The 56514-nt window shown below is 65.9% G+C and carries 58 protein-coding genes and 1 pseudogene (2 of these 59 only partly in view); 33 read left to right on the top strand and 26 right to left on the bottom strand.

Annotation, left to right across the window (positions count from 1 at the left end):
* From OHA42_RS12270 to OHA42_RS12255, 4 genes are all read left to right on the top strand, one after another.
* Positions 1–313 carry the 3' end of a hypothetical protein gene (locus OHA42_RS12270; RefSeq protein WP_406236873.1) on the top strand. It extends 1886 nt beyond the left edge of the window, so the window shows 313 of its 2199 coding nt (coding positions 1887–2199); the start codon falls outside the window, past its left edge; the stop codon is at positions 311–313.
* Between the two features lie 299 nt (positions 314–612).
* Positions 613–1971 carry a DUF5933 domain-containing protein gene (locus OHA42_RS12265; protein ID WP_406236872.1) on the top strand — a complete coding sequence of 453 codons (1359 nt, stop codon included), beginning with the start codon at positions 613–615 and terminating at the stop codon, positions 1969–1971.
* A gap of 439 nt (positions 1972–2410) precedes the next feature.
* Positions 2411–3331 carry a class A beta-lactamase gene (bla, locus tag OHA42_RS12260; protein WP_406236871.1) on the top strand — a complete coding sequence of 307 codons (921 nt, stop codon included), beginning with the start codon at positions 2411–2413 and terminating at the stop codon, positions 3329–3331.
* A gap of 404 nt (positions 3332–3735) precedes the next feature.
* Complete coding sequence (locus OHA42_RS12255) at positions 3736–5211, top strand: DUF1254 domain-containing protein (protein ID WP_406236870.1); 1476 nt, start codon at positions 3736–3738, stop codon at positions 5209–5211.
* 187 nt (positions 5212–5398) lie between these two features.
* Here OHA42_RS12255 and OHA42_RS12250 read toward each other — a convergent pair whose 3' ends face one another.
* The 3 genes from OHA42_RS12250 to OHA42_RS12240 all read right to left on the bottom strand — a co-directional run bounded on the left by OHA42_RS12250 (position 5399) and on the right by OHA42_RS12240 (position 7379).
* Positions 5399–5764 (bottom strand): MerR family transcriptional regulator, encoded by a 366-nt coding sequence (locus tag OHA42_RS12250; RefSeq protein WP_406236869.1) that lies wholly within the window; start codon positions 5762–5764, stop codon positions 5399–5401.
* Between the two features lie 151 nt (positions 5765–5915).
* A complete protein-coding gene (locus OHA42_RS12245) occupies positions 5916–6737 on the bottom strand; it encodes an alpha/beta fold hydrolase (RefSeq protein ID WP_406236868.1) in 822 nt (273 codons plus the stop codon).
* Between the two features lie 39 nt (positions 6738–6776).
* Positions 6777–7379, bottom strand: coding sequence for a TetR family transcriptional regulator (locus OHA42_RS12240; protein WP_406236867.1), 603 nt, complete (start codon positions 7377–7379; stop codon positions 6777–6779).
* 336 nt (positions 7380–7715) lie between these two features.
* Here OHA42_RS12240 and OHA42_RS12235 point away from each other — a divergent pair, with 336 nt between their 5' ends.
* Both OHA42_RS12235 and OHA42_RS12230 read left to right on the top strand, forming a co-directional pair.
* Complete coding sequence (locus OHA42_RS12235; protein WP_406236866.1) at positions 7716–8420, top strand: flavodoxin family protein; 705 nt, start codon at positions 7716–7718, stop codon at positions 8418–8420.
* Positions 8421–8549: 129 nt separating this feature from the next.
* Positions 8550–9005 carry a lytic transglycosylase domain-containing protein gene (locus OHA42_RS12230; protein ID WP_406236865.1) on the top strand — a complete coding sequence of 152 codons (456 nt, stop codon included), beginning with the start codon at positions 8550–8552 and terminating at the stop codon, positions 9003–9005.
* A 125-nt stretch (positions 9006–9130) separates the two neighbouring features.
* Here the strand turns inward: OHA42_RS12230 and OHA42_RS12225 are convergent, their stop codons facing one another.
* Positions 9131–9355 carry a TetR/AcrR family transcriptional regulator C-terminal domain-containing protein gene (locus OHA42_RS12225; protein WP_406236864.1) on the bottom strand — a complete coding sequence of 75 codons (225 nt, stop codon included), beginning with the start codon at positions 9353–9355 and terminating at the stop codon, positions 9131–9133.
* On the opposite strand from OHA42_RS12225, the gene OHA42_RS12220 reads away from it, so the two are divergent.
* On the top strand, positions 9329–9997 hold the full coding sequence (locus OHA42_RS12220; protein ID WP_406236863.1) for an FAD-dependent monooxygenase: 669 nt from the start codon (positions 9329–9331) through the stop codon (positions 9995–9997). The two genes, OHA42_RS12225 and OHA42_RS12220, sit on opposite strands and share 27 nt — an antisense overlap.
* Positions 9998–10070: 73 nt before the next feature.
* Here the strand turns inward: OHA42_RS12220 and OHA42_RS12215 are convergent, their stop codons facing one another.
* A complete protein-coding gene (locus tag OHA42_RS12215) occupies positions 10071–10580 on the bottom strand; it encodes a DUF664 domain-containing protein (RefSeq protein WP_406236862.1) in 510 nt (169 codons plus the stop codon).
* A 377-nt stretch (positions 10581–10957) separates the two neighbouring features.
* Here OHA42_RS12215 and OHA42_RS12210 point away from each other — a divergent pair, with 377 nt between their 5' ends.
* The 4 genes from OHA42_RS12210 to OHA42_RS12195 are packed head-to-tail and all read left to right on the top strand — an operon-like array spanning position 10958 to position 13868.
* Positions 10958–12145: a lipid-transfer protein gene (locus tag OHA42_RS12210; RefSeq protein WP_406236861.1), complete on the top strand. Its 1188-nt coding sequence runs from the start codon at positions 10958–10960 to the stop codon at positions 12143–12145.
* Between the two features lie 3 nt (positions 12146–12148).
* Positions 12149–12607 (top strand): MaoC family dehydratase N-terminal domain-containing protein, encoded by a 459-nt coding sequence (locus OHA42_RS12205; RefSeq protein ID WP_406236860.1) that lies wholly within the window; start codon positions 12149–12151, stop codon positions 12605–12607.
* Positions 12604–13014, top strand: a complete 411-nt coding sequence (locus tag OHA42_RS12200; RefSeq protein ID WP_406236859.1) for a MaoC/PaaZ C-terminal domain-containing protein — start codon at positions 12604–12606, stop codon at positions 13012–13014. The genes OHA42_RS12205 and OHA42_RS12200 overlap by 4 nt, the downstream gene beginning before the upstream one ends.
* Before the next feature lie 23 nt (positions 13015–13037).
* Positions 13038–13868 carry an SDR family NAD(P)-dependent oxidoreductase gene (locus OHA42_RS12195; protein ID WP_406236858.1) on the top strand — a complete coding sequence of 277 codons (831 nt, stop codon included), beginning with the start codon at positions 13038–13040 and terminating at the stop codon, positions 13866–13868.
* A gap of 166 nt (positions 13869–14034) precedes the next feature.
* Here the strand turns inward: OHA42_RS12195 and OHA42_RS12190 are convergent, their stop codons facing one another.
* Positions 14035–15417, bottom strand: a complete 1383-nt coding sequence (locus tag OHA42_RS12190; RefSeq protein WP_406236857.1) for a serine hydrolase domain-containing protein — start codon at positions 15415–15417, stop codon at positions 14035–14037.
* Positions 15418–15688: 271 nt separating this feature from the next.
* Here OHA42_RS12190 and OHA42_RS12185 point away from each other — a divergent pair, with 271 nt between their 5' ends.
* From OHA42_RS12185 to OHA42_RS12165, 5 genes are all read left to right on the top strand, one after another.
* Positions 15689–16882 carry a TetR/AcrR family transcriptional regulator gene (locus OHA42_RS12185; RefSeq protein ID WP_406236856.1) on the top strand — a complete coding sequence of 398 codons (1194 nt, stop codon included), beginning with the start codon at positions 15689–15691 and terminating at the stop codon, positions 16880–16882.
* A 78-nt stretch (positions 16883–16960) separates the two neighbouring features.
* Entirely contained in the window at positions 16961–17365 is a 405-nt protein-coding gene (locus OHA42_RS12180; protein WP_406236855.1) for a hypothetical protein, read from the top strand.
* Positions 17366–17451: 86 nt separating this feature from the next.
* A complete protein-coding gene (locus tag OHA42_RS12175) occupies positions 17452–17583 on the top strand; it encodes a hypothetical protein (protein ID WP_406236854.1) in 132 nt (43 codons plus the stop codon).
* Positions 17584–17597: 14 nt separating this feature from the next.
* A complete protein-coding gene (locus tag OHA42_RS12170; RefSeq protein WP_406236853.1) occupies positions 17598–18452 on the top strand; it encodes a class II glutamine amidotransferase in 855 nt (284 codons plus the stop codon).
* A 219-nt stretch (positions 18453–18671) separates the two neighbouring features.
* Positions 18672–18878, top strand: coding sequence for a DUF397 domain-containing protein (locus OHA42_RS12165; protein ID WP_406236852.1), 207 nt, complete (start codon positions 18672–18674; stop codon positions 18876–18878).
* Between the two features lie 79 nt (positions 18879–18957).
* Here OHA42_RS12165 and OHA42_RS12160 read toward each other — a convergent pair whose 3' ends face one another.
* The 3 genes from OHA42_RS12160 to OHA42_RS12150 all read right to left on the bottom strand — a co-directional run bounded on the left by OHA42_RS12160 (position 18958) and on the right by OHA42_RS12150 (position 20975).
* Positions 18958–19941 (bottom strand): aldo/keto reductase, encoded by a 984-nt coding sequence (locus OHA42_RS12160; protein ID WP_406236851.1) that lies wholly within the window; start codon positions 19939–19941, stop codon positions 18958–18960.
* Between the two features lie 253 nt (positions 19942–20194).
* Positions 20195–20773, bottom strand: coding sequence for a flavodoxin family protein (locus OHA42_RS12155; protein WP_406236850.1), 579 nt, complete (start codon positions 20771–20773; stop codon positions 20195–20197).
* A gap of 76 nt (positions 20774–20849) precedes the next feature.
* A complete protein-coding gene (locus tag OHA42_RS12150) occupies positions 20850–20975 on the bottom strand; it encodes a hypothetical protein (RefSeq protein ID WP_406236849.1) in 126 nt (41 codons plus the stop codon).
* Positions 20976–21170: 195 nt separating this feature from the next.
* Here OHA42_RS12150 and OHA42_RS12145 point away from each other — a divergent pair, with 195 nt between their 5' ends.
* Together OHA42_RS12145 and OHA42_RS12140 are read left to right on the top strand one after the other, a co-directional pair.
* Positions 21171–22022 carry an alpha/beta fold hydrolase gene (locus tag OHA42_RS12145; protein WP_406236848.1) on the top strand — a complete coding sequence of 284 codons (852 nt, stop codon included), beginning with the start codon at positions 21171–21173 and terminating at the stop codon, positions 22020–22022.
* Positions 22015–22578 carry a TetR/AcrR family transcriptional regulator gene (locus OHA42_RS12140; RefSeq protein WP_406236847.1) on the top strand — a complete coding sequence of 188 codons (564 nt, stop codon included), beginning with the start codon at positions 22015–22017 and terminating at the stop codon, positions 22576–22578. The genes OHA42_RS12145 and OHA42_RS12140 overlap by 8 nt, the downstream gene beginning before the upstream one ends.
* Here the strand turns inward: OHA42_RS12140 and OHA42_RS12135 are convergent.
* Positions 22550–23269, bottom strand: a complete 720-nt coding sequence (locus OHA42_RS12135; protein WP_406236846.1) for an alpha/beta hydrolase family esterase — start codon at positions 23267–23269, stop codon at positions 22550–22552. The genes OHA42_RS12140 and OHA42_RS12135 overlap by 29 nt on opposite strands.
* A gap of 146 nt (positions 23270–23415) precedes the next feature.
* Between OHA42_RS12135 and OHA42_RS12130 the strand changes: the two are divergent.
* Together OHA42_RS12130 and OHA42_RS12125 are read left to right on the top strand one after the other, a co-directional pair.
* Positions 23416–23655, top strand: a pseudogene (locus tag OHA42_RS12130) (SDR family oxidoreductase); the annotation flags it as partial.
* Positions 23570–24358, top strand: coding sequence for an SDR family oxidoreductase (locus tag OHA42_RS12125; RefSeq protein ID WP_406236845.1), 789 nt, complete (start codon positions 23570–23572; stop codon positions 24356–24358). The pseudogene OHA42_RS12130 and the gene OHA42_RS12125, both read left to right, overlap by 86 nt.
* A gap of 95 nt (positions 24359–24453) precedes the next feature.
* On the opposite strand, the gene OHA42_RS12120 is transcribed toward OHA42_RS12125, so the two are convergent.
* Positions 24454–25506, bottom strand: a complete 1053-nt coding sequence (locus OHA42_RS12120) for an Lrp/AsnC family transcriptional regulator (protein WP_406236844.1) — start codon at positions 25504–25506, stop codon at positions 24454–24456.
* Positions 25507–25602: 96 nt separating this feature from the next.
* On the opposite strand from OHA42_RS12120, the gene OHA42_RS12115 reads away from it, so the two are divergent.
* Together OHA42_RS12115 and OHA42_RS12110 are read left to right on the top strand one after the other, a co-directional pair.
* Entirely contained in the window at positions 25603–27117 is a 1515-nt protein-coding gene (locus tag OHA42_RS12115; protein WP_406236843.1) for an MFS transporter, read from the top strand.
* Between the two features lie 15 nt (positions 27118–27132).
* The gene (locus OHA42_RS12110; RefSeq protein WP_406236842.1) at positions 27133–28155 is read left to right on the top strand and encodes an isopenicillin N synthase family dioxygenase; all 1023 of its coding nucleotides are present in this window, start codon (positions 27133–27135) and stop codon (positions 28153–28155) included.
* Between the two features lie 108 nt (positions 28156–28263).
* Here OHA42_RS12110 and OHA42_RS12105 read toward each other — a convergent pair whose 3' ends face one another.
* From OHA42_RS12105 to OHA42_RS12090, 4 genes are all read right to left on the bottom strand, one after another.
* Complete coding sequence (locus OHA42_RS12105) at positions 28264–29718, bottom strand: NAD-dependent succinate-semialdehyde dehydrogenase (protein ID WP_406239300.1); 1455 nt, start codon at positions 29716–29718, stop codon at positions 28264–28266.
* Positions 29719–29774: 56 nt separating this feature from the next.
* On the bottom strand, positions 29775–31118 hold the full coding sequence (gene gabT / locus OHA42_RS12100) for a 4-aminobutyrate--2-oxoglutarate transaminase (protein WP_406236841.1): 1344 nt from the start codon (positions 31116–31118) through the stop codon (positions 29775–29777).
* Positions 31119–31267: 149 nt separating this feature from the next.
* Positions 31268–32857 carry an APC family permease gene (locus OHA42_RS12095; protein ID WP_406236840.1) on the bottom strand — a complete coding sequence of 530 codons (1590 nt, stop codon included), beginning with the start codon at positions 32855–32857 and terminating at the stop codon, positions 31268–31270.
* A gap of 113 nt (positions 32858–32970) precedes the next feature.
* Positions 32971–34401 (bottom strand): gamma-aminobutyraldehyde dehydrogenase, encoded by a 1431-nt coding sequence (locus tag OHA42_RS12090; protein WP_406236839.1) that lies wholly within the window; start codon positions 34399–34401, stop codon positions 32971–32973.
* A gap of 133 nt (positions 34402–34534) precedes the next feature.
* Between OHA42_RS12090 and OHA42_RS12085 the strand changes: the two genes are divergently transcribed.
* From OHA42_RS12085 to OHA42_RS12075, 3 genes are all read left to right on the top strand, one after another.
* Entirely contained in the window at positions 34535–36061 is a 1527-nt protein-coding gene (locus tag OHA42_RS12085; RefSeq protein ID WP_406236838.1) for a PucR family transcriptional regulator, read from the top strand.
* A gap of 132 nt (positions 36062–36193) precedes the next feature.
* On the top strand, positions 36194–36679 hold the full coding sequence (locus OHA42_RS12080) for an Lrp/AsnC family transcriptional regulator (protein ID WP_406236837.1): 486 nt from the start codon (positions 36194–36196) through the stop codon (positions 36677–36679).
* 143 nt (positions 36680–36822) lie between these two features.
* Positions 36823–38211 (top strand): aspartate aminotransferase family protein, encoded by a 1389-nt coding sequence (locus tag OHA42_RS12075; RefSeq protein WP_406236836.1) that lies wholly within the window; start codon positions 36823–36825, stop codon positions 38209–38211.
* Positions 38212–38322: 111 nt separating this feature from the next.
* On the opposite strand, the gene OHA42_RS12070 is transcribed toward OHA42_RS12075, so the two are convergent.
* On the bottom strand, positions 38323–39192 hold the full coding sequence (locus tag OHA42_RS12070) for a hypothetical protein (protein ID WP_406236835.1): 870 nt from the start codon (positions 39190–39192) through the stop codon (positions 38323–38325).
* Positions 39193–39694: 502 nt separating this feature from the next.
* Entirely contained in the window at positions 39695–40699 is a 1005-nt protein-coding gene (locus OHA42_RS12065; protein WP_406236834.1) for a polysaccharide deacetylase family protein, read from the bottom strand.
* A 95-nt stretch (positions 40700–40794) separates the two neighbouring features.
* On the opposite strand from OHA42_RS12065, the gene OHA42_RS12060 reads away from it, so the two are divergent.
* From OHA42_RS12060 to OHA42_RS12045, 4 genes are all read left to right on the top strand, one after another.
* Complete coding sequence (locus OHA42_RS12060) at positions 40795–42414, top strand: putative glycoside hydrolase (protein WP_406236833.1); 1620 nt, start codon at positions 40795–40797, stop codon at positions 42412–42414.
* A 56-nt stretch (positions 42415–42470) separates the two neighbouring features.
* On the top strand, positions 42471–42971 hold the full coding sequence (locus tag OHA42_RS12055) for a winged helix-turn-helix transcriptional regulator (protein WP_406236832.1): 501 nt from the start codon (positions 42471–42473) through the stop codon (positions 42969–42971).
* 78 nt (positions 42972–43049) lie between these two features.
* On the top strand, positions 43050–43565 hold the full coding sequence (locus tag OHA42_RS12050; RefSeq protein WP_406236831.1) for an SRPBCC family protein: 516 nt from the start codon (positions 43050–43052) through the stop codon (positions 43563–43565).
* Positions 43562–44599, top strand: coding sequence for an LLM class flavin-dependent oxidoreductase (locus tag OHA42_RS12045; protein WP_406236830.1), 1038 nt, complete (start codon positions 43562–43564; stop codon positions 44597–44599). Before OHA42_RS12050 ends, OHA42_RS12045 begins: the two co-directional genes overlap by 4 nt.
* 225 nt (positions 44600–44824) lie before the next feature.
* Here OHA42_RS12045 and OHA42_RS12040 read toward each other — a convergent pair whose 3' ends face one another.
* The 3 genes from OHA42_RS12040 to OHA42_RS12030 all read right to left on the bottom strand — a co-directional run bounded on the left by OHA42_RS12040 (position 44825) and on the right by OHA42_RS12030 (position 47233).
* On the bottom strand, positions 44825–46489 hold the full coding sequence (locus OHA42_RS12040) for a tetratricopeptide repeat protein (RefSeq protein WP_406239298.1): 1665 nt from the start codon (positions 46487–46489) through the stop codon (positions 44825–44827).
* A gap of 185 nt (positions 46490–46674) precedes the next feature.
* Positions 46675–47079, bottom strand: coding sequence for a VOC family protein (locus tag OHA42_RS12035; RefSeq protein ID WP_406239296.1), 405 nt, complete (start codon positions 47077–47079; stop codon positions 46675–46677).
* Between the two features lie 13 nt (positions 47080–47092).
* On the bottom strand, positions 47093–47233 hold the full coding sequence (locus tag OHA42_RS12030) for a hypothetical protein (RefSeq protein WP_406236829.1): 141 nt from the start codon (positions 47231–47233) through the stop codon (positions 47093–47095).
* A gap of 90 nt (positions 47234–47323) precedes the next feature.
* Here OHA42_RS12030 and OHA42_RS12025 point away from each other — a divergent pair, with 90 nt between their 5' ends.
* Both OHA42_RS12025 and OHA42_RS12020 read left to right on the top strand, forming a co-directional pair.
* Entirely contained in the window at positions 47324–48613 is a 1290-nt protein-coding gene (locus OHA42_RS12025; RefSeq protein ID WP_406236828.1) for an APC family permease, read from the top strand.
* 30 nt (positions 48614–48643) lie between these two features.
* Positions 48644–49141 carry a DoxX family protein gene (locus tag OHA42_RS12020; protein ID WP_406236827.1) on the top strand — a complete coding sequence of 166 codons (498 nt, stop codon included), beginning with the start codon at positions 48644–48646 and terminating at the stop codon, positions 49139–49141.
* A 58-nt stretch (positions 49142–49199) separates the two neighbouring features.
* Here OHA42_RS12020 and OHA42_RS12015 read toward each other — a convergent pair whose 3' ends face one another.
* From OHA42_RS12015 to OHA42_RS12005, 3 genes are all read right to left on the bottom strand, one after another.
* Positions 49200–50015 carry a DUF72 domain-containing protein gene (locus OHA42_RS12015; RefSeq protein ID WP_406236826.1) on the bottom strand — a complete coding sequence of 272 codons (816 nt, stop codon included), beginning with the start codon at positions 50013–50015 and terminating at the stop codon, positions 49200–49202.
* Positions 50016–50049: 34 nt separating this feature from the next.
* Entirely contained in the window at positions 50050–50913 is an 864-nt protein-coding gene (locus OHA42_RS12010) for an NAD-dependent protein deacetylase (RefSeq protein WP_406236825.1), read from the bottom strand.
* Positions 50914–51088: 175 nt separating this feature from the next.
* On the bottom strand, positions 51089–51937 hold the full coding sequence (locus tag OHA42_RS12005; protein WP_406236824.1) for an alpha/beta fold hydrolase: 849 nt from the start codon (positions 51935–51937) through the stop codon (positions 51089–51091).
* Between the two features lie 66 nt (positions 51938–52003).
* Between OHA42_RS12005 and OHA42_RS12000 the strand changes: the two genes are divergently transcribed.
* Positions 52004–52576, top strand: coding sequence for a TetR/AcrR family transcriptional regulator (locus OHA42_RS12000; RefSeq protein WP_406236823.1), 573 nt, complete (start codon positions 52004–52006; stop codon positions 52574–52576).
* On the opposite strand, the gene OHA42_RS11995 is transcribed toward OHA42_RS12000, so the two are convergent.
* Both OHA42_RS11995 and OHA42_RS11990 read right to left on the bottom strand, forming a co-directional pair.
* Positions 52577–53335, bottom strand: a complete 759-nt coding sequence (locus OHA42_RS11995) for a hypothetical protein (RefSeq protein WP_406236822.1) — start codon at positions 53333–53335, stop codon at positions 52577–52579.
* 296 nt (positions 53336–53631) lie between these two features.
* Positions 53632–55089: an MFS transporter gene (locus OHA42_RS11990; protein WP_406236821.1), complete on the bottom strand. Its 1458-nt coding sequence runs from the start codon at positions 55087–55089 to the stop codon at positions 53632–53634.
* 53 nt (positions 55090–55142) lie between these two features.
* Here OHA42_RS11990 and OHA42_RS11985 point away from each other — a divergent pair, with 53 nt between their 5' ends.
* Positions 55143–55850 (top strand): TetR/AcrR family transcriptional regulator C-terminal domain-containing protein, encoded by a 708-nt coding sequence (locus tag OHA42_RS11985; protein WP_406236820.1) that lies wholly within the window; start codon positions 55143–55145, stop codon positions 55848–55850.
* Between the two features lie 8 nt (positions 55851–55858).
* Here OHA42_RS11985 and OHA42_RS11980 read toward each other — a convergent pair whose 3' ends face one another.
* On the bottom strand, positions 55859–56514 hold the 3' portion of the coding sequence (locus OHA42_RS11980; protein WP_406236819.1) for a serine hydrolase domain-containing protein. The gene runs 466 nt beyond the window's last position; the window shows 656 of its 1122 coding nt (coding positions 467–1122); the start codon falls outside the window, past its right edge — the gene reads right to left on this strand; the stop codon is at positions 55859–55861.

Raw genomic sequence — 56514 nt, 5'->3', positions numbered from 1 at the left:
GCCCGGCCACCGAATCACCGTGAACGGCAAGGAGATCTCGGCGACAACGGTGGCGCGAACCTTCCTCGCCGCCGATATTCCGGCAGGCACCGACAACGCCGAGCTGACGCTCACCTGGGCCCCGCCGGGCTGGCAAGTCAGCGTCGCGATCGCGGTGGCCGGAATCGGCGGAATCGGTCTGCTGCAGTGGGCGTACCGGCGAACGCGCCGCCGCCTGCTACTCCCGCCTGAGGATTGTCCGCCCGAGGATTCTCCCTCGGAGGATTGTCCGTCGGAGAAACCGGCGCGTGAGCTGATCACCGCTGACGTGTAGCGCACGCGATTCGCGTCACCGTTCGCACGCGACGGCAGCGCCGGACGCGGGCCACTGCCGACGGATTACTTCCGCGGGCAGTGGCATCGGCCGTAGGCACCGCGTCACGCTGCTGGTGCATCGAAGCGATCCGGTCCCGATCGTGATCCGGGTCACCGAGACAACGGCCGCGCGGTCCCCGGTAGGCTCGGGGGTGACCGGCTTCGGCAGGCAGCCGCGGGTTTTCGCGATCGTGGGTGAGATCGGACTCCATTAACCGGCCCGCATGGTCGTGTTCACATCGTGTTTACGATGACCGAATGCTTATTCACGACGCGCAGGGCCGTTCGACCTCACCTCCCGAGCGGGTGGGTCTTGCGCGGTTCCAGCAGCGTCGCGCACCGGCCGTCTGGTGCGGCATCGTCGCTGCGATATCGGTGCTCGTCGCAGGCCAGATCGTAGCCGCCCATATCCACGCTCTCGGCCCGCTGACCAGCCTTTTCCGCGACTACGCCGGGACACCCAAGTCCGCGACGACACCATGGGCCGGCTTCCTGCTCGCGCTGGTCGGCGTGACCACCCGGGTCCGCGTGACCGCACTCGCCGCCGCGGTCGGCCTCGACCTGGTCTTCGTGACCATCCGGACGCTGGAGGGTCGACCGTTCACCGTCGGCAATGGCCCGACCATCGTGCTCACGCTACTGGCGGTCATCGCCGCACTGCGGTGGACCGGCACGCGGCGGCGGACGGCACTACACACCATCGCACTCGGCGCGCTGCTCATTCTCGCGACGAAGGTCGGCGAGATCTGGCTGGACATCACCGCATGGACGTGCCCGCAAGTCCTCGATCCCTATGTGCAACTGGCCGATCGTGCACTCGGCAGTCCGTCGTGGCTCGTCGGCCACGCCCTCGACGTGGCGGGACCGGTGCCGCTGGGCGTGGTGCGCTGGGTGTATTTCGAGCTTCCTGTCGCCGCCATCGTGGTGGCCATCTGGCAGCTGCGCGGTGTCACCACAGGTTCGTGGCCGCGGCACCACCTGGTGCGCACGTTCCTGACACTCGGCCTCATCGGCCCGATCTTCTACGTGGTCTTCCCCGTCGTCGGGCCGATCCTCGCATTCGGGTCGTGGGGCCACGGTATGGAACTGGCGAACGTATGGCCCAATACCGTTCCACTGGTGCCGGCTTCGGTCGAATCCATGCCGTTCGACGATTTCACGCCGCGTAATTGCATGCCGTCACTGCACACTGCGTGGGCGCTGTCGCTGTTCATCCACTCCCGGCGCGGACCGCGGTGGCTGCGCTGGGGCGGCGCATTCTGGCTGGTGTGCACCCTCGTCGCGACGCTCGGGCTCGGCGCGCACTACGGCATCGACCTCGTCGTCGGCGCCGCGCTGTGCCTGACCGTCGAGTCCGCATTGCGCGACCCGGACCGGGGCTGGGATCGCGCGCGGATCCGGCTGGTGGCCTTCGGTATCGCCGTGTTCGCGGGGGTGCTGCTGTGCATCCGCTACCTTGCCCTTCCGATGGCGAACCACCCTGTCCCCTTCGGCATCGCGATCCTCGGCACTTTCGGCGCACTGGCGATCACCTTCTACACAACCTGGTTCGCCCCGACGCGCGGCGAGGACGTCCGCGCGCCCGCAGCCGAACACGCTGACCTCGAGCACCGCTGAAAGTGCAGTCTCGAGCCTGCGGCCTCGCCCAGCCCGCACCGGGATCGTCCAGCGGACAGCGGATCTCGATATCCTGCCCGGATTGCGCACCACGGCGTGGATATATCACGGCAGCTTCCCCGGCCCTACCCTGCACGCGCGACCGACCTGCCGTAGCGCACCTTCGCCGAGCGATGCCATCGGTGGCCACCGCTGTGACCGGGGTGACCGGATTCGCCCACCCGGCGCCGACTGCGAGGCGGTGGCCACCGGGGAGCGCGGCACATTCGCGAAGTCGGCCGGCGGCGCCATGCATACCGGATCACCGGCCGAAGCCGTTGCCGCTCCAGACAACGAAGCCGCGACGACCCGTCCGACGTGCAACGATATCGGCGCGGATATCGGTTCTCACACCTTTTGGTCTTGGACAGCCGTACCAGCTCTGTGATGTGGTGCCCCCATGAGACAGCTCAACAGGAGTGCACCGGTCCGCTCGCGGATTGCCGTGCTGGCGTTGGCGCTACTGCCGGTGCTCGGCGCATGCGAGTCCGGCACGCAGAGCCCGGCTCCCGCATCCACCGTCCAGCCCTCCGACACCCGGCTGGCAGGCATCGAACAGCAGCACCAGGCCCGGCTCGGGATGTTCACGATCGACACCGACTCGGGTAAGACCGTCGGGTACCGCAAGGACGAACGGTTTCCGATGTTGTCGACCTTCAAAACACTCGCCTGCGCCGCGCTGCTGCGCGAACATCCGCTCGACACCGGATACTTCGATCAGATCATCCATTTCACCGAAGCAGAGGTCGCGGCCGCCGGCGGTTCGGCGGTCACCGGCCCTCGTGTCGAAAGCGGCATGTCGGTATCGGAGTTGTGCGACGCCGCAATCACCAAGAGCGACAACGCCGCAGGCAACCAGTTGCTGAAATTGCTCGGCGGCCCGCAAGCCCTCACCCAGTTCCTCCGGACCCTCGGCGACCAGGTCAGCCATCTCGACCGCTGGGAACCGGACCTCAACACCGCCGTACCCGACGATGAGCGCGACACCACGACCCCCGCCGCACTCGCCGCCGACTATCGGGCGCTGACGGTCGGCGATGCGCTCGCAGAGCCGGAGCGACGACAGCTGACGACCTGGCTGCTCGCCAGTACCACCGGCGCAACCCGCATTCACGCCGGCCTGCCCGCCGAGTGGAAGACCGGCGACAAAACCGGCACCGGCGATTACGGATCGGCCAACGACGTCGCCGTCACCTGGCCGGTCGGCAGCACGGCGCCGATCGTAATAGCGGTGCTGACAACACATTCCGATCCCACTGCGCAAGCGGACAGTGGTTTGGTCGCCGAGACCACCCGACAGGTCGTCGACATGCTGAAGTGATCGCCGATCCCGGACGATTGCGGCCCGGCCGGCGCGCCGACGCGCCGCAGTCGTCCAGCGGATCGCCCCCGAGCGTTCGGAAGCCGCTTGCTGTCGGTGCCGCTGCTTATCATCCGCACCATGGCACATGACTTTCAGATCACCCGTCGACTGCGCCGATCCGCACGTCCTCGCAGACTGGTGGGCCGAAGCCATCGGCCGGCGATTTCCGCAGCCAGGCCCCCTTCGACTCAGCTCGGCGAGATCGGGTGGCGCTATCACGTAGCGAAGTTGGAGTGACCGGAAGCTATCGCGCAGAACATTTGGTGATGAGATATTTTCAAGTGCGCTTCAGGACTATGGCAAATTTCTAGCCGCGTTCCATGTCTCGTGTCCCAGTCCGCTGGATCTACCTCGGGAGTGCTATGAATCGCAAGGACAGTGCCTTCGAACACCACGGTGCGGGACAATTCTCCCGCCGCTCCATGCTCGGCATCAGTGCGATGGCAGTGGCCGGACTCGGCCTGGTCGCGTGCAGCGACGACAGCGAATCGACATCTTCGACCACGGCCGGCTCGACCACCGCCGGCTCGACCACCGCCGGCTCGGCGGCGGCCGGTGATGTGAAGTCGATGGCGACCGAGGCCTACATTTTCGGGTACCCGCTCGTGCTGATGGACGCGACCCGAGCCGTCGCCGCGCCTGTCAATTCGTTCGACCACGGTGTATTGCCCAATCCGGCCGACAAAGAGGTGGTCCGGCTGAACCTCGACACGCTGTATTCGCAGGCCTGGCTCGACGTGCGCTCGGAGCCGATGGTCTTGCAGGTTCCCGCCATGGACGCCGGACGCTACTGGCTGATGCAGATCCTGGACGCGTGGAGCAACACCGTCCACGATCCCAGCAGCGTCGAACCGCAAACCACCTCCGGCACAACGTCTCCGCCCTACACCTACGTGATCACCGGTCCCGGTTGGTCGGGCACACTGCCCGCGAACACCACCCAATTGTCCATGCCGACACCGACGGTCTGGATCATCGGCCGGATCCAGATCAACGGCGACGCGGACACCGCGGCCGTGCAAGCACTGCAGCAGCAGTTGAAGCTGGTACCGCTGAGTGAGTGGGCGCAGGGCAACGAGGGCGGCACCGTCAGCCGCACCCACGTCACCGATCCCACCGCGATCCCGCCGGTGAAGCGGGTCGCCGCCATGGACGGGCGCGCGTTCTTCGATCGAATGAGCGCGCTGATGGCGACCGACCCACCCGCCGCCGCGGACGCCGATGCGATGAAGCGTTTCGCCGGCATCGGCATCATGCCCGGCGGCAACGTCGACAAACTCGCCGCCGCCGATCTCGATGCCGCGGTCGCCGACGCGAAGCGCCAGATCGCCGACTACGTCAACCCGGAGATCAAAGACGAGAACGGCTGGAAGTTCGCGACCAACGTCGGCACTTACGGCACCAACTACAAACAGCGCGCCTATATCGCGTTGTCCGGTCTCGGCGCGAACCTGCCGCAGGACGCGATCTACCCGACGGTCTTCGGCAATGCCGACGACAACGGGGCCCCACGTCGCTTCCGAATCCGCTTCCCCGCAGGACAATTGCCACCCGTCGCCGCATTCTGGTCCATCACCGCCTACGACGTCGACAGCTTCTTCATCCCGAACCCGGACAATATCTACGCGGTCGGCCACCAGGTGCCCGTCGTGCCCGGCGCCGACGGCTCGGTCGAGATCGCCGTCCAGAACGCCAACCCGGGCCCGAGTGTGCCCACCGGCAACTGGCTGCCGATACCGGCATCGGGGAAGTTCTCCCTCACGCTGCGGCTCTACTCGCCCAAAACTGCTGCCACCGAGGGTGATTGGAAACCACCCAGCCTCGAACCAGTGGCCTGATCGCGGCGCCACATCGGCGAATCCGTCGCGCACCGATCCAGTGCGGCGGATTCGGCGAGGTCCGAGACCAACCCACCACGGCATGGGAGCGGCCATGACCTGGATCGGCGGGGGCGGCAACAGCACTGCTGCGTGGGCTCCGGCTGTGCGCATACCCGATTTGACGGCAAGCGCACCATCGATCAGTTCAGCACCGATCGCGCAGTGCGGTTGTCGCATTCAGGTAGCAGGACAGGATGTCCCGCGTTTCGGCAAGGCAGTCCATCTTGGCCTCGAGGGCGTCGAGTTCCCTGCGCAGCAATGCGAGCATGTCGGGATGCAGTTCCAGCTGCGGTACGGACCCGGGCGCGCAGGGCAGGATGTCGCGAATCACCTCGGTGGACAGCCCGGCCGCCAACAACGCACGGATCTGCCGCACCACCACGGGCACATCTGCGCCATAGTTGCGGTAGCCGTTGCCTTCTCTGTCGGCCGAAATCAGGCCCTGCTCTTCGTAATAGCGCAACAGGCGCGGGCTGGCTCCGGTTTGCGCGGACAGTTCTCCGATTCGCATGCGATCCACCTCCCAGCAGGTTGACCCTGACATAGGCGTGAAACTTTAGCGTGACGGTATGACACCTTCGACCGCCTCCGAACTCGCCGCTCTCGTGCACGGCACCGGGCCCGGCCTCCTGCTTTCCCACGGCGCGGACAGCCCGGATCCGTCAGCCGGTTTGCCGGGTTGCCGAGGCTCGTAGTGCCCAGTCGAGGATGGTGTCTGCGACCAGAGCCGGGTCGTCGTACATGGGGACGTGGCCGACACCGGGGAGAGTGCGCCAACCGGCGGCAGGCACGAGGAGACGCCAAGGGTCGCAGTATCGAGGCGCGATGAGGAGCCGATCATATTCGCCCCAAGCCATGAGAATCGGGATGCCGAGATCGCCGTAGGGTTCGGTTTGCGCGGGAACCGGGTGGACCAGATTGTCGACGAGGGTGCAGGCGAGCGCATCGCGGGCCGCGTCCATCGCCTGCCTGGGCGAGAGCCGGTCACCGTGCTCGCAGACGATGCGCATAAGAATCCGCCGCAGCGCCGGTACGCGCATGACCAATGGAATCGCGAAGTAACCCAACCGCAGTTGTCTGCGCATGGATACGAAGATCTTCGGAACCCGGGTTTCCGTCGGCAGCCAGCCTCCCGCAGGCGAGAGCGCAACCACGCTGCGGGCACGCCCGCGGCGCGCAAGCTCCATGGCCACCCAACCGCCGAGCGAGTTGCCCGCGATATGCGCGGTGTCGAATCCGGCTTCGTCCATAACGGTTTCGACCGCGTCGGCGAGACCGCCGATCGCGAGCGGTTGGCTGCTCGGCCTGCCCGCATGCCCGGGTAGGTTCGGCGCGAGCACATCGTGCTTGTCGATGAGCGTGGGCAGCAACGATTCCCAGCACCGCCACGAGCTGGTGCCGCCGTGCAGCAGCACGAGCGGTGCACCGGAACCGCCTCGATAGTGCGCGGCGGAGGCGGGCAGTTCCTGATCAGATTCAGTCATCGTTGACAAATCCCTTCTGCGTTGGCTTGCCGCCGAACCTCATTCGGTTCGTGGCGGATCGGAGGCCGTGAGCAGCGCCTGCACGAGCTGCCCGAAAGATCGCGCGATCCGCTCCGGCGGGCCCGAGGGCCGGAGCATATGACTGAACAACAGCCGGACCAGACTTTCCGCGACGAACGGCACGTCGACGTCGGCGCGAATCAACCGGACCCAATGCTGTTGGGCGAAGGCGATATTCAGCTGGGTAGCGGCCTCGATGAACGGCGCGGATCGGGTCGTCGCCAACGCGAGCAGGTCGTCGGGCGTGCCCGGTGGCGCATTGAGCACAGCGTGCGCCAAGGGATCCGCGGCGATGGTCGTGAGCACGAATTCCGTCACCGCCGTGACCGCCGCTACCGGATCGTCGCCGTGCTCGGCCAGCCGCGCTGCGACACCCTCCAGATACCGCGACGTATTGTGCCAGGCCATCGCCTCCAGCACACCGCTCTTGGACTCGAATTCATTGAAGACAGTCCGCCTGCTCACCCCCGCACGCTCGGCGATATCGACCATTCGGATGCTGTTCCATTCGGTGGTGCTCGCCAGCTCGATGGCGGCCGCGAGGATTCGCTCGCGTACCAGTTCGCGCGTTGCGATCCGCACCGAAGGCATTCGACTCCTGTTCACCGTCGACATTCTTCCCGGCTGTCCCCGCCGATTCCCGATCATCCAGTGCGGTGAATGCACTCTATCGACTCAATAGTGCATTTCTTACACCATTAAGTCAACAAAGTGCACGCCTCACCTCTCCTGGGCATCCCGTCCTCCCCGCTCGACGCGTCCTGCGGGGACCGACGAGTAGGTCCATGACGAGATGGTGACGGCGCGACTCGGCTGGCGCGGAGCGGGTTATCGTTCGATTCTCAGGCCGACGCCCTGCTGGCCTGTGGCTATCGGATCCGGCCGATTCCGCATCTCGTGGTACCCGAGGAGACCACTATGACCAGCTACGACGATCTACGGGCGCTGTTCATCAACTGCACACTGAAGCGGTCGCCCGAACCGAGCAACACCCGGGGACTCATCGACGTGAGCGCCCGAATCATGGAGAAGAACGGGGTTCAGGTTTCGCATATTCGCGCCGTCGACCACGACATCGCGACCGGGGTCTGGCCGGACATGACCGAGCACGGGTGGGCCACCGACGAGTGGCCGCAATTGCAGCGGCAGGTGATGGACGCCGACATCCTGGTGCTGGCCGGACCGATCTGGTTGGGCGACAACAGTTCCGTCACCAAACAGGTGATCGAGCGGCTGTACGGCAATTCGTCGATACTCAACGAGCGCGGCCAGTACGCCTACTACGGCCGGGTCGGCGGGTGCCTGATCACCGGTAACGAGGACGGCGTCAAGCACTGCGCGATGAATATCCTCTACAGCCTCCAGCATCTCGGCTACACCATTCCACCGCAGGCCGACGCAGGCTGGATCGGCGAAGCGGGACCGGGGCCGTCCTATCTGGATCCTGGTTCAGGCGGTCCCGACAATGACTTCACCAACCGCAATACGACCTTCATGACCTGGAATCTGCTGCACCTTGCCCGCATGCTGAAGGACAACGACGGCATTCCCGCGCACGGCAATCAGCGCTCCGAGTGGGACGCAGGGTGCCGGTTCGACTTCGAGAACCCCGACTACCGCTAGCCCGCTTCCGCGCACGTTTCCTTCGCCGACACTCCGGGCGGTATGCCGCACGGTGGCACTGACCAGTGATTTGCTGACTGTGGCGTTACCAGCTTCGAGCTTCACTCACCGGACGCGAAGGAGCAAGTCGTGCCGCACGTCAAAGCTGCCCTCGCAGCGGCCAGCTGCGCGCTCGCCATCGGGGTCACTCCCGCCACTGCCGCACCCGCACAGTTCGATGCCACTGTCCCCCATGCGGATTCCACGTTGCCGTCCGGCTCCGCGGAAACGCGGGTCGGCTCCAGTTTGGCGCCGGTCCGTGCGGCCACCAGACTCATGGCGATGTCGATCGTGCCGCTCTACGATTTCTGGGCCTTCGACAATGTCGTCATGCGCGAAAGCAGTTGGGACTTCTTGGCCGTCAACCCAGCCAGCGGCGCGTACGGGCTCGGCCAGGCCCTGCCGCCGCACAAGATGGCCACCCACGGCGCCGATTGGCTGTTCAATCCGGTGACCCAAATCCGCTGGACATATGACTACATGAAGAAGGTGTACGGCAGTCCCGCGGGCGCGTGGGCATTCTGGCAGGAACATCACTGGTACTGACCAGTCTTCGGCCCGGCATTGTCATCGCAGCTCGCACAGCGAATTATTGAGCAACCGGTCAGCACAGCCGATAGCGAACCGGTCTGTCACGATTTCCAGATCACTATTTCAGTGACCGCATCTCGTTACGAGCGCTCGGGAGCCGTTCGGGTAGCGAGGATTCCGGCGAGGATGACGCGGAGGCCGTAATCGAACTTCGCGTCGACATCGCCGGCGAAGAGGTCTGCCACCAACTGAGCGGTGCGAGGGTAGCGAACGGGGTCGACGACTTGTTCGAGGCGGTCGGGCTCGTAGGGGTTGGCGACGGCGTATTCGATGCTCGGGTGTTCTTGGCAGGCGACGCCGCCCACATCCACTACCCGGCCGGCGGCCAGGGCCAGAATCTGGGCGTGCAGGACGCGGTCAACCTCGGCTGGAAGCTCGCTGCGACCTTGCACGGCAACGCATCCGACGAACTGCTCGACACCTACGAGACCGAGCGCCACCCCATCGCCGCCCGGGTCCTGCACAACACGAGGGCCCAGACGGCACTGTCGCGCTCCGGCCCGCATACCGACGCGCTACGCGACATCATGAGCAACCTGATCGACACGGACCAGGTGCGCCACCGCCTCGGCCTCATGATCACCGCCCTCGATATCCGCTACGACACCAAAGCCGACCATCCACTGGCCGGCCGCCGCGTGCCGGACGCCGACCTCACGACCAAGGGCGGCGATACCCGAGTCCACACTCTGTTGCGCTCCGGTCGGCCGGTGCTCTTGATACTCGGCGGAAACGACGTTCCGGCCATACCGCAATGGCACGACCGGGTCGATATCGTCACCGCCGAAAGCCGTACCGACCGCTGGACCATCCCCGGCATCGGCGACATTCCGGCCCCGGCTGCGGCACTGCTGCGTCCCGACGGCTACATCGCCTGGGCCGCCGACGAACCCACTACCGCCGGATTGACCGAAGCCCTCACCACCTGGGTCGGCGCACCGGCCTGATGCCCTCGGTTCGGCAGGAAAGCTACGGTGGGCGGTCTGATTTTTCAGCGCGCGGTGGTGCGCACCGGCCGCTCTACTTCGTCCGCTCGATCACTCCGCGAATGTAGGCGGCCTGGCCCGCGTGCTGCAGATCATCGGAGATCACGCTGATCAGACGGACACTGAGAGTGACCGGCGGGTCCCATCTGGTGTCGACGATCCGGCCGAGGTCCTCGTCGGTGATACCTCGAACGAACCGCAGAGTCTGCTCGTGGACCGCGTCGTAGTAACCGAGGAGCAGGTCGGCAGGGGCTTGGATGGCGACGACGTTCTCGGGACGGTCGCCGTATCCGATGGTGCGCCGGTCGATCGGCAGGCCGAACCGGTGGTACCAGCCCTGCGCGGTCCACACCTGCTCCACGCCTGCCACGTCGGCGACGTGATCGTCCTGCACCCGTGTCAGGTGCCAGATAAGCCAGGCGATCGAGTTCGCGCCCGGGTCGATCCGATAGGCCAGGTGGTCCTCGGTCAGGCCGTCCACCGCCTCGTGCACCACCTCTTGAATGCGCCCGTAAGCATCGGCAAGTACGTCGGCACTCGTCATCTTGTCGGCTCCGTCCGTCGATGTCGTGGTTTCGACCGTACTCACACCAGGCGCGGGCCGCCGCGTTCTCGGTGTTGATCGGCCGACCCATCGAGGAGCCCGACTTCATCGCAGGCCCGGTCCTGATCAGCGAAACCCGCATGCTCGCAGTGTCTTCCCGGCATCCACCGGCTGCACGCACCTCGATCTCACTGGAGGACCTGGCCACCGTCGGCTTGCTGAGAATGCCAGCTTCACTGCCTGCCGCGAGGACCCGGTCGGCGGTGGCATCGACATGCGGAGTGCGCAGAGACGGCTCGGCCATTGCGCGACCAAACCCGCCTGGTGTTCACTAAGTGAATATCAACTAGCTCGAACAATGAGCGTGAGGGATGGCGATGAGTAGACGAGCCGTGGTGGCAGGGGTCGGGATGATCCCCTTCACCACCCCAAGCAAATCCGAGACTTACGACGTGATGGGCACGAAGGCGGCGCGAGCGGCGCTGCAGGATGCCGGGGTCGAGTACTCGGCGATTCAGCAGGCCTATGCCGGGTATGTGTACGGCGATTCGACCTGCGGTCAGGCAGTTGTCTACGGCCTCGGACAGACCGGGATTCCGGTGGTCAACGTCAACAACAACTGCTCGACGGGTTCGACCGCGTTGTTCCTGGCCAGGCAAGCGGTCGAATCCGGCGCGGCCGACATCGTGCTGGCCGTCGGGTTCGAGCAGATGCAGCGTGGCGCGCTCGCCATGGGCTACACCGATCGGCCGACGCCGTTCGCTCGCTTCAACGCGGTGATGGATCGCATTCAGGAGCGCGATGAATCCCCCTTCGCTGCGCAGATGTTCGGCGGGGCCGGGCGTCAGTACGCGGAGAAGTACGGCACCGCACCCGAGACGTTCGCGAAGATCTCGGTGAAGTCGCGCAAGCATGCCGCCAACAATCCGTTCGCGGTGTTCAAGGACGCGGTCACCGTGGAAGAAGTACTGGCCGCGCCCCATATCTACGGCCCGCTGACCCGCCTGCAGTGCTGCCCGCCCACCTGCGGTGCGGCCGCCGCCGTCATCGTCAGCGACGAATACGCCCGCAAGAACGGTCTCGACGGCTCCGTTGTGATCAAGGCACAGGCGATGGCCACCGACTTCGCGTCGACATTCACCGAGCAGGACATGACGAAGATCGTCGGCTACGACATGTCGAAGGCCGCCGCCCAGCAGGTCTACGAAGCATCCGGCGTGTCCCCCACCGACATTCGCGTCGTCGAGCTGCACGACTGCTTCACCGCCAACGAACTGCTCACCTATGAGGCCATCGGCCTCACCCCGGAGGGCACCGCGGAGAAGTTCATCAACGACGGCGACAACACTTACGGCGGCCGGGTCGTCACCAACCCGTCCGGCGGCCTGCTGTCCAAAGGCCACCCGCTCGGCGCGACCGGCTTGGCCCAGTGCGCCGAGTTGGTATGGCAGCTGCGCGGACAGGCCGCGGGCCGGCAGGTCGACGGCGATCCGACAGTCGCTCTGCAGCACAACATCGGGCTCGGCGGCGCGGCGGTCGTCACCCTGTACGAGAAAGTGAGCTGACCGATGCCGGTGGACCCCAGCGTGATCGGCAAGCAACTCCCACCGACCACCTCGACCATCGAAGCGGGACGGCTGCGCTTCTTCGCCGAGGCGATCGGTGAAACCAATCCGGTCTTCACCGACCTCGAGGCGGCACGCGCCGCGGGCCACGCGGATCTGCCAGTGCCCCCGACCTTCCTGTTCGGCATCGAACTGGAAAACCCCGACTCCTTCGCCTGGCTTGCTGATCTCGGCGTCGACCTGCGCCGGGTACTGCACGGCGAGCAGTCCTTCACCTACCACTCGACCGCGGTCGCGGGCGACGTCCTCACCGCGACCCCGACCATCGGCAACGTCTACAGCAAGAAGGGCGGCGCGCTCCAATTCATCGAGAAGACATCCAAGGTCACCAGGGCGAACGGTGATCTCGTCGCCGAGCTGAAAAGCATAATCGTCGTGCGGAATCCGGAGGCAGGCAAGTGACGATCACCGAAGCCGTCGAGGTCGGCGCCGAACTGCCGCCCTTGTCGATCGGCCCGATCTCCCGTACCACGTTGGCGCTGTTCGCCGGCGCGTCCGGCGATCACAATCCGATGCACATCGACATCGATGTGGCCGAGTCCGCCGGACTCGACGACGTGTTCGCCCACGGCATGCTGTCGATGGCCTACCTCGGCCGATTGCTCACCGATTGGGTCGACCCGCAGTCGATTCGCTCCTACCGGGTGCGCTTCGCCGCGATCACGCCGGTGCACGCAAAGCCCACCGCCACCGGCAAAGTCACCTCGATCGACCGGGTCGACGGCGAACGCCGTGCCACCCTCGAACTGGCCGTCACACTCGCCGACGGCACCGTCACGCTGACCGGCGACGCTGTCGTCGCCGTATGATCACCCGAAAGGACATGCAGCACATGGGAACTCTGGATGGCAAGGTCGCCATTGTCTCCGGCTCCGGCCGTGGCATCGGCCGTGAGATCGCGCTGAAGCTCGCCTCCGAAGGCGCGCAGGTCGTGGTCAACGATCTCGATGCCGAACCGGCGAAGGAAACGGTCGCCGCGATCGAAGCCGCAGGTGGACAGGCTGTTTCATGCATCGGTAGCGTCACCGACGCCGACTTCGGCGAGCGCTTCGTGCAGACCGCGGTCGAGAACTACGGCGGCCTGGACATCATTGTCAATAATGCGGGCTACACCTGGGATTCGGTGATCCAGAAGATGACCGACGAGCAGTGGGACGCCATCCTCGACGTGCACCTCAAGGCGCCGTTCCGGATTCTGCGCGCCGCGCAGCCGGTGATCGCCGCGGCCGCCAAGAAGGCCAAGGAGGCCGGCGAGCCGATCCCCTGCCGCAAGGTCGTCAATATCTCGTCGATTGCCGGCACGGGAGGTAATGCGGGACAGGCCAATTACTCCTCGGCCAAGGCGGGCATCACCGGCCTGACCAAAACTCTTGCCAAGGAGTGGGGTCGCTACAACGTCACCGTGAACACGGTCGCGTTCGGCTTCATCAAGACTCGGCTCACCGAAGCGTCGGCCGACGGCGACAGCACGATCGACGTGCAGGGCAAGGAGATCAAGGTCGGCGTCAATCCCGATCTGCTCGCCGCCATGGAACAGATGATCCCGCTGGGCCGTGCAGGCACGCCCAAGGAAGCGGCCGGCGCCGTCTACCTCTTCTGCACCCCCGAATCCGACTACGTCAGTGCCCAGACCCTGATCTGCGGCGGCGGCTTCAACATCTAGGAGCGAGGATCTCCCCGGGCGGGCAGCCGACGATCCTGCCCGCTGCTGGCCTCGGCCTGCGAACCGCAGTCAACTGATCGCAAGGGTCCTGTTCTGCCACAATGGAAACGCCCGCCACCAGGTCCCGTTGGTCTTGTGCCGGCGGGTTGGGTCGCCCCTGCTTCGTCTACTGGGCCGCGTCGGGCGCGCGGGTGAACAGCCGACCTGCGAGGTCGGCCCCGACGATCTGCCCGTGTTCGTCGCGGGTGAAGTAGCCGCGCTGCCCCTGGAGCCCGCCGCCGGTGACGACGTACTCGTCGTCGGGCAGCAGTCCGAGGCCGGCTGCGGACAGGTCCGGGGGGAGTTCGGTGTCGGATGCCGCGCGGATCTCCGGCTTAATGCCGACCGCGACCGTCAGCCCCTCGCCATCGCTATCGATGGTGAGCCGCATGACATCGATGTCGTAGTCGCCCACCACTTCTCGTGCCCGCACCGCGTCGTGGGGCAGCGGCACCGGCTGCCGATCGATCACTCCCAGGTAGTGCTCCAATGCCCAGCGCGCAACCGCCTGGTTGAACAGGATGCCGTCGTCCGGTCCCGAGTTGGACATGACGGTGATGGCGAAGGCGTGTTCGGGAATCATGAGCAGCTCGGCGAACTGGCCGTTGCCCGACCCGCCGTGCCCGACGGTGCGCACACCGTCCACCGCACGCAGGAACCAGCAGATGCCGAACGCGTCGCCGAGCGTGCTGCCCTTCAACGCGACCGTCGGTTCCTGCATCCGCGCCAGCGCATCGGAGGGCAGCACATCGAAGCCGCTTTCCGCCCGGCCGTCACCGAGCTGGAAACGCGCCCAACGGAGTTGGTCCGACACCGACGACGCGAGACCGCCACCGGGGTTGTTGCCGCGGGTGTCCTTCCACTGCCGCGCGACGGCGAGGGTGCCGTCCGCGCCGAGGTTGTGACCGACGGCGAACCGCCGAACCATGACATCGGCAGGCGCGTAGACGGTGTTCGACAGCCCAACGGGCTCGAGGACGAGCGACACGACCGCCGCTTCGAAGGTGAGACCGGTGACCTTCTCGATAATCCGCCCGAGCAGGTTGTATCCCGCCTGGCTGTAGGAGGCCCGCGCGCCGACCGGTGCGATCTGATCCAGCTCGCGCATGCGCGCCACATACCCGGCCAGCGCGTCGTCACCGTCACCGGTTTCGACGATGAGCCGCACACCAAGTCCCGCAGTGTGATTGAGCAGATTGAACACCGTCAACTCCGCCGCAGCCTGCTCGTCGGCGAGCTCCAACTCGGGGACATAGTGCCGCACCGGCGAGTCCAGGTCGATCCGCCCCTCCGCGGCCAACCGCATGAGCGCGGTCGCGGTGAAGGTCTTCGACACCGAGCCGAGCAGAAACACGGTGTCCGCGTCGACGGGCAGCGGATTGTCGCGGCTGGTCACGCCATGAGAAGCGAACACCTCCTTACCGCCGACCCACACTCCGACCGCGACACCGGGGATGTCCAGCTCGGTCGCCGTGGCCTCGACGAATTCGGACAATGCGGTATCAGACATTTCAATCCCTTTCGATCGGCTCTTCGCCACGACACCGAGTCCCTGCCATTCGGTACCTCGTGCGTCCGGCTTGCGGGAAACGTTGCCCGCCTCCGCTGACATGGCGCTGACACGCGGCGTCAGGGTCTGCGTGGCTTGCCTTTCGACAGTTGCCCGGTCGCCCTCCGGTCCCGCCGATAACGAGCGCCTCGCAGCGTCGGCGGCCGCACGCAGTGGGCCGAGGCGGTAATATCACACGCTCGCCATAGGGCGATGATCGGAGGCAAAGGGCATGGTGCGTGGGTCGGAGGAGCGCACGCTCAGCGACCCCGTCCGCGGCACCAGGCCCGCGAATCGGCGTCAGCTGATTCTGCGTGCGGCGGCGAATCTCTTCTACGAGAAGGGCTACGCCAAGGTCGGTATGGGCGATGTGGCGGAGGCGGTGGCCATCGGCCCTTCGGCGCTGTACCGGCATTTCCGTGGCAAGCAGGATCTGCTGGCCACCGTCGTCGGCGAAGCGCTGAACACCCTGGACAGCGTGCTGGTGACGGCCACCGCCGACAACCTCATCGCAACGGTGGTGACGGCGACGCTGGAGAACAGGCGGGTCGGTGTGTTGGTCCGCCGCGAATCCCGCCAGTTGTCCGTCGATGATCGCGCGGCGCTACGCGCGGTGACCAAACGCATCGGCGCGCGATTCGCCGAGCTGATCAGCGAACGCCGGCCCGAGCTGGATGCGGCGGCGTCCGATCTGCTGGCCTGGTGCGCGCTCGCGACCGGCAACAGCCTTTCCTTCCATAGTCTTTCGCTTCCGGAGCCCGGGTTCAGCGCCCTGATCGAGGAACTCGTCACGACCATCGTCGACGCGCCGATCGCCTTGTCCGATGGGTCCGCCGCGCGCACGGAGCACCTCGGGTCTTTGACCCGGCAATCGCGGCGCGAGGCCATCCTGGCCGAGGCAACACGACTCTTCGCAGGCAACGGATTCGCCGGCGTGAGCATGGAGGATATCGGTGCCGGCGTCGGCATCTCCGGCCCCAGCGTCTACAACCATTTCCCGACCAAATCCGACATCCTGGTCGCCGCGATGTCGCGTGGTGACGAATGGATGCAGAGGGAGATGAACCGCACGTTCGCGCAGGCCGCGGACGCCCGCGACGGCATGTTCCGACTGCTGCGCAGCTACTGCGCGTTCGCCTTCGAGGACCCCGACCTGGTCCAGTTGCTCGTCTCGGAATCCATGCACCTACCCGACGCCGACCGACACCGAGCCAGAGCGGCTCAGCACTCCTACATCGCGGAGTGGGTGCACCTGGCAACTCAGGTGCACCCTGACTGGGATCCGATCAGTGCCCGAATCCGGGTGCAGGCCGTGCAGACCATGATGAACGACATCGCGCTGATGCCCCACCTGCGATCCCGCCCCGGTGTCGATGCGGCACTGCTGGCGATCGGCGCTCGGCTGCTCGCGATCTCCGACGACTGACCGGCTCGCCCATCCACGAGCTCTACCACCCCGTATGGACCGAACGTTCTCGGATTCCGCGCGGAGGAGACTGAGGGCGTGACGAAGGACGAAGTTCCGCTGATCGTGGTGGACGCTGCCAATGTCGTCGGCTCGCGGCCCGATGGCTGGTGGCGCGACCGTGCGGGCGCGGCCCGGCGATTGCTCACGCAGCTGACCTCACTGAAAGAACACCTGGAGCAACCGACCGATGTGGTCGTCGTGCTCGAGGGGGCGGCGAAAAGCGCAGTCGCCGAGCAAACAGCCCCGGACGACCTGCGCGTGGTGTCAGCGGACGGATCGGGAGATGACGCGATCGTCGGTGTGGTGGCGGCAGCCGCTGCGCAGGACAACGGCCGGTCGATCACCGTCGTGACGGCGGATCGCGGACTGCGTGATCGAGTCGAGCCGCTCGGGGCCGTGACGGTCGGTCCGCGCTGGCTGCTGGATCGCATCGGGCCGTAGCCGAACCAGCGAAGTCGGCCATCCGTACGAAGATCGGTCGGGCGTGTCGATCGAGGCAACGCGGTTTCCAGCGCAACACTGAGCGAATGGCCGAACGACACTCTTGCGCCGCCGAGGTGCTCGACCTGACCGCGCAATGGGCCGAACTGTTAGTGCCCGGCGGGCTGTCGGACCGTTATGGGCACGCCGCTACGAAACCGGCCACAGCGCTCGGATAACGGAGGAGACCGGCATGTGCCGACTTTTCGGAATGACGGCGTCCCCACAGCGAGTCAAGGCGACCTTCTGGCTCCTCGATGCCGAAGACAGTCTGGACCACCAGAGCGAGACGAACCCCGACGGCACCGGCCTCGGCACCTTCGACACACACGGCATGCCGTTGGTCGAGAAGCAGCCGTTGGCCGCCTACGCGGACCGCCAGTTCGCCACCGAAGCCAAACACCGCGAGTCGGCGACCTTCCTCGCCCACGTCCGCCACGCATCGACTGGTGCCCGCACCGTGAACAACACCCATCCGTTCACCCAGAACGGACGCATCTTCGCCCACAACGGCGTCATCGAAGATCTCCCACGACTCGACGAGCAGCTGGGCCCTTACCGTGCACTGGTGCAGGGCGACACCGACTCGGAACGATTCTTCGCGCTGATCACCCAACACATCGATGCGCACGGCGGTGACGTCACCGCCGGGATCACCGACGCCACCCGATGGGTCGCCGACCAGCTGCCGATCTTCGCGATCAACCTGATCCTGACCACCACCACCGAGCTGTGGGCCTTGCGCTACCCCGATACCCACGAGCTCTACATGCTGAAACGCAAAGCAGGAGAACACCTCCGGCATGCGGGCAGCAAGGGAACCATCCGCGTCCACTCAGCCGATTCGGCCGAAACCCCGACCGTGGTCATCGCCAGCGAGCCGATGGACACCGACCCCGGCTGGCGTCGCATGCCCCCCGGCGAGCTACTGCACATCCACCCCGATCTGCACACAGACAGCAGCCCGATACTCGATCGCCCACCGGCCCACCTGCTGTCGCTGTCGGACCTCAGCGCCGAAGCCGCCGCCTCGCAACTCACCCGCTGACGGCACATCCTTCGCTTGCGGAATCTTAAGGTAGATCTGATCTACGTAAGATTCGATCTACGTTTAGGACCGCGGGCATGATGAAGCGCGCGCCAGCCTCCAACCGGACCTGACCACTGAGCACATGGAGAAAGCGGCCCTTGCGTCGGCGACCAATCATGTTCGCTCGACGTGCGCTACGGCGGACCGACAGGAGAGTTTCGTCCCAGGCAACGAACGGTGAATGTGGACCTGCCCGGAGCGCAGTGGTTCAAGAGCAGCCACAGCAGCGGAGGCCAGGAGTGCGTAGAAGTCGCGTTCCTCGACAGTGGACTCGTCGGGGTACGAGACAGCAAGAACCCCAACGGCCCAGCACTGGTGTTCAACCCAGGCGAGTGGGAAGCCTTCACCGCGAGCGTGCAGGACGGCGAGTTCTACCGTCCGTAGAGATGATCAGCGAACGGTCCCGCGCCGAGTTCCCTTGGCGCGGGACCTTTTTCATTCAGGGCTGACGAGGTGGGTTCGGTCAGCGACCGGCGGCTCGAGCGAGACGCTCCGGATAGCGCGCGCCCGCGAAAGCTCCTGAGGGAGCGGCGGCGTCGATGCGGGCGAGATCGTCTGCGGTCAGGGTGATGTCGGTGGCTGCGACGTTTTCCTCGAGGTAGGTGCGGCGCTTGGTACCGGGGATCGGGATTACGTCCTCGCCCTGGCTCATGACCCAGGCCAGGGCCAATTGGCCTGCGGTGATGCCCTTTTCGGCGGCGAGCTCGCGCAGGGCGGCGACGATAGCAAGGTTGCGGTCGAGGTTGTCGTCGGCGAAACGCGGTAGTTGGCGGCGCATGTCGTCGGCGGGGAGTTCGGCGGTGGAGGTGATGGCGCCGGTGAGGAAGCCGCGGCCGAGCGGGGAGAACGGCACGATGCCGATACCAAGCTCGCGGCAGGTCGGCAGCACCTCGGCCTCGATGTCCCGTGTCCACAGCGACCATTCGCTCTGCAGCGCGGTGATCGGGTGCACGGCATGCGCGGCGCGGATGGTTGCGGCCGAGGCTTCGGAGATGCCGAGGTAGCGCACCTTGCCCGCGGCGACCAGTTCCGACAGTGCGCCCCAGGTCTCCTCGATCGGGACGTTCGGATCCACCCGATGCTGGTAGTAGAGGTCGATGTGGTCGACACCGAGGCGGGCCAGCGACTCGTCGCAACTCTGCTTGACATAGGCGGCGTCACCGCGCGCATTCATGGTGCCGTCCTCGCCCCACACGATGCCGAACTTCGTCGCGAGCACCACCTGATCACGACGATCGGCGATAGCGCGCCCGACCAGCCGCTCATTGGTTTCGGGCCCATACACATTGGCGGTGTCGAGCATGGTCACGCCCAGGTCGAGCGCGCGATGAATGGTCGCAATGGACTCGTCGTCGCTATCGCGCACGCCATAGGCCTGGCTCATCCCCATGCAGCCGAGCCCCTGCGCACCTACGGCCAGTTCGCCGAGTTTCCTGGTCGGGATCATTGCGGGATCTCCTCCTTCAGCACCGGACGCGATGTCCAGCGGCAGGTCCGGGTCATGACTACCAAGATCCGACGCTACGACCTGGAGTGCACTCCATGTCAAATACAGCCCCGTCGGCGCTGGAGAAACAGACAGCCGGCCACGGCATCGAGACTCCTCGTCGGCCTGCCGGTGTGGATCGAGTGTCGCAATGGCCGCAGAACTCGGCCTCGGACACCTGATCGCCGAGCTGCCGGGCCGCTCGAGTGCGGCTTCAGATCCGATGCAACGTTCTGGCGAAGTTCGCACCGAAGAGTTTCGCGGTCGCCAGATCTCCCTTGTCGAAGGAATCCACGGGAGCTTTGTGATGTATTTGGGCCATCGCGCCGGTCCATGATCCGAGTCGATCGACAGCTGGATCCGGAGTCGCGCCGACATTGTTTTCGAAATCCAGCGGATTACCGACCCACAGCATCCCGTGTTGCATCGAGAACACCACCATGGACATCAGCGTTGATTGTTTATCGCCCGATGGATACGACGAGACCGTGAAGCCGGAGGCAAGTTTTCCACGCAACTCCTGGGTGCGGAAAAGGGGCGATGTCGAATCCATGAATGATTTGAAAGGCCCGGAGACTCCTCCGAAATAGGTGGGAGAACCCCAGATAATGCCATCGTAGGTAGCCAACCGAGCAGGCGAGGCGACGAGCTGGTCAGCCTTCAGCAGACTAACCTCTGCACCTGCCACATTCCTGGCGCCGGCGACGACATGCTTTGCGAAGCATTCCGTACGCCCATGGCCGCTGTGATAAACCACGGCCATTTTCTTCACTGCTGATGTTTCTTCATTCACGGCGCCAAGGATGTTCTCCGGCCATGCCGGCCGGCAACTATCGTTGCCGTTTCCGGAACGAGCCCGAATCGAACGCCTATCGGTCCAGCGCCGACGGCGTGAGGCGCGGCCACGGCCTGCCGTGATAGCGCTCGATGTCGGTATTGAACCGCTCGAGGTAGGCGGCGAAGGTGGCGACGTCTTCGGGCGACCAGCTCGCCATGATGTCGTCCAGGCCGCGCACGCTGTCGGCGCGACCACAACCTCCCGTACCGCCGGACGACCCCCCACTCCCCCGCCCCCTTCGGCGCTGCGCCGAAGGTCGCATCCAGGGCCTGAAGCGAGTGTTGACACGGTTGGCTAATTGCATTAGCTTTATGGCTATCAGCATTAGCTACCAGCACAACGGGAGTTCGACATGACCGAGTACCTGACCATCGATGGTGGACAGATCGCCTACGACGTGACCGGCGATGGCCCACTGGTCGTGCTGTCGCACGGCATCGGTGACCGGCGCCAGGCTTTCCGGTTGCTCGCGCCGAAGCTGGTCGGCGCCGGCTACCGGGTCGCAGCGGCGGACCTGCGTGGACACGGAGAGTCCAGCATGAACTGGAAGTCCCACGACGGCAGTGACGCGATCTCGCGGACCGATGTCGCGGGCGACCTGCTCGCTCTGATCCGCCACCTCGGCGGTCCAGCGGTCATCATCGGACACTCCATCTCCGGCGGGGCCGCCACTATCGCTGCGGCACAAGCGCCCGAACTTGTCAGCGCCATCATCGAACTCAACCCGTTCACCAAGACCCAGAAGCTCGCCGCAGGCGCGCTGTTCACCGTCCCGCGCTACCGCAAGGGGCTGGTGCCGCTGATGAACACCATGATCTTCAAGAGCCTCGGACAGTGGATGCGCTACCTGAACGTCGCCTACCCGATCAAGCCTGCCGACTACGACCAGTACATGGCCGAACTGTCGGCGAAGCTGCAGGAACCGGGCCGGTTCGCGGAATTCATGAAGACCGGCAAGTCGACTCCCGCCGATGCCGAGGCGCAGCTGCCGAACATCAGTAGCCCCGCGCTGATCATCATGGGCACCGAGGACCCCGACTTCCCGAACCCCGAAGCCGAAGGCGACGCCATCGTCGCTCTCATGCCTGCGGGTCTCGGCACCGTCGTGGTGGCGGAGGGTTCCGGGCACTACCCGCACGCGGACGCGCCGGACCGGGTGGCCGAACTCGCGCTGCGGTTCCTCGCGGAGCAGGCCCGTGCCTAGGGTCGGGCTGACCACAGCCGACGTCGTCGGTGCGGGTGCCCAACTCGCCGACGACGTCGGCTATGACAACCTGGCCATGGGTCTGCTTGCCGAAAAGCTCGGTGTCCGAACACCTTCCCTGTACAAGCACGTGGCCAGCCTGGCCGATGTGCAGCACGGCATCGCCGTGCTCGCGATGACCGAACTCGACCGCGCCGTTCGCGACGCGATGCACGGCCGCTCCGGCACCGAAGCATTGGCAGCCTTCGCCCGCGCATTCCGCTCATACGTAGTCGCGCACCCTGGTCGCTACGCCGCCACCGTCGGAGCCGAGTTCACCAGCCCCGACGATCCCCTGCTGGAATCCAGTGGCCGCGTGCTCGATTCGATGGTGGCAGTGCTGCGCGGTTACGACATTCCCGACGTCGAGATGGATCACGCCCTGCGCACCTTGCGCTCGATGTTCCACGGATTCGCGTCCCTACAGGCATCCGGCGGCTTCCAATGGACCGGCGATCCGGAAGTCAGCTTCGACTGGATGATTCGGTTCATCGACCGTGGATTACGTGGGCTGTGAAGAAGTCCCACGCGAGGTCGGTCGCGTTCACCCCGGCCTGCGCATCGGAGAGTTCGCCCTGCGCGGCGCCCGGCCACGAGTGCCCCATCTCGGGAAGCCGGTAGATCTCGACCGTGCTGCCGTCGGCGCAGGTGGCCGTCGCGACGGTGATGCCATTGGCCAGGTCGGCCTGCGCTCCCCCGGGAGCGCAGGCGAGTCGCTCCTGCCACTGCGTGATCCCGGTGTCGAATCGACCGAAGAAGCGATCCTTGCCACCAAGGAAGGTGATAACCGATACCGGTGTCGTCGGCTTGTAGGACGGCTCCGCCGCGGCGGAGCCGATGAAACCCCTGCTGACCGCGGCGATGGCGGCGAAGGTGCCAGGTAGTTCCACCGCGAGCTTGAAGGACATATCGCCGCCGTTCGAGATGCCTGCGGCATAGACGCGCTTCGGGTCGGCTTTCCAGAAGCCGGTCATTCGGGCGAGGACAGTCTTGACGAAGCCGACATCGTCTTCCGAACCGCAGCAGACGAAAGCGTTGTACCCGGAAGCGTGCCCCTCCGGATAGACGACGAGGAAGTTTTCCTTGTCCGCCTTGGTATTCAAGCCGCTGGTGGTGGCGATCCGCGCCGCGTCACCGGGATAGAAGTGCAGGGCGACCAGGAGTGGCAGGGCGGCGCTGCCGTCATAGCTCGGCGGCGCGTGCACCACATAGGAGCGGGTCTTGCCACCGAATTCGATGGTGATCCGTTGGTCACCCGAGCCAGGCTTGTCGTCCTGCGTAGTGGCGGCGGGGCTACTCGGCGATGTCAGTGGCGCGACGGGGCTCTGGCAGGCCGTGACCCAACCGCTACCGGTTGTGGGACGATGCCGTCGCCGATCGGATCATCGCGGTCCCCGGCGATCTCGCCGCACCGCGCCTGGGCCTTTCCGATGCCGACTACGACCGCCTCGCCGACACCATCGACGTCATCTACCACAACGGCGCTCGCGTCAATCACGTCGATCCCTATGCTCGACTACGCGCCGCCAATGTCGAAGGCACCAGGGATGTACTGCGCCTGGCGACGACGCGGCGGGCCAAGCCCGTCCATTTCGTCTCCACTATCGGCGCCGCCGTCTCGACCACGCCGGAATCCGGCGTCGTCGAAGAGGACACGCGGCTGCGGGGCCGACCAGGTCTCCGACAACGGCTACCTCACCTCCAAGTGGGTCGCCGAAGAACTGGTTCGGCAGGCGGGCGAGCGCGGGCTTCCGGTCGCCGTCTATCGTCCCGGCACGATCAGCGGCGACACCCGCATCGGCGTGAACAGCGCCGACGATGCGATCTGGAACATGATCCGCGCCGCCGCAATCCTCGGGATCGCACCCGATGTCGGCGACGCGACGGTGTCACTGGTTCCGGTGGACTACGTGGCGGGCGCGCTCGTCGAGATCTCGGCCCACCCAGCGTCGGAGATCGTGTATCACCTGGTCAACCGCACTCCGGTGGCGGTGCGCGACATCTTCGACTCGCTGCGCGACCACGGCCTCCCGGTCGCGACCGGGAGGCTGGAGGCCGTCCGTACCGAGCTGGACCGCGAGTCCCGCCTGCGCAACGACGCGGGCGACGATTCGCTCGTCCGCGCGGCGCTGCTCAGCGCGAACTTCGCCGGGCTCGCCGGACATCTCGACTGGGACGACGCCCACAGCCGTACCGCCTTGGCGGACACCGGCATCGAGTGCCCGCCCCTCACTCGCCCGATACTCGACACCTACATCAGGGAGTTCATCGCATCAGGGTTCCTGCCGTCGCGATAGCGCACGAGCGCATCCGCTGGCGCGCCACCGAAGCAGCAAACGAGACGCCAAAGCTATGCGCAGCATCCGACAGCTGCAGTCCTCGGAAGGTCATCTCACTGAGATGGGTGAGGCGACCGGGGCCGGTGTGTCCGGGCGGCCATAGGTTTCGGGTGCGCGAGAATGTTGCCTGTCATGAGGGCGCCAGCTTGCTTGAGGCGGTGCAGTACCGGTGAGAGTTCGAAACTGTGGATGCCCTCGAGCGCAGCCATGGTGGTGGTCAGATACCGGTAGAGGTCGTCGGCGCTGTCGGCGGTCAGCACAGCGAAGATGTTGAATGGTCCGGTAATAGCGGCGGCGTAGCTGGTTTCTTCGTGCTCGGCAACCGCGAGGCCGATGGTTTCGAGATGGGCGGGTGATACTCGCAACCACAGGAATGCGGCGGTGCGGGTGGGCATGGCGGCGGGCGCGATGTCGAGGTCGAAGTAGAGGATGCCGCCGGCTTGCAGTGCGGCGATACGGCGGGTCACCCGGCCGATGCTCATGCCGGTGGCACGGGCCAATAGCGTGTAGCTTGTCCGGCCGTCTCGGGCCAGTAGCTCCAATAGCGCGTGGTCGGTATCGCGCAACTGGAGGTCGTCGTCGGTGTATTCGTCGGCGGTGGTACAGGTTTCGCCCTGCGCCGCATATTGCCGTCCTCGCCAGTCGGCGACATCGCGGCGTACGAAGCGATGCAGGATCATCGCGGCCGCGATGTCGTGCACCGGGGCGCTGCGCTGCAACCGCTGTACCAGCAGGTCGTCCCGGTCTTGTTGACTGCGTGGATGCAGTGAGAAGACGACCTCGGCGCCGCCGGCGGCGATGCTGATCCATGCCGCGTCGTCGCGCTGGCCCAACGCCTGGGCCACCTGCAGCGCGCCGTCCGGACGGCAGCGCACGCGAATGATCCAGTCGTTCTCGCCCAGGGCGCGGGCATCGACGGCGCCGATCACTCGAACAACACCGTCGCGGCGCAATCGTCGGTATCGACGGGCGATCGTCTGCTCGGCAACTCCCAGGTCAGTGGCGATGCGCCGGAACGATACCCGCGGGTCCAATTGCAGGGCATGCACTATTTGTGTATCGACAGCGTCCAAGGCTGCGGTTCTGCGTAACTTCTCGGCTGTCACTAGAAGAAATTAGCGCCAATGGCGCTATGCCGTGCCTATTTCGCGGCCGCCTTCGGATACTCGACGCCTCATCCCCACTTCGAGAGGACAAAGGCGTTGCGCAAATGGTTACCGCTGCTGACGGTGTGCCTGGGCACCTTCATGCTGCTGATCGACGTCACGATCGTGAACGTCGCGCTACCCGATATGCAGATCGATCTGCACGCGTCGTTCGGATCGCTGCAGTGGGTCGTCGACGGCTACGCCCTGGCCGTGGCCGCGCTGATGCTGGGGGCAGGTTCGATCGCCGATCTGACCGGCCATCGACGCGCCTACCTCGCCGGGCTGGTGCTTTTCGCGGTGGCTTCCCTGGTGTGCGGGTTCGCGCCGAACCCGATGGTGCTCATCGTCGCCCGCGCCATGCAGGGCGTCGGCGCGGCCACGATGTCGTGCACCACCTTCGCGCTGTTGAACAACTCCTACACTGGGCGCGATCGAGCCGGCGCATATGGCATGTGGGGCGCGGTCGCCGGTGCTTCCTCGGCCATCGGACCGATCGTCGGCGGGATCCTCACCGATATCGCGTCCTGGCGCTGGATCTTCTTCGTGAACCTCCCCGTTAGTGTGGTGGCGGTTGCGCTGTGCGTGGGGGTGCTGACCGATGGTCAGCGCCCGCATCGCGGCCGGATCGATGCGGCGGGGGTGGCGACATTCACGGTGAGCGCGGCACTGGCGACCTACGCGCTGATCCGAGCCAACGAGCACGGCTGGTCGGACTCGATCACCTGGTGGACGCTGCTCGCCGCCGCGGTCGCGTTGGCGGCCTTCGTGCGGATCGAAATCGTTTCGCCACAACCAATTCTCGACCTCGCGCTGCTGCGAGACCGCGCCTTTGTAGGGGTACTGATCGCAGGCGCGATCTTGTACTTCGCGGCATTCGGGGCACTGATGTACACCCAAATCTGGATGCAGTCCCTCCTCGGGATGAGCCCGATCCAAGCCGGTGCCGTCGGGCTTCCGCTGTCGGTCATGGCGTTTCTGGTGTCCGGTGCGATCGGCCGGTATCTGCACGGTGCGCACGCCAGGTGGATTATCGGTGGCGGCCTCGCCGCGGTGGGCCTCGGCGGCATCATCGGCGCGCTCCTGGTCCATGACCGGGCAAGCTGGACCGCGCTCGTTCCTGGTTTCGTCGTAGTCGGCGCAGGCGTCGGCCTGGCCACCGCGACGCTCAGTTCGGCAGCGGTGTCACTGGTGCCGTGGCAACGCGCCGGAATGGCTACCGGTGCGCTCAACACCGCACAACAGCTCAGCTTCGCGCTCGGCATCGCCACCCTCGGCAGCGTGTTCGCCGAACGGGCCCGCAGTGTTCTCACCGACCGCGCGGTGTCCGATCCCACAGCGACGGCCCGAGCCATCGCCGGCGGCCAGTCCCCGCAGCTGATCCAGGCCGCACCCCCGATCCAGAACGCCGTTCACACCGCGGCCGCGGCCGGAGTCCACACCACTCTCGCGCTGAGCGGCGCGGTCGCCCTGCTGGGCGCGGCGCTAGTGCCAGTACTCATGCGGCCCCGCAGGCCCGACCGGCACGTCACTGAAACCGTCGAACCCACAACACAACTCGCAGGCGCCTGAGAAAGGACACCCATAATGGAGCAGCAAGCTGTCACCGTTATCGAGGGATTCGTCCCCGTGATCGATCTGTCATCGCGAGACACCGAGCACGGGCGGCGGATCATCGCCGATGCCATCAACACCGCCTGCCGGACATCGGGCTTCTTCACCATCGTCGGCCACGGTGTTCCCACGGAACTCATCGACCGTATGTGCTCGACCACGCGCGAGTTCTTCCTGCTGCCGGAAACGGCCAGGGACGCGGTGGCGCACCGGCCAGGCGTATCCGGGTTCCGCAGAATCGGCGGATCGACCGCACACAGCCTGGACCAGAAAACCCCACCCGATCTGTGTGAAGTGTTCTCCGCGCATGTGACCGGAGACCTGAGCGACCAGGAACGCGCCCGTCTCGGTGATTATTGGGCATCATGGAAACTGGCCAACGTGTGGCCGCGATTCCCGGTGAACTTCGAGCGGACGTGGCACGAGTACATGGCGGCCCTGACGCACCTGTCGGCCGACCTCATGCGGTTGTTCGCCCTGGCTCTCGAACTCGACGAACGTTTCTTCGACGACAAATTCGACCGTCACGTCTCCTCGATCGCCGTCAATTACTACTACCCACAACAGCGAACACCGCTGCCCGGGCAGCTACGCCGTGGCGAACACACCGATTGGGGAAGCTTGACCATCCTCTACCAAGACAGCGACCGAGGAGGTCTACAGGTCCGCCAGGGCGCGAACCAATGGTGTGACGTCCCAACCATTCCCGGCGGGTTCGTCGTCAATATCGGTGACCTCATGGCCCTGTGGACTGTCGGCCGGTGGGCATCGACCATGCACAGGGTCGTCAACCCGCCACCGGGAGACACGTCCGCACGCTTGTCGATTCCGTTCTTCTACCTGCCCAACCATGATGCGGTCGTCCACCCGATCGCCGCATTCACCGACTCGGGCGATCAGGATTCGATCGACGTATCGACTGCCGGACAATGGATCTCACGCAAGATGCAGAAAACATTCGCAGCCGATCCGCAGGACTACGCGGACGCCGATTGAGTGCCCGGCAGGTCTCGGCGGAGATCAGCCGGAAACGCTCCCGCGGCCCCTCGTCTTCGCCGCGGGTGCGGGCTGACTCCGCCGGCACCGTCTGCCGTGCGGTGATCGCTACTGCAATGCGATGTATTTGGTCTCGAGGTATTCCTCGATGCCCTCACTGCCCGCCTCGCGGCCGAGGCCGGATTGCTTCACACCACCGAAGGGCGCCGCGACGTCGGAGATGATGCCGCGGTTCACCCCGACCATCCCGGATTCGAGCGCCTCGGCCACCCGCAGCGCGCGGTCCAGCTCTGTCGTGTAAATGTATGCGGCCAAACCGAATTCGGTGTCGTTGGCCGCGGCGATACCCTCGGCTTCGCCGTCGAATCCGGTGATCGCGGCAACCGGTCCGAAGACCTCCTCGCGCAGGATCCGCGCATCGGCGGGCACATCCGCCAAGACCGTCGGCTCGTAGAAGTAGCCCTCTGCTTCCGTATTCGCGCCGCCGGTGGTCACCACCGCACCCTTCTCGACCGCATCGCGCACCAGCTCGGCCACCGTGGTGCGCTGCTTCTCGCTGATCAGCGGCCCCACCTGCACACCGTCGAGATGGCCCGGCCCGACCTTCAGTGCGCGCATCCTTGCGGTCAGCATCGCCGTGAACTGTTCGCGCACCGCATTATCGACATGGAAGCGGTTCGCCGCGGTGCATGCCTCGCCGGTGTTGCGCATCTTGGCAGCCATGGCGCCATCCACCGCCGCGTCCAGGTCGGCGTCCGCGAACACCACGAACGGCGCGTTGCCGCCGAGTTCCATCGACGTGCGCAGCACGCGCGTCGCCGACTGGGCGAGCAGGAGTTTCCCGACGCCGGTCGAGCCGGTGAAGGTCACCTTCCGCAGCCGGTCGTCGGCGAACATCGGGTCGGTGAGCTGCGCGGCCTGCGAGGTCGGCAGGATCGACAGCACACCGGCGGGCAGTCCGGCGTCGGCGAACACCTGTCCGAGCAGCAGCATGGTCAGCGGCGTTTCGGCGGCGGGCTTGACCACCATGGTGCAGCCCGCCGCGAGGGCGGGCGCGATCTTCCTGGTGCCCATGGCGAGTGGGAAGTTCCACGGCGTGATCGCCAGGGTCGGACCGACCGGCTGCTTGGTGACCAGGATGCGCCCGGTGCCCGAGGGCGACTGCGTGTAGCGGCCGTTCACCCGGACCGCTTCCTCGGCGAACCAGCGCAGGAACTCCGCGCCGTAGGTGACCTCGCCGTAGCTCTCCGCGAGCGGCTTGCCCATCTCCAGGGTCATCAGCAGCGCGAAATCGTCGCGGCGCTCGATGACCAGTTCCCAAGCGCGTCGTAGGATTTCCGAGCGTGACCGGGATGATGTTGCGGCCCAGTCCTTTTGCACGCGAGCAGCGGCCGCCAATGCGCGTGCGCCGTCGGCAGCGGCCGCATCGGCCACCTCGACGAGTAGCGCTCCGGTCGCCGGATCGTGCACCGGGAAGGCGCGGCCGCCTTCCGCGGGCACTTGCTCGCCGGCAACCCACAGTCCGGTCGGCACCGCGGCGAGCAGGGCAGCCACATCACGCATCGTCAGGTTCTCCTCGATCACTTCGAAAGGGTTTTCTCGTCAGTGCAAGGCATCGGTCAGCCGGCCAGGCGGCGCAGCGCGTCGGCGAGCACATCGATGCCGTCGTCGAGCAGCTCGGCGCCGATCACCAGCGGCGGAAGCAGCCGGATCACATTGCCGTTGGTCCCGCACGTCAACAGCACAACACCGGCGGCGAGCGCGGCCGCGGCAACGGCTTTGGTGAGCGCCGGATCCGGTTCGGTGCTGCCCGGCCGCACGATCTCGATCGCGAGCATGCCACCGCGACCGCGCACCTCGCCGATCACGCCGACCTCCTCGGCCAGCGCCCGCAATCGCGGCACGACGGCGGCCTCGATGGCCCGCGCCCGCGCGGGCAGATCGAGCTCGCGCATCACCGACAGCGTGGCGAGCGCGGCCGCGCAGGCGACCGGATTACCGCCGTAGGTGCCACCGAGACCGCCGGGGTGCACCGCGTCGAGCAGTTCGGCCCGTCCGGTGATGGCCGCGAGCGGCATACCACCCGCGATCCCCTTGGCCATGGTGATGATGTCGGGCACCACACCCTCGTGCTCGCTGGCGAACCAGGCGCCGGTGCGCGCGAACCCGGTCTGCACCTCGTCCGCGATGAAGACGATGCCGTTGCTGCGCGCCCACTCCGCCAGTGCCGGAAGGAAACCCGGTGCCGGGACGATGAACCCGCCCTCGCCCTGGATCGGCTCGATGATCAGCGCGGCCACCGAAGTCGCACCGAGCTGTGCCTCGATGCGCGCAATCGCGCGCTGTGCCGCCTGTGCGCCGGTCAGCCCGGCCTCGTCGCGGTACGGGTAGGAGGTCGGCATCCGGTAGATCTCCGGAGCGAAGGGCCCGAAGTTCGTCTTGTACGGCATCGACTTCGCGGTCAGGGCCATCGTGAGATTGGTGCGCCCGTGGTAGGCGTGGTCGAACGCGACGACTGCGGCGCGTCCGGTGGCCAAGCGCGCCACCTTGATCGCATTCTCCACGGCTTCCGCGCCGGAATTGAACAGCACGGTGCGCTTCTCGTGGTCACCGGGTGTCAGCGCGTTCAGTTCCTCCGCCACCCGCACGTAGCCTTCGTACGGCGTGACCATGAAGCAGGTGTGGGTGAACCGGGCCGCCTGCTCGGCGACCGCCGCCGCGACCGCGGGATGCGAGGCCCCCACGCTGGTTACGGCAATGCCGGAACCGAGGTCGATCAACGAGTTGCCGTCGACATCGACAATGACGCCGCCGTCGGCATCGGCCGCATACACCGGCACCGACGAACCGACACCCGCCGCGACCGCGGCCTTGCGGCGGTCGGCCAGCGCCGTCGACCGCGGCCCTGGCAGGGCGGTGACCATGGTGCGCTGCTGCGCCAGTCGGTGGCCGATGGCGATCATCTTCGGGCTCCTGTCCAGTCGAAATGTCTCTATCCAGTCTCGGCGCAATCGGCGCTCCGAACCAGCGCCACTTCGGCCATGCGCCACCCCTACACGCGCCATTTCGTCGTTGCACGCGGAAGAGCGGCCTATGCCGCCGGCGCTCGGGTCTACCGCTTGTCCACGCGGATCACTACAGCGTCATCGCTGATGACCGGGGTCTGCCTGGTGAGCGTGTCGCCGCGGAAGAACTCGGGGTTGCGCCACCGCATCACCGACATCAGCACCGCGCCGAGGCACAGCATCCCGAAGCCCATGAAGAACACCAGTCCGACACCGCCCACCGACGCGCCGCTGCCGTTGTCCGGGTTCATGCTCTCGCGCACGGAGATCACGAACACCGTCGCCAGCATCAGCCCGCCGAGCAGCGGGAACAACAGTTTGAAGACGACATCGCGGACGCTGCTGAACAACTCCTCGCGGAAGTACCACACGCAGGCGAAGGCCGTGATGCCGTAGTACCAGCAGATCATGATGCCCAGTGCCGCAACGGTATCCAGCAGTGTGTGCTCCGAGAGCAGCGTGACCACGGTGTAGAAGACGCCGGTGACGACGCCCGCGACGATGGCGCTGAACGACGGCACCAGGAACCGCGGGCTGACCTCGGCGAACTTCTTCGGGAACGCACCGTAGGCGCCCATCGCGAGCATGGTCCGGGCGGCGGGCAGGAACGTCGTCTGCAGGCTCGCCGCCGAAGAAGCGAGGACCGCGAGCATCAGCAGCGGGCCCGCCCAGCCACCGAGCACCGGATCGGCGAGCGCACCGAAAACATTGCCGGCATTCTCCTCGTTGCCGAGGCCGAGACCACTGGCACCGACACCGGCATACATCATCACGGCGACCGCGACGAGCAAGTAGGTCAACAGGATCGAGAGCACGCAGAGCAGCCCCGCACGCCCGGGCACCTTCGTCGGATCCTTCGACTCCTCGCCGAGGGTCAGGCAGGTGTCCCAGCCCCAGAAGGCGAAAATGGAGCCGGTGAGGCCGACGGCGAACGCGCTCAACGTGATTCCGGTGAACGGGTTGAACCAGTCGAAGCTGAAGCCGAGTGATCCCGGTACCGCGCCCCGGCCGACGTGCACGAGCGCGACCACCGCGAAGGCGAGCAGCACGATCATCTGGAAGCCGACGAGCACGTATTGGACGTGCTCACTGGTGGTGATGCCACGGCTGGCGATAAAGGTGGCGACGGCGAGGAACAGGAGGGTCGTCGCGATATTGATGCCCTTATTGCCCGCGAGATCGGCGATGCCGGGATCGCTGAAGATCCTGGCGAAAAAGAGATAGCAGAATTCCACGGCGATCGAGGCCAGATTGGACAGCACGATGACCGAGGCCATCACCATGCCCCAGCCGCACATCCACCCGGTATAGGGACCGAAGGCCTTGGTGGACCAGGTGAACGACGCACCGCAGTCGGGCACTCGCGAGTTCAGCTCGCGGTAGGCGTAGGCGGTCAGGAACATCGGGATGAAGCCCGCGATGAGAATGGCGGGCATCTTCAAGCCGACGGCGGCCACGATCAGGCCGATGCTCGCGGTCAGGGTGTATCCGGGCGCTACGCACGAAATACCCAGTACCGCACCGGCCAAGGTGCCGACCTTGCCCGCCGCCAGCCCCTTGTCGAGGAACGGCTCGGCGGATGCTGCCACGATCGGACCGGAGGCATCGGGCGGCGGGACAGCAGTGTCACCGGCCATGGTCGTTTACCCCCTCTTTCGGAACCACGACCATCGGTATGGCAAGCGCTACACCGTCGGCGCCGCTCGGGGTGGCGAGGAAACCGACCACCAACCTCATCTGCGTGCCCGCCCTACCCGTGCGAACTCATAACGTGCTTGACCCGGGTGTATTCCTCCACGCTGTACGCCGAGAGATCCTTGCCGTAGCCGGACTGCTTGAACCCGCCGTGCGGCATCTCCGCGACGAGCGGGATATGGCAGTTCACCCATACCGCGCCGAAATCCAGTGCACGAGTGAGTCGTTCCACTCTGGCATGGTCCTTGGTCCAGACGCTCGCCGCGAGCCCGTAGCGGACACCGTTGGCGTATTCGATGGCCTGGGCTTCGTCGCGGAACGGCTGCACCGTCAACACCGGGCCGAAAGTCTCGTCCTGGACGATGCCGTCGTCCTGTAGCACCTGGGTAACGATGGTCGGCTCCACGAAGAAGCCCTTGTCGCCCCAGCGCTTTCCACCGGTGGCCAGCTTCGCGTGCGCGGGCAGTGCATCGAGTTTGCGCAGCACCTCGGTGAAGTGGTTGATGTTGTTGAGCGGGCCGTAGAACGTGTCCGGATCCTCGGGCAGACCGGGCTTCAGCATTTCCGCCTTTTTCACCAACGCGTCCACGAGCTGGTCGTGGATCGACTCGTGCACGAGCACGCGGGTGGCCGCAGTACAGTCCTGGCCCGCATTGAAGAACGCCGCTTCGGCGATTCCGCTTGCGGCCGTTTCGATATCGACGTCGCCGAACACCACGGCGGGCGCTTTGCCACCGAGCTCGAGATGTGTGCGTTTGACCTGCTGTGCCGCCGTCGCGGCGACCGCGATGCCCGCGCGCACCGATCCGGTGATCGAGACCAGCCCCGGCGTCGGATGGCCGACCAGCTCGGCGCCGGTTCCGCCGTCGCCGAGCACGACATTGAACACGCCATCGGGCAGGATGCCCTTGGTCAGCCGGGCCAGCACCAGGGTGCTCTCCGGGGTGGTGTCGCTCGGCTTGAGCACAATGGTGTTACCCGCGGCCAGCGCGGGGCCGATCTTCCAGATCGCCATCATGAACGGGTAGTTCCACGGTGTCACCTGACCGACCACACCGATCGGCTCGCGACGTACGTAGGAGGTGAAGCCCGCCATGTACTCGCCGGCCGACTTGCCCTCCAGCATTCGGGCGGCGCCTGCGAAGAATCTGATCTGATCGGCGCTCACCGCGATCTCCTCGGCGGCGATGACCGCCTTCGGCTGCCCGGTGTTGCGGCATTGCGCCTCCACCAGTTCGTCGCTGTGCGCCTCGATGGCATCGGCCAGCTTCAGCAGTGCCGCCTGCCGCACACTCGGGGTGGTCCGGCCCCAGGATTCGAAGGCTCGCTGCGCGGCCGCCATCGCGGCATCGATGTCGGACCTGTTCGAGATCGGGGCTTGCCCGACGACGGTTTCGTCCACCGGATTCACCAGGTCGAGGGTTTCGATGGCGGACGAAGCCACGAATTCGCCGTCGATATAGTTCTGGAGCGCAGGCCTCGACATTAGTTTTCCGTCCATCTCTCGGTGCGTTGTCCGGGGTTTGCCTAGGTCAGTGTGCCCCGCGACACATCGCGGACACCCTGCCAAGATGGATAAGAGGCCGGCGATTCTTCGACATTCTGTACACTCACCAGCGATGGCGGTTCCTGTTAGCTGGGTGTTGTCCCAGCCCGATCTTGCGGTGCGGTTGAAAGGCGGCGCGGTAGGCATCGGCCGCGAGATCGACCTCGTCGTCACCTCCGAGCTCGAAAGCCCGTTCCGCTGGCTATCGGGCGGAGAACTACTGCTCACCACCGGGATGCGGCTGCCTGCCACGCGACGCGACCGGCTCGGATATCTGCGCGGCCTGGACGAATGCGGTGTCGCCGCAGTCGGATTCGGCACCGGATTGACCCACGCCGAGGTGCCCGCGGATCTCACAGAAGCGGCCGACGCGATCGGTATTCCGCTCTTCGAGGTGCCGTTGCCGACGCCGTTCGCGGCCATCGTCGAACGCGTGACCGCGCGGCTGGCACAGCTACAGCACGACGCACTGCTGCGCGCCTCGCGCGCCCAACCGCGCATGACGAGAGCACTGGTCAAGGCAGGAGCGCAGGCCATCGTCCGTGAATTGGCCGGATCGCTCGGCGCGAAGGTCCTGATGCTGGATTCGGCGGGCGCGGTCACCGAATGCCATCCGGGTGCGCCGGATGACAACCTGCTGCGTACGGTGCGCGCGGCGCTTGCCGCGGACCCGGCCGCATCGGTGAGCAGCGTCCACACCGATACGTCGGGGATGTCGATCACGCACCAGCGCATCAGCGTCGGCCGCAGCTCCTACGGTGATCTGGTGGTGGTCAGCCCGGCACCGCTCAGCGCTGTCGATCAGATCCTGCTCGGGCACGCCAACTCACTGCTCGCGCTCGATTTCGAGAAGCCTGCACGGCTGCAAGCAGCACAGCACCTGCTCAATAGCACCGCGCTCGGGCTGCTGCTCGGCACCGACGCCGACCTCACTCCGGCGTGGGGACAGCTGGCCCAGGCCGCCGACGCACGGGGCTGCATCCGTGTCCTGGTCGCCGAGTGCGACGCCATGGGCGCGGTCGCCGGAGTGCGGGTAGCACTGGAAGCAGCGCTCGTCCGCGCCGGACTTCCCCTGTTCATGCACGTCCTCGAGCGCCGGGTGCTTGTCGTGTTGCCCGCCGTCGAGGGCACGGCGCTGGCCGGCAGGCTCGCGACCGAGATCGATGCCGCGACCAGAAAGCTGGTCCGTCTCGGACTGAGCGGCGCGCATCCCCCGCACGATCTCACCGCGATGCTGGCGAATGCCGAGCTCGCTGCCTCCGCCGCCGAACGTGGCGGTCCCCCTGCGGAATTCACCGAACTGGCCGGTCGTTCATTGCTATCGTTCGACGCCACCAGGCAGGTGCTGAACGCGATGGCCGACACCATGCTCACCCCGCTGGTCGACTACGACCGCACGCACGGCACCGATCTGCTGAGCTCGCTGCGCGCGTTCCTCGAGTCCAACGGACAGTGGGAATCGGCGGCGGCCGTGACGGGGGCGCATCGGCACACGCTGCGCAAGCGGATCGCCATGGCGCAGAGTGTGCTCGGCTGCGATCTCGACAATGCCCGGGTGCGCGCGGAGCTGCTGCTCGCGCTGCTGGCGCGCGGATCCTGAGCGACGATGACCCGACACCTGCGGGCATCACTGCGATATAAAGGTCGTCAGTCGTAAAATTCGACGGATTTCGTTGTTTGCAGCGTCCGATATCGATGCATCCGATGTATTCACCACAACTCTCGAGGAAGGATGCAGCGTGTGAGCGACCAGGAGAACCACCGGCCCGCACCGGTGCTCGACGACATCTCGAAGCGGATCATCGCCCAGCTCCAGGAGGACGGACGCCGGGCCTACGCCACCATCGGCAAGGCGGTCGGACTGTCGGAGGCGGCTGTTCGGCAGCGGGTGCAGCGGCTGTCGGACGCCGGCGTCATCCAGATCGTCGCCGTCTCGGATCCCTTGCAGGTCGGGCTTTTTCGCCAGGCCATGATCGCGATCACCGTCGACGGACCGTTGCAGCCGGTGGCCGACGCACTCACCGCCATGGACGAGATCAGCTATGTGGTCGAGTGCGCCGGGCGCTACGACATCCTGTGCGAAGCGGTCTGCACCGATGACGCGGCGCTGCTGGACCTGGCCTCCAACCGGCTGCGCACGTTGCCCGGCGTACGGCACGCGGAGATCATGGTCTACCTCAAGTTGCGCAAGCAGACCTACAAGTGGAGCACTCGCTGACCGGGCAACGAAATCCGTAGCAGCATCGACGGAAATGATCTTAATTCGTTGTCGATCATGCAAACGACAGCAGATTCAGTTGCGATACGCCGTACGGTGTGGAATAACCGAGTGGACCAGTCCCGCCTCCGAGGAGTCCGCACATGACTGCCACGATCGACTTCCATCCCCTTGCCGCCCCGGATGCCTCCCGCGTCATCCGCGACCACCTGTGGATGCATTTCACCCCGCACACCGGCCTGACCGGCGCGGACGTTCCGGTCATCGTGCGTGGCGAGGGCGCCTATGTCTGGGACTCCCACGGCAAGCGGTACCTCGACGGACTCGCGGGCCTGTTCGCGGTGCAGGTCGGCCACGGCCGCGAGGAACTCGCCGAGGCGGCGGCCCGCCAGACTCGCCAACTCGCCTACTTCCCGATCTGGGGCTACGCCCACCCGACGGCGATCGAACTCGCCGAACGTCTCGCCAACGCCGCACCCGGCGATCTCAACCGGGTGTTCTTCACCGTCAGCGGCGGCGAGTCGGTCGAAACGGCGTGGAAGCTGGCCAGGCAGTACTTCAAGCTCGTTGGCAAACCGACCAAGCACAAGGTGATCAGCCGTTCGATGGCCTATCACGGCACCTCGCTCGGCGCACTGTCGATCACCGGAATCCCCGGCGCGAAGGCCGATTTCGAGCCGCTGGTGCCGAGCACCCAGCGGGTGCCGCACACCAACTTCTACCGCGCCACCGAACACGCCGACGACTACGAGGCCTACGGCCGGTGGGCCGCGGACCGGATCGAAGAGGCCATCGAATTCGAGGGCGCCGACACCGTGGCCGCGGTCTTCCTGGAGCCGGTGCAGAACACCGGCGGCTGTTTCGTGCCGCCCCCGGGATACTTCCAGCGCGTCCGAGAGATCTGCGATCGGCACGACGTACTGCTCGTCTCCGACGAGGTGATCTGCGCTTTCGGCCGCCTCGGCCACGATTTCGGCGCCAAGCGCTTCGGCTACCAGCCCGATATCCTCACCACCGCAAAGGGACTCACATCCGGGTACGCCCCGCTGGGCGCGGTGCTCGTCAGCGACCGGCTGATGGAACCGTTCCAGCACGGCGCCACCTTCATGCACGGCTCCACCTACGGCGGCCACCCCGTTTCCTGCGCGGTCGCACTCGCCAACCTCGATCTCATCGAGCGCGACGGCATCTACGAGCACGTGGTCACCAACGAGTCCGCGTTCCGATCCACCCTGGAAAAGCTCTCCGACCTGCCCATCGTCGGCGATGTCCGCGGCACCGGCTACTTCTATGCGGTGGAGCTGGTCAAGGACCGCGACACCAAGGAGCGGTTCACCGACGAGGAAGCCAACCGCATCCTGAAGGGCTACGTCTCCAAGGCGATGTTCGAGGCGGGCCTGCACTGCCGCGCCGACGACCGCGCCGAACCGGTCATCCAGTTGGCCCCGCCGCTGATCTGCGATCAGACCCAGTTCGACGAGATGGAACAGATCCTGCGCCACGCGCTCACCGGAGCCTGGGCCCAGCTCTGAGCCACGCACGGCGGCCCGACTCACACCGTCAGCACCGCCAGTAGTTCCGAAGCGACGGCGGCGACGCGCGGCTCGACCGCCGCGCGGACATCGGCGGATTCGCAGGCACGCCTAGGGATTCCGCGCGATATCAACTCGGATAGTGTCGCCATCCTTGATCACGAAGACTCGATCCGTTTTCGCCTGCCACAGCTGGGGCAGCAAGTAGTACCGATCTGTCGTGCGAGCCAGTAGCCACAGGCCGCTGTAGACGTAGCGATACTTTTCGCCTGGCATCGTGATCTCACCGACCTGTGCGCCCGCGCCGTCGATCCCGAGTCGATCGACGCTGAAAACAAGGATCGACGGTTTATCGATGAAGTGATCACTGGCCGCGTGCTGTGCGTCATCGAGGCCGCGGCGGTCGGCATACGCAGCGACAGCCCACACGTAGGCCACCATGCCAACCGCGATCAACACCAATATCCGCGTTTTCGACGCGACCACGTCGGCCGCCGTTCGTGGTGCGCGGATGCCGAGCAGCGAGCGGTACTTCCAACGAAGCCTGCTCGCGAATCCCAAACACACCATCCCAGCGAGCAGTACGAATGGCGCGTAGATGCCGACCGGCCCCGCAACGCTTGTCGGCACGAACATGACGATTGCCACCGCGGCCGTAAGTGCGACACCGATCGTCCCGGTTACCTCGACCCAACGACGCAATGTTCGCCGCGGGCGGCGACTCCACCGGGCGTGCAGCTCAGGGAGCCACCGCCCGGCCAGCAGCACCAAGATCGCCAACAGTGTGAACATGCCCGGACGAAACAGGCTGTTCAAGCTGCGCAACACATATTCCTGGGTCGTGAATCCGAGTGCGCCCGCGTCCACCCCGAAGTATGCGAAGTAGGCGTGGCTGTAGGCCCACCCGAAGTAGTAGAGCACGCCGGTTACGAAAGCGACCTGGGACAAAAGCGCGCCGATCACGGAGATCGTCGATGGCATACTCGGCACGTTGGATGTCACGGTGCCGCCGACGGCATCGTCGATAGTGGTCTCGTCGGTGGCACCGTCGATCGTGGTGTCGTCGGTGGGCGACTGGGCAGCGACGACGGGGGACCCACGTAGCCTGACGAGGCTTCGGCCGAGCGCGTCAACGGCGAAACCGTCGGCGGTAGCACGCCCGGGGTTGGCGAAGATGCCGAATCGGGTGTCGAAACGCCGACGATCGATGTCGGACTACTCGGTGACGGTTCGTCATCGCTCTTATCCCAACATCCGCCGACAATGGCGCACGCCATTATTACGACAGCCAGCGCAATACCCGCTGCCGGACGTTTCATGCACTATCTCCTACCCGTAGCCGAGTGTTCGAGCGCAGAGAAATTGTGCCACGCACAACCAGGTCCGATGCCGGAAACCGACGTGTCATGTGGGAGCGTTCCATGCCCGCCAGCAAGTCGTCGAATACCGCGTCGGCGGGCTGCGCAAAAAGACTCACTGCCGATCAGTAGGCGTTGACGCGATGCGATCGCAGTGAGCTCAACTCGCCTGCCAGGTCTTTGGGGAAGCTGACCGTGGTCGGATCGCCGTCGGAGGTGTAGCGCTGATCGGGGTGATCGGCGAGCCGGTCGAGCCAGTAGGCCGAGTCGAAAGCCACCTCGCCTTTGCCGGATCGGATGCGCGGGACACCCATGGGGTCGATCGTGCTGAACGGAGAAGGGGCGGGCTCGGCTCCCACCAGCATTACGGCGTCGAAGGCGTACGGGGTGCCGTCCCAGTTGCCTCCGGCGGCGAGGGCGTGGTCGGTCGGAAAGATACCGAGAGGCAATGCCATGGTGCGCACGTCATTCCGAGGTGCGGCGGATTCGATGGCGCGGACGTTTTCCGCCAATTCGCGCTGCACGCCCACGACGTCCAGACTCGCCAGGTTGGCGTGGGTCGCGGTGTGCGCGCCGATCTCGTATCCGTGTTCGGCCAGCCATGGCAGCGTTCGTGGGTCGCTACCGAAAGGCTCGTTATTGACGTAGAACGTGGCTCTGGGTGTGAAATCCGGATTCCTGGCGGCGAATTCCGTGAGAATGCCCAGCGCAGTATCCGGGGCAAGGGTGCCGTCATCGGCGAACCGGACCTGGCTGATGGTCGAGTCGTCGAAGGTGAGCACGACAGGATGAGTGCCTGCGGGGAGGTCGATCCGGCCGGAAATGTAATCGACAGCGGTCACGGGGCGGTAGCCCTCGCGGTAGAGGCGTTCGAGTTCGAGGCGGAATTCCGCTGCCGTCTGGTCGTATTCGCTGACGGGCGACGGCGTCAGTTGGTGGTACATCAGGACGGGCACCAGCCCGAGTTCATTCGCCGCGACCGCTGCCGCATCGGGCAGCGAACTTGTCGGCGGCGGCATACTTTCGACGGCAGCGGCAACGGGATCTTTCGGCGTTTCGCAGGCGGGAACTGCGGCAAATACCGCTGCCGACGCGATAATGATGATCCCGATGCGAGCATTCGGCGTCACCGATCCAACATTACGTGTCGGCGGGTGAGTTCGGCTGCGAGAACGTGGAATAGCGCCTGCTTTCGGCGTCCGGCGGTGGATAGTGAGGGAGAGCGATGAACGAAAGCTGGTGCGCGTTGAACAAATCGGTCTTGCCTACAGGACGACGCCGGCTGCTGGCAATAGCGTTTATCGCAGTTTTATCAATTCTGGTCGCTTCGGTAACCATTGGTGCGTTCCGCGCGGAACCCGAGGGTTTAACGATGACGGGGCTCCCGGAGGGCGTTGTCGGCGCTTCAGCCATGGCCGCGCTGGAATTACGGGTGGATGCCCGCGGTCACGACCCGAATGACATGCGGCTCGAACTCGACGGCGAACCCGTCACTGGTGCCGTCGCGGGCAATGCCGTGAGCTACCGGCCGGGCAACCTCGCCGACGGCACCCACAGGTTCACCGCCGAGATCCGATCGGGCGGCCTGCTCGGCTTCCTCAAGGCCGGACCAGGCGTCACCAAGATATTCACCGTCGACACCGAGCCGCCGACGGTGGAGCTGAGCCAGCCCGCGAGCGTGCCCTCCTACCGCCAGTCTGTCGTGTTGCGCGGCAAAGCAACCGGCGCCGACCACGTCTCGGTCGGAACGCAATCGGTGCCGACCGCCGCGGACGGATCCTTCGAGATCACAGTGCCACGCGCGCCGGTCGACGCCGAGATGATCGCCGTCGACGCGGCGGGCAACACGGCCGCCAAGGCCATCAACGCCGCTGTCGACCTGCCGCGAATCAAGGCGGTGCACGTGACCGCCTATGCGTGGATGCACGAGGGTCTACGTGCGGGCGTGCTCGACATGGCGCGCGAAGGGCGCATCAATACCGTCCAACTCGACATCAAGGACGAGGACGGCATCGTCGGCTACGACTCCCAGGTGCCGCTCGCCCGGGCATCGGGCGCGGCCGCCGGGATCTACGACGCCCGCGCGGCATTGCAGCAGCTGCACGACATGAACCTGAGCGTCGTCGGCCGGATAGTGGCATTCCGCGATCCGACGATGGCGGAATGGGCCTGGCGCGAGGGACATCGGGACTGGGTCATCCAGAACCCCTCTGGTGAGCCGTATTCCAGTCATTACGGCGCGATCGCCTTCACCAACTTCGCCGATCCCGAGATCCGGAAATACAACATCGACCTCGCGGTCGAAGCCGCGGAACTCGGCTTCGACGGGATCATGTACGACTACGTCCGACGTCCGGACGGCAGCCTGTCGCAGATGCAATTCCCCGGCTTGACCGACACGCCCAGCGTATCGATCGCGCAGTTCCTGCGTGAGAGCCGTGACCCGGTGCGGGACAAGGGTGCTCATCTCGGTGCCGCGGTCTTCGGGATCGCCTCGACCCGGCCGGACGCGATCGCCCAGGACATTCCGATGATCGCCCAGTACGTCGACTATGTCGCGCCGATGCTCTACCCGTCGCATTGGAACCCGGGCGAATACGACGTCGCCAACCCCAACTCTCAGCCCTACGACATCGTGTTCCGCTCACTGGCGGACTTCAACATACTGACCGCAGGCACGCACGCCGATGTCATCCCGTGGTTGCAGGACTTCAGCCTCGGGGTGAACTACGGCGACGCCGAGGTCCGAGCCCAGATCGATGCCGCCGCGGCGGCGGGCGACACCAGCTTCTTCCTGTGGAACGCCGCGACCCGCTACCACTCCGGGGCACTCAGCCCGAATTGACACTCCGAAGTACTTCTATCAGCAGAGTCTCATCATAGGACCCCTATGCTGAGGTCATGAGACGGACTTCTTTCGCAGGCTGGCCATGCTCGGTCGCACGGACCATGGATCTGCTCGGCGACTGGTGGACGCCGCTGGTGCTGCGCGAAGCGTTCTACGGGATTCGACGCTTCGACGAGTTCCGCCACGAGCTCGGGATCGCCCGCACCACGCTCTCCGAACGGCTGCACCGGCTGGTCGAGGAAGGACTGCTCGAAAAGCAGGCCTACCAGCACGAGCCGGTGCGCTACGAGTATCTGCTCACCGAGAAGGGCGCCGACTTCTGGAGCGTGCTGCTCGCCATGTCGAAGTGGGGCGATCGGTGGCTCGCCCCCGAGGATGGACCGCCGGTCGTCCTGCACCACACCCGGTGCGGTCACGAGACCCAGGTGAACGTTGTCTGCGCACACTGCGGCGACCCCGTCCCCATCGAGGAGTCCCGCATGCGGATGGGGCCCGGATACCCGCCGCATCTGGCCGAGCGGCCCGAGATCGCCCGGCGGTTCACGGTGGAGTGACCCACTTCAGTTGCTTGACATGCTAAGTCTATCTACGGGACTATCCGTCACAGGGCAGGTCACAGAGAGGTGGTTGCCATGGAGTGGACGGGCGCCAAGTACGCCGACGGCCCGACGGTGGAGGTCGAGACGTGGATCGATGCTCCGCCGCGGCGGGTCTGGGAGATCGTCACCGATGTCGAGTCGATGCCACAGATGAGTACGGAATTGCAATCGGCGAACTGGCTCGACGCGGCGGGGCCCGCCGTCGGCAGCGCGTTCATCGGCACCAACAGTCACCCGGCGCTCGGCGAGTGGTCGACAACCTCCTACGTGGTCGAATGCGATCCGGAGCAGGTATTCGCCTGGGCGGTACAGGATCCCGACAATCCGACGGCGACCTGGCGCTTCACCCTGCAGGCCCGCGACGGCGGCACCCAGCTGCGCCAGTGGGTCCGCATGGGTCCCGGCCGGTCCGGGCTCTCGCAAGCGATCGACCAGATGCCGGACAAGGAAGAGAAAATCGTCTTCGTCCGGATGCGGGAGTTCGAAACCGCAATGACCGGAACGGTCGCCGCCATCAAGCAGCGCGCAGAATCGGCGGGTGACCGGTGAGGACCGCGACGACGATCGAGGCGTCCGACGCCGCGGGGCAGACGCTGGACTTCGTGCTCGAGGCCGAGAAGCTCGGCCTCGACATCTGCTGGGTCGCGGAGGCCTGGGGCTCCGACGCCCCGTCGGTGCTCGGCTATCTGGCCGGCCGTACCGATCGAATCCTCCTGGGCTCCGGCATCATTCAACTCGGTACCCGAACACCGGTGGCCATCGCCCAGACCGCGCTCACCCTCGCCGACCTGTCCGATGGGCGATTCCTGCTCGGGCTCGGCGCCTCGGGTCCGCAGGTCATCGAGGGCCTGCACGGCGTGCGCTTCGATCGGCCACTGACCCGCATGCGCGAGACGGTGCAGATCATCCGCCGAGCATGGGCCGGGGAAAAGATCACGTTCTCCGGCAAGGTATTCCAGATCCCATTGCCGGGCGCGGCCCGGCCGATGCGGCTGTCGAAGGCTGCGAACCCCGACATCCCCATCTATCTCGCCACCCTCTCCCCCAAAATGCTGGAACTGACCGGCGAAATCGCCGACGGCTGGCTCGGCACCAGCTTCGTGCCCGAGGGCGCATCCGCCTACTTCGACCACCTCGATGCCGGACTCGCCAACGCCGGCCGCACCCGCGCAGACCTCGACACCTGCCAGGGCGCCGAGGTCGCTCTCTTCGACGACGAAGAACTGATGCGGTCCCACATCCGCAGTCGCAAAGGAGAACTCGCGTTCAGCATCGGCGGCATGGGCAGCACCGACACCAACTTCTACAACGCCGCCTACAGCAGGCAGGGCTGGTCCGAGGTCACCAGCGAGATCCGCGAACGCTGGCAGGCCGGCGACCGCGACGGCGCCACGGCACTGGTCACCGACGACATGGTCTTGGCCACCACGCTGATCGGCACCGAACCCATGGTTCGCGACCGGCTCCGGGTCTGGCGCGACGCGGGCATCGACACCGTCCGGCTATATCCCGCCGGCGCAACCCTGCGGGACCGCCTCGCCACCCTCGGCCGGGCCATCGAACTCGTCGCCGAGGTCGGTTGATCTCCGTCTGATCATGCAGTGGCGCAATATTCCGGTGCAGATGGAATACGTTGTCCGGATGGATCTTTCGCTTCAGGTGTTCGTCGACCAGCACGTCGCTCGCATCGAGTATCGAGTGCCTGTCGGCGGTACCGGCTGGTTCCTCTACTGATCACACCGACTGCCGGAAGCCTTGGACGGCAACCGTGTTGACGGCTGCCGGACGGGGAGTCGCACGCCGGTGATCTACTCCCGGCTTTCGCCCGAGGCGACCGACAATCGGCAGCAGCACGAGGCTTCGATCGGGACATCCGCCACGGCAGCCGCCAGTTTCAGCTGTTGGCCGATGATCATGGCTTCGCCGGTCTTACCGAGCCGCCTCAGGCATTCGTGGTAACCGTGCAGGCTCCACACATTCGCGGGATGTTGCGCGGCGCGCGGCAGGCTGTTGTCGATGCCGAGGTCGGCGCGGTAGACGGCTTCGGCCTCGCGCACGTGACCTTGTTCGAGCAGCAGCGCGCCGTAAGCGTGCCTGGTCGGCTGCATCCAACCCCACGGTTCGTCGTAGGGCAGGTGGTCGTCGAGTTCGATCGATCGGCGCAGGGCTTCGAAGGCGTTGTCGTAGTTGCCTTTTCGGTAGTGCAGTTCACCATCCAGCATCGCCGAGGCGACGGCGAGGATGTCGCGGCAGGTGTTGTTGAACAGCGTCCTGGTCTCGGGGACTCGGTCGAGCGCGGCATGGAACAGGCGCTGCTGTTGGTGTGCCTTCGGGATGTCGCCGGTCGCCGACTGTGCGACGCCCTTGGCGTAGTGCAGCATTGCCGTGCTGACGCAGTACAGGTCCTGGTCTTTCGGGAGCGGGAGGTCGATGATCTCCGCCCATTTGCCGAACCTGACGAGGACGTGCGCCCGCATCGACAGAAAACCCTCCAGCCAATCGGCCATCGGCGGAACCTGTACCCGCAGCAGATCCTCGGGGATCGAGTTCTCCAGCTGCGCCACCGTTCTCAGTGCTACTTCGTATTGTCCGAGGAACATTGCGCCGTAGACCTTGAAGTGATAGTTGTGGGCGCGATACAGGGTGTAGAAGTTGATCTCGCCCGCCTGCTGCGCATATTTCCGGTCCGCGACGATGGCCGCCGAGTTGGACGAGACCACGGCCCGATAGTCACCGCACAGCACGTCGATGTGGGAGGGCATGTGCTCGAGGTGACCGGCATCGGGCACCAGCCCGCGCAACCGATCAGCCGCAGGCTGCGCGGCTTCCGGCGTCGCGGACATCTCCATCAGGTGGATGTACATGTGCAGCACACCGGGGTGCGCCCCGCCGGTTTCGCTGCGCAATGCCCGCTCGAGCACCGCCTTGGTCTCCACGGCTCCCGCGCCCGGTTCGCCGGTGTGCTGGTCCCACAGGCCCCACGGTGTCAGGTTCATCAAGGCATCGGCGAACAGTACGGCCACGTCGATGTCGTCGGGGAACCGCTCGTAGACGGCACGCATCGCATCGGCATAGTCGCGATTCCACGCCGAGCCATCGCCGTCGGGCCGGTTGCGCTGGTAGCGCGCGGCGAGTGATTCGATGAGTGCGCGTTCGACCGGGGACGCCGAGCCTACGAGTTCCAGCGCCCGCCGCGTCGCCTCGAAGGTGCGGGTGACGGTGTCGACCAGCTCCGTCTCGTCGAAGAACTCCCACGGCTTGTTGTAGTTGGGGCCGAGCGCATAGGCCAGGCCCCAATGGGCCATCGCGCAGCCCGCATCCTCATCCGACGCCAGGGCGAAACATCGAACTGCTTCTTCATGATTGAAGGCATAGGTCCAGATCAGACCCCGGTCGAACCACCGCTGCGCGGCAGGAGAGGGCGTCGTCACCGGTCGCGTGTATTTCCCGAGATCGTAGTAATCCACAGCCATCTCCTCCAGGCCCCACGACGAGTCGAGCACAGCATTGGCGATGATCGTGCCATCGGCCGCCCGCACCACGGCAGGGTCCCCCGCGCCGCGGGAGCCGAGTTCCCTCGCGCGCGCGACAATTTCGCCGTCAGCGCTCCGCAGCCTTATCGACGCCTGGTTCCCGCTGCCGACGATGCACCCGAAGGTCAGGTGGCCGGTGTGGAGACGTGCCGTAAGGCAGGCTGGAACACTTCGATCAGATTGCCTGCGGGATCGGCGATCAGGATCTGGCGTCCACCTGGGCCGGTAATCACATCGCTGCGGAATTCGACGCCGGTGGCGCGCAGCCGTTCGATCTCGACATCCAGGTCGCCGACGACGAGGTTGATGCGATTACCGCCTGGTTTGGTGGCGTCAGCGGGGGTGGCGCGAGCTCCCGAACTAGCTGGGCCGGACAGCAGTAGTCGCAGCGAGCCGCGCACCACATCGGCGAAGGCGGGCGTGGCGCTGGTGTGCAGGGTGAAGCCGAGGTGCCCGGTGTAGAACTCGATGGCCGCCTGCACGTCATCGACGAGGTAGCGGACGCTGGCGTATTCACTGGATGTTGTCATCATTCACTCCTTTTCACGGGTCGCCGACGGTGAGGACCGGCAGCAGATAACGGATGCGGGTGTCGATCTCGGCGGCGGTGGCCCGGAAGATCGGGTAGCTATCCTCGTCGGTGCCGCCCGATGCCGCCGGATCGGGGATGCTCCAGTGGATCAACCGCGGATCGTCGCCGAACTCGGGGCAGACTTCACGGGCCCCACATTGATTTGATGGAACTGACCGGATCGGGTCTGTGACGGGAGCGTGGTGACCGAGACAACGCCGACGGATACGCCGGACGGGCTGCGTCGGAGCCTGGGAGTGACCGATGCCGTCGTGATCGGCCTCGGCTCCATGATCGGGGCCGGAATTTTCGCGGCCCTGGCTCCGGCGGCGCGGGCGGCGGGATCGGGGTTGCTGCTCGGGCTTGCGATAGCGGCGGTGGTCGCATACTGCAATGCGACCTCGTCGGCACGGTTGGCCGCGCGGTATCCGTCCTCCGGCGGCACGTACATCTACGGGCGCGAACGGCTCGGCGAATTCTGGGGGTATCTCGCGGGGTGGTGTTTCGTGGTCGGCAAGACCGCCTCCTGCGCGGCCATGGCGCTGACTGTCGGCGCGTATGCGTGGCCGGAGCAGGAACACGCCGTCGCTGTCGCGGCGGTCGTCGCATTGACGGCGGTGAACTATCGCGGCGTACAGAAATCAGCCCTGGTGACCCGGGTGATCGTCACGATCGTGCTGGCCGTGCTCGCCGCGGTGGTTGTCGCGGCGTTCACCTCCCACGCCTCCGACGTCGCGCGGCTGGAATTAGGTTCCGACATCACCGTCGCAGGGGTGTTGCAGGCAGCGGGTCTGTTGTTCTTCGCCTTCGCCGGATACGCGCGGATCGCCACGCTCGGTGAGGAAGTTCGCGACCCGGCGCGCACGATTCCCCGCGCGATCCCGCTTGCGCTGGGCTGCGCCCTGCTCGTCTACGCGATTGTCGTGGTCGCGTCGCTGATGACGCTGGGGCCGCAGGGATTGTCCGAGGCGGGCGCGCCGCTGTCGGACGTGGTGCGGGCGGCCGGGGTCGACCGGCTGGAACCGGTAGTGCGGGCCGGAGCCGTTGTCGCTGCGCTGGGATCGCTGCTGGCGCTGATCCTCGGTGTCTCGCGTACGACACTGGCGATGGCGCGCGACCGGCACCTGCCGCACGCACTGGCAGCAGTGCATCCCCGGTTCGCGGTGCCACACCGCGCCGAGGTCGCCGTCGGCGTCATCGTGGGCGTCGCTGCCGCGACCACCGATGTCCGTGCCGCGATCGGATTCTCCTCCTTCGGCGTGCTGCTCTACTACGCCGTCGCGAACGCGGCCGCCTGGACACTGACCGCGACCGAGGGGCGGCCGGTGCGGCTGATCCCGGCGATCGGCCTGCTCGGCTGCCTCATCCTCGCCTTCACCCTGCCGATGGCGTCGGTGCTGGTAGGCGCGGCCGTCGTAGCCATCGGCGCCGCGATCTACGTCGTCCGCCGCAAGTTCATCACCGGTTCGGCCGCAACAGCCCGATCCCGATGAAAGCAACCTGATCAGAAGGAGCGGATCCACTTGTCCACCAACTATTTCCGGCACACCCGGCTGATCTCGACCAGCGCTCCCGCCGCGGTGATTCTGATCCGTTTCTATGTCGGTGCGATCTTCTTGTTCGAAGGCATCCTGAAGTTCCTGCGCCCCGACGCATTGGGCACCGGCCGGTTCGACAAGGCGGGCATCCCCGCACCGGGCTTCTTCGCACCCCTGGACGGGGTATTCGAAATCGCCTGCGGTGCACTCATCCTCGCTGGGCTGCTCACCCGACTGGCAGCGATCCCGATGATCATCGACATGGTCGGTGCGCTGCTGATCACGAAACTGCCCATTTTGTGGGGCAACGGGCCGCTGTTCGCCGATAAATCCGGATGGTGGGACTTTCTGCACGAATCCCGCACCGACCTCGCCCAATTGTGCGGCAGTCTGTTTCTACTCCTCGTCGGCGCCGGCTCCTACTCCCTCGATACCCGCTTCGACCGCGGTCGCGCACCAGTGCCCGGTACACCATCCCGATAAATTGCGCCGCAGCCCACGAGGACATCCTCGCCCTCTCGAGCGCTGACGGAATCGCCGGTCAGAACAAGGTCATCGGTTCGACCGGCTGTGGCTCGGGCAGCGGTGCCAATTCCGGGAGCCGCGCCTGTATCTCGTCGTAGAACCGGCGCGCGAGATCCAAAGAGCTTGCGTTGTCCGGAGTATGGAGGAAGACCGTCGGCGATCGACCGTCTCGCAACCACTCGACCACCGTATCGAGCCACGGCTGCCAGCCCTCGATCGTGGGTTCTTCCGCGTCACGCCCGTGATACCGAATGATCGGGAACTCGGTGAGCGCCCGCATACGGCGCGGCAGGCGCGGCTTCTTCGACCGCGCCTCGGCCTCGGCCGGGCTGGTCGCGGGGCCATCGAAAAGCACTGTCGTATCGAAAGGTATCCACTCCGCATCGACGAGCGCGAGCACGCTTTCCAATTGCCGTGCGGCGGAATCGTTCTCGAAGAATGCGGGATGCCGGACCTCGACAGCGGATCGATACGAGCGCGGGAGTCTGCGCAGGAACGCGGCAAGCGCGCCGAGATCGTTCGGGCCGAAGGAACCGGGCAACTGCACCCACAGCGCGTGCGCGTTCGTCCCCAGCGGCTCGATGGCGTCGAGATACGCACGCATCTCCGCGTCGACGCCTGCCAGCCTGCGCTCGTGGGTGACCGTCTTCGGCAGTTTGACCACGAACCGGAAGTCGGGCCCGACCTGGTCGGCCCACGATTGCACCGTCCGCCGCTGCGGCGTCGCATAGAAGGTGGTGTTGCCCTCCACCGCGTTGCACCACTCGGCATAGGACCGCAACTTCTCGCCCGCAATGGGCTGCCGTTCCTGCCAAGCGGCGTGCGTCCACATCGCACATCCCACGTGTAGCCGCATACCCACGACGCTAGCGCAGACCACCGACAGCGGCGACCGCGTCCGCAAGGCCGGTCAGCGCGGTGGAGCAGCCCACATCGAGGGTGAGTGCGGCGAATTCGTCGCCCCGGGTTGGGCCTCGATTGATGATGACAACGGGCCGTCCGTGTTTCGCCGCGTGACGGACGAAACGCAGGCCCGACATGACGGTCAACGAAGAACCGGCGACCAGCAGGACCTCGGCGTCGTCGACCAGGTCGAAGGCGGCAGCGACGCGATCCTTGGGGACGTTCTCGCCGAAGTACACGATGTCGGGTTTGAGCATGCCGCCGCAGCGTGCACAGTCGACCATGCGGAAGCTTTCGGTATCGGCGATCACCGCGTCGGCGTCCGGCGCCCCCTCGACCCCGCTGGCCGTGGCATCGGCCGCGAAACCCGGGTTCGCCGCGTCCAATCGCTCGGCCAGCGTCATGCGGGAGATGAGCGCTTCGCAGCCGAGACAGCGCACCCGCGCATAGGTACCGTGCAGGTCTATTACCCGACGGCTGCCCGCCTTGGTGTGCAGCAGATCGACGTTCTGGGTGATCAGCCCGGTGACGACGCCCATCGACTCGAGTCGGGCCAGCGCACGATGCCCGGAATTGGGGCGGGAGCCGTCCATGGCTCGCCAGCCGATGTGGTTGCGGGCCCAATACCGTCGGCGGAAGACCGGATCACCGACGAACTGCTGGTAGGTCATGGGATTGCGGGCCGGTGAGGTGGGACCGCGATAGTCGGGGATGCCGCTGTCGGTCGACACACCGGCACCGGTCAGCACCGCCACCCGGCGGCCGTTGAGCAGCTCGAGCAGCCGGTCGAAGTCCGCATCGAGGCGCGGTTGCGCGATTACCGACATGGAAATCAGAGTACGGCGGCTCGCCCAACCCGGACCGACACGTCCTCGTTCGCGGCGGCCAAGCGGTTGTCGGTCCCGGAATTCCGCCGCAGCTACCCGCGCCGGTGTGCGCCGACGCAGAATTCGAGGACAATCGCGATGCCGATTTCGACAGCGCGATGCGGTGACTCGCGCCTCAGACCGCCCCGGTCCGTTGGTTGGTCAGGAAGGCCGCCATCGCCTCGGCGACCACGTCGGGTCGATCGAGCATGGACAAGACGTAGGCATCGTCGATCTCCACGAGCCTGCCCTTGGGCAGCAACTCCGCGAGCCGACGACCGTGGTCCCTCGGCATCACCTTGCCCGCCGATGACCACAGCACCAGGGCGTCACCGGAAAAGTGCTGCAATGCCTCGGTATTCGCGATCAGCTCGGGTCCACGGAAGTCCGACTTGGCATATTTGATCAGATCCCGCCGAATTGCCTTGTCGTGCAGCGCCGGTTCGGTCCACTCGCGCACCAGGTCGTCCGGCAGCGGCTCGCGCGCCATCATTCCCATCAGTAGCGGCGAGTTGCGCAAGAAGCGGATCCGCAACTGCCGCAACGCAAGTGCGACCCCGCCGGGAATCGCCACCGCGATGGCGACCATCTTGCCCGGCAGTCCGGGCGGAAAGTTGTCGAACGCCTCACACGGCAGTGCGATCAGTCGGGCCACCCGCTGATCGAGACCGTACGCGGTGAGGAACAGTCCCCCACCCCAGTCGCTGTGCACCAATGTCACCTCGCGCAGATCGAGCGCGTCGAGGAAATCGGCGATGATCTGATTCTGCCCACGCAGGGAGAGGTCCGTGCCGGGATTCATCGGTGTCGCGTGCGCGCCGAGCGGTAAGTCGGGCAGCACATAGCGGAATCCACTCGGCAGCAGGTCGATCACCCGATCCCACACGGTGTGGTTCATCAAAAGACCGTGGAGCAGCACCACGGGCGGGCCGTCGCCACGCTCGACATAGTGGATCCGACCGGCGGCAATATCGACTGCAGGCATCGCAGCACCTCCGCTAGAGGAGTCGCTCTAGAGCATTTGCTCTAGTCTTACGGAGTGGCCGAGAAGATGTCAACCAGCACCAGGGAGCGGATCCGCACAGCGATGGCGGAGCTGATGCGCACGCAGGGCTACGGCGCGACCACCGTCAAGCAGGTGAGCGAGCTGGCGCAGGCACCGATGGGCTCGCTCTATCACCATTTCCCGCAGGGCAAACAGCAGATCGCGGCCGAAGCGCTGCGGGCGGCGGGCGCGGCCTACATCCAGCTGCTGCCGATGCTGATGGATCCGCACGAGGATCTGCGCGAAGCGGTGACCGCCGCCTTCACGGATGCCGCCGAACAGATGGAACAAGCGGGCTGGCTCAATATGTGCCCGGTCGTCACGATCGCGGGCGAAATCGCCGACAGTGAACCAGCACTGCGGGCAGTCACCGCCGAAATTCTCGACTCGTGGATCGCTCGCGGCACCGAATACTTCGTGCGGCGCGGGCTCGATGCGACCCAGGCGCGCCAATTCACCCTCGCACTACTGAGCGCACTGGAGGGGGCCTTCATCCTCAGCCGCACCCTGCATTCGACCGAACCCCTGCGGGCTGCGGGTCGCGCCCTGGCAGTTCAGCTGGTCGACGACACGGTGTAGCTACCGCGGCTGTTCCGGTGTCTCCTGCGCCTGGGTCGGCTGCGGCTGCACGACTTTCGGCTTGTCCGCCCAATGCGTCGTGCCGTCGGCGGCCACCATCGTGTTGACCAGATCAATACCCGCGACGATCAGGACGGGGCCACCGACGATGGTGGTTCCGATGATCCCGCCGATGCCGGCTCCGGCGAGGAACCCGCCGATGCAGCCCGCGGCGATGGTGACCACGCAACCGATGGTCGCGCCGACCGCGGTCCCGATAAAGCCGCCGATCGCAGTGGCAAGGCCGAATTGGGTGGCGAATTGATTTCTGGCGCGCTCGTTCTCGAGCATCGACGCCACCGGCTTGACGGCAACCGGCTGCGAGACAACGAGCCCCGCCGGCTTCCGGGGCGTCAACTCCAGCACCGTGCCGTCCTTCTGCACGACCGGTTCGACCGGAATCGAGGTCTGCGCGATACGGAAGTCGAGCGGCAGGGTCAGCACGGTGTGACCAGCACTGTCCTCGAGATCGACCACGTCGACCACATCGGCGATATCGGCGGCCTTGCCCGTGGCGTCGACCAGCTTGCCGTCCCGCTCGACAAGACGACCGTCACCGCCTGCGGCCAGCACACCCGCGAGCGCTTTCGACAGCTCGAAGGTGCCGCCCTTCACGGTGGTCACCACAGCCTTGTCCACCAGCTTGACCGAGTACGTGATGTTGGGCTGCGCGGGCTCCACGGCGGGTTCGGCGTGGACGATGCCTGTACCAAGGGTCACGGCGCCGATAACCAGGACGGCCGCTGTAGCGCTGTCGCAAAGCCTCATTGCGTTTTTCCATTCCGTCATCAGGGCATTGATCTGCCGCGTCCTGCACACCGATGTTCGAACCAGTTCCGCACTCGCGATACTCCCCAATCGAATGTGCCGACATGCACAATGAGGAGGCAGAGGGGAGCATAGCCGAGCGGTCCGCGAGATGCGAGTGGCTATTCCCCAGAGAACCCTGTCACGGCAGATCGATTCGCGGTGTCGGCCAGTGCCATTCGTCGAACGACACCGGCCGGGGCACCGCCCTACCCGACGGTAGCCGCCTCCGTTTCCTTCGCCGGCTCGGCCGGGCGCGACCGCAGCAGCACCAGACCGAGCAGCGCGGCGGCGATGCTGAAGCCCGCGCTGATCCAGGCACCGGTGGACATGGCGGTCGTGAAGGCTGTCTTCGCCGGCTCGATGTAGCCGAGTTGGAAAGCCGCGCCGATGGATTCGCGTGCCGCGTCAGGGGCATCCGCAGGCATGTTCGAGGTGAACACCCCCGCGAGCACGCTGCCCAGAATCGCGATGCTGATCGCCATGCCGACCTGCTGCAGGGTGTCGTTCATGGCCGAGCCGACGCCGGCGTGCTCGAGTGGGATGGCGCTCATGATTGCGGCGTAGGCGGCGGGACCGGCAAGGCCGCCGCCGATGCCCATCACCAGCATGCTTCCCAGCACCGCGAAGTATCCGGTGCCGAGGGCCAGGATGCCGAAGGCTACGCCCATCACGAGCAGGCCGGCCACGATGAGTGTCTTATTGCTGAGCTTCTGCCCCAGAGTCGCGCCGAGACCGTTGAACACCGCGGCGGCCACGGCGTACGGCAGCAGCGCGAGACCGGCCTTCATCGGCCCGTAGCCGAGCACGAACTGCAGATACTGGGTGAGCATCAGCATGATCGCGCCCATACCGAACACCATGAGCAGCAGGGTGAGCGCCGTGCCGGTGAAGTCACGCTTGCGGAAAACCGCCAGCGGCAGCATCGGGTGTGCAGATCGGCTCTCCCAGACCGCAAACGCGATGAACGCCGCGATCGCCAGCACGATCATCCCGATGTTCCACTCACGTTCGATGATCACATAGACCGTGGAGCCGAGCGCGGTGATGGACAGCACCACGCCGAGCAGATCGACCGGACGCTGCTCCCCGGTCGATTCCGGCATCAGCACGGTCGCGGCGACGATCGCCGCCGCCGCGACCGGAATATTGAGCAGGAACACCGAGCCCCACCAATAGTGTTGCAGCAGAAAGCCACCCAGCGTCGGCCCGAGCACGATGCCGACCATCGAGACGGTAGACCAGGCGGCCATCGCCTTGCGCCGCTCGTCTTCGGCGAAGGTGGTCATCAGGATCGACAGCGTCGATGGCATCAACAGCGAGCCACCGATGCCCATGGCGGCCCGCGCGGCGACGACCTGCCACGGTTCGGTGGCCAGCACGGCGAACAGGGATGCCGCACCGAACACCGCAAGGCCGACGATCAGCATTCGACGCCTGCCGAACCGGTCCGACAGGCTGCCCGCGGTGAGCAGCAAACCCGCGAAGACGAGGACGTAGGCGTCCAGGATCCACTGCACGTCCGAGGGCGAGGCGCCGAGCTCGCGGATGAGTGACGGGATAGCGATATTGAGCACGGTGCTGTCGATCATCAGCACCAGCAAGGACAGACAGAGGACCCCGAGAATCCACCAACGGCGAGGGTCTCGTACAACGTTCGATTCCACTCGCACACCGTACGATAGAATCGCACAATGTGCGAGCGAATTATGCTGGCCCGATGACCAAGCAGTTCACCTCGGTGTGGACCCGCGAGCCCCGCCAACCCAAAACGGCGGGCCTGCGCCGCGACCAGATCGTCGCTGCCGCAGTCGAACTCCTGGACGCCGAGGGGAGGGAGGCGCTGAGCATGCGCAAGCTCGGCGCCAAACTCGGCGCGGGCGCGACCAGTCTCTACTGGCATGTCGCGAACAAGAACGAACTACTGGAACTGGCCCTCGACGAAATCTGGGGCCTGGTGGACACCCCGGAGCCCGACGAAACCTCGTGGCGCGAAGTGGTGACGACCTTCGCCTACAGCTTGCGCGTCACCATGCTCGCCCACCCGTGGGTGGCGTCCATGGCGGTCCAGATGCCGAGCATCGGCCCGAACTCGTTCCGCCTCGGCGACCGACTGCGCCGCACCTTCCTCTGCGCGGGTTTCACCGGCATGGACGTCCACCTCGCGACCAGCACGGTGATGAGTTTTGTTCTCGGCCAGATCATTCCGGCGATCACGGCGGACAAAGCATTCGACGGCGACCTGAAGCCGGAGAACATGATGGAGGTGATGGAGCAGATCGGCCACGACTACCCCGAGATGATGGCGGACTACCGCACGACCCTCCCGACCGACCCGGAGGTCGCCCGCGCCATGGCCTTCGACTTCGGCTTGCTGTGCGTCATGGACGGCCTCGAAGCGCGGCTGCGCGCCGCGCCGAAGTCCTGATACCGCCGCTACCCGCAGAGGGCGGCATCGACGAGAGCGTTCATGGCACCCAGGTATACGCCCATGACCAAGAAACCGGTGAGCTCGTTCGTGCTTACGGTCACCGCACGGTCGGTGGTCGCAGCGCCGAAGACGAGGAAGCCGTTCATGGCGCCACCGTGGCCCCAGGTCTCCATGCCACAGCTGTTGATGCGACGGAACAGGCCCAGACCCGCCTCGCGGGGCCGGGCCGGCTCGTTGGTGGGGATGGTGTGCATCATCTCGGTCTGCACTTCAGGTGGCAGCAGCCGCCCGGACACCAAGGCCATGAAGAATCGGTTCAGATCCGCACCGGTGGACACCAGTGCGCCATCGGGCAGGCCCCAGCCCGGGTCGATGTCGGTGATGTCGACGCGGGTGCCACCGAAGTTGTGATACCCGTGCGGATGCGGTTGCCGAATCACGTTCTCCACCGGGAACAATGGCCAGTAAGTATGACCCAGCCCCAGCGGCACCAGGATTCTGCGGGTGATCTCGACGCTGACCAGGGACCCGGTGACCTGCTCGATCAGCTCCCCTGCCAACAGATAATTGGTATTGGAGTAGCCGAAGGCCGAGCCGGGGGTGAACTCGGCCGGATGGTCGAGGCCGAGCCGGATCAGCTCGTCGGCCGGCCGCGACCGCC

This window comes from Nocardia sp. NBC_01009, from assembly GCF_045208035.1.
Taxonomy (GTDB): domain Bacteria; phylum Actinomycetota; class Actinomycetes; order Mycobacteriales; family Mycobacteriaceae; genus Nocardia.
Note: the sequence above shows the minus strand (reverse complement) of the source record. Positions and strands in the feature narration are given on the sequence as shown.

What these genes read in the sequence shown, in the direction of transcription:
- OHA42_RS12265 (WP_406236872.1), top strand. Translation starts at nt 613, where the DNA reads ATGCTTATTCACGACGCGCAGGGCCGTTCGACCTCACCTCCCGAGCGG.
- bla (WP_406236871.1), top strand. Translation starts at nt 2,411, where the DNA reads ATGAGACAGCTCAACAGGAGTGCACCGGTCCGCTCGCGGATTGCCGTG.
- OHA42_RS12255 (WP_406236870.1), top strand. Translation starts at nt 3,736, where the DNA reads ATGAATCGCAAGGACAGTGCCTTCGAACACCACGGTGCGGGACAATTC.
- OHA42_RS12250 (WP_406236869.1), bottom strand. Translation starts at nt 5,764, where the DNA reads ATGCGAATCGGAGAACTGTCCGCGCAAACCGGAGCCAGCCCGCGCCTG.
- OHA42_RS12245 (WP_406236868.1), bottom strand. Translation starts at nt 6,737, where the DNA reads ATGACTGAATCTGATCAGGAACTGCCCGCCTCCGCCGCGCACTATCGA.
- OHA42_RS12235 (WP_406236866.1), top strand. Translation starts at nt 7,716, where the DNA reads ATGACCAGCTACGACGATCTACGGGCGCTGTTCATCAACTGCACACTG.
- OHA42_RS12215 (WP_406236862.1), bottom strand. Translation starts at nt 10,580, where the DNA reads ATGACGAGTGCCGACGTACTTGCCGATGCTTACGGGCGCATTCAAGAG.
- OHA42_RS12210 (WP_406236861.1), top strand. Translation starts at nt 10,958, where the DNA reads ATGAGTAGACGAGCCGTGGTGGCAGGGGTCGGGATGATCCCCTTCACC.
- OHA42_RS12205 (WP_406236860.1), top strand. Translation starts at nt 12,149, where the DNA reads ATGCCGGTGGACCCCAGCGTGATCGGCAAGCAACTCCCACCGACCACC.
- OHA42_RS12195 (WP_406236858.1), top strand. Translation starts at nt 13,038, where the DNA reads ATGGGAACTCTGGATGGCAAGGTCGCCATTGTCTCCGGCTCCGGCCGT.
- OHA42_RS12190 (WP_406236857.1), bottom strand. Translation starts at nt 15,417, where the DNA reads ATGTCTGATACCGCATTGTCCGAATTCGTCGAGGCCACGGCGACCGAG.
- OHA42_RS12185 (WP_406236856.1), top strand. Translation starts at nt 15,689, where the DNA reads ATGGTGCGTGGGTCGGAGGAGCGCACGCTCAGCGACCCCGTCCGCGGC.
- OHA42_RS12175 (WP_406236854.1), top strand. Translation starts at nt 17,452, where the DNA reads ATGGCCGAACGACACTCTTGCGCCGCCGAGGTGCTCGACCTGACCGCG.
- OHA42_RS12170 (WP_406236853.1), top strand. Translation starts at nt 17,598, where the DNA reads ATGTGCCGACTTTTCGGAATGACGGCGTCCCCACAGCGAGTCAAGGCG.
- OHA42_RS12160 (WP_406236851.1), bottom strand. Translation starts at nt 19,941, where the DNA reads ATGATCCCGACCAGGAAACTCGGCGAACTGGCCGTAGGTGCGCAGGGG.
- OHA42_RS12150 (WP_406236849.1), bottom strand. Translation starts at nt 20,975, where the DNA reads ATGGCGAGCTGGTCGCCCGAAGACGTCGCCACCTTCGCCGCCTACCTC.
- OHA42_RS12145 (WP_406236848.1), top strand. Translation starts at nt 21,171, where the DNA reads ATGACCGAGTACCTGACCATCGATGGTGGACAGATCGCCTACGACGTG.
- OHA42_RS12125 (WP_406236845.1), top strand. Translation starts at nt 23,570, where the DNA reads ATGCTCGACTACGCGCCGCCAATGTCGAAGGCACCAGGGATGTACTGC.
- OHA42_RS12110 (WP_406236842.1), top strand. Translation starts at nt 27,133, where the DNA reads ATGGAGCAGCAAGCTGTCACCGTTATCGAGGGATTCGTCCCCGTGATC.
- OHA42_RS12105 (WP_406239300.1), bottom strand. Translation starts at nt 29,718, where the DNA reads ATGCGTGATGTGGCTGCCCTGCTCGCCGCGGTGCCGACCGGACTGTGG.
- gabT (WP_406236841.1), bottom strand. Translation starts at nt 31,118, where the DNA reads ATGATCGCCATCGGCCACCGACTGGCGCAGCAGCGCACCATGGTCACC.
- OHA42_RS12095 (WP_406236840.1), bottom strand. Translation starts at nt 32,857, where the DNA reads ATGGCCGGTGACACTGCTGTCCCGCCGCCCGATGCCTCCGGTCCGATC.
- OHA42_RS12090 (WP_406236839.1), bottom strand. Translation starts at nt 34,401, where the DNA reads ATGTCGAGGCCTGCGCTCCAGAACTATATCGACGGCGAATTCGTGGCT.
- OHA42_RS12085 (WP_406236838.1), top strand. Translation starts at nt 34,535, where the DNA reads ATGGCGGTTCCTGTTAGCTGGGTGTTGTCCCAGCCCGATCTTGCGGTG.
- OHA42_RS12080 (WP_406236837.1), top strand. Translation starts at nt 36,194, where the DNA reads ATGCAGCGTGTGAGCGACCAGGAGAACCACCGGCCCGCACCGGTGCTC.
- OHA42_RS12075 (WP_406236836.1), top strand. Translation starts at nt 36,823, where the DNA reads ATGACTGCCACGATCGACTTCCATCCCCTTGCCGCCCCGGATGCCTCC.
- OHA42_RS12070 (WP_406236835.1), bottom strand. Translation starts at nt 39,192, where the DNA reads ATGCCATCGACGATCTCCGTGATCGGCGCGCTTTTGTCCCAGGTCGCT.
- OHA42_RS12060 (WP_406236833.1), top strand. Translation starts at nt 40,795, where the DNA reads ATGAACGAAAGCTGGTGCGCGTTGAACAAATCGGTCTTGCCTACAGGA.
- OHA42_RS12055 (WP_406236832.1), top strand. Translation starts at nt 42,471, where the DNA reads ATGAGACGGACTTCTTTCGCAGGCTGGCCATGCTCGGTCGCACGGACC.
- OHA42_RS12050 (WP_406236831.1), top strand. Translation starts at nt 43,050, where the DNA reads ATGGAGTGGACGGGCGCCAAGTACGCCGACGGCCCGACGGTGGAGGTC.
- OHA42_RS12040 (WP_406239298.1), bottom strand. Translation starts at nt 46,489, where the DNA reads ATGGCTGTGGATTACTACGATCTCGGGAAATACACGCGACCGGTGACG.
- OHA42_RS12035 (WP_406239296.1), bottom strand. Translation starts at nt 47,079, where the DNA reads ATGACAACATCCAGTGAATACGCCAGCGTCCGCTACCTCGTCGATGAC.
- OHA42_RS12015 (WP_406236826.1), bottom strand. Translation starts at nt 50,015, where the DNA reads ATGTGGACGCACGCCGCTTGGCAGGAACGGCAGCCCATTGCGGGCGAG.
- OHA42_RS12010 (WP_406236825.1), bottom strand. Translation starts at nt 50,913, where the DNA reads ATGTCGGTAATCGCGCAACCGCGCCTCGATGCGGACTTCGACCGGCTG.
- OHA42_RS12005 (WP_406236824.1), bottom strand. Translation starts at nt 51,937, where the DNA reads ATGCCTGCAGTCGATATTGCCGCCGGTCGGATCCACTATGTCGAGCGT.
- OHA42_RS12000 (WP_406236823.1), top strand. Translation starts at nt 52,004, where the DNA reads ATGTCAACCAGCACCAGGGAGCGGATCCGCACAGCGATGGCGGAGCTG.
- OHA42_RS11985 (WP_406236820.1), top strand. Translation starts at nt 55,143, where the DNA reads ATGACCAAGCAGTTCACCTCGGTGTGGACCCGCGAGCCCCGCCAACCC.